Below are 55,145 nucleotides of genomic sequence, written 5' to 3'. Positions count from 1 at the left end.
GGCTGGCGGCCCGGGAACTCGCCCACAACCTGTCCGACTCGGGCAGCACCGTCCTCGTCCACGCCCCCGAACAGGCCGACGCGGCCCGCACCGCGGCGGCGGAGGCGGGGGTACGCCACCGGATCGCACTCGCGGGCCCCGACGGCGGCGGGGCACTCGGCTACGAGCAACTCCTGGCCGGAGCCCGCACCGGCCACCTGGACGAGCCCGTGGCGCCGGAGGACCCCTGCATCATCATGTACACCTCCGGCACGACCGGCCGCCCCAAGGGGGCGGTCCTCTCCCACGGCAACATCACCTGGAACAGCGTCAACGTCCTCGTCGACACCGACCTGGCCGGCGACGAGGTGACGCTCGTCGCGGCACCCCTGTTCCACACCGCCGGTCTCAACATGACCTGTCTGCCCACCCTGCTCAAGGGCGGCCGGGTGGTGCTGCTCGGCGCCTTCGACCCGGAGCGCGTCCTCGAACTCGTCGAGAGCCTGCGGGTGACGTACCTGTTCGGCGTCCCCACGATGTACGACGCCATCGCCGCCCGGCCGCGCTGGGCGACCACGGACCTGTCCAGCCTGCGCACTCTCAACTGCGGCGGCGCCCCCGTCCCCGCACGCACCATCGCCACCTACCTCGCCCGCGGCCTGGCCTTCAGCCAGGGCTACGGCATGACCGAGGCATCCCCCGGAGTCCTCTACCTGGACAAGGAGCAGACCTCCGCCAAGGCGGGCTCCGCCGGCGTGCCGCACTTCTTCACCGACACCCGGGTGGTCCTGGCCGACGGCCGTGACGCCGGTCCGGGGGAGCGCGGCGAGATCCTCGTCCAGGGTCCCAACGTCATGACCGGCTACTGGGGCCGATCCGAGGACACCCAAGCCGCCTTCACCGACGGCGACTGGCTGCGCACCGGCGACATCGTCAGCACCGACGCGGACGGCTACGCCTACATCGTCGACCGGGTGAAGGACATGTTCGTCTCGGGCGGCGAGAACGTGTACCCGGCCGAGGTCGAGGACGTGATCCTCACCCACCCCGCCGTCGAGGAGTGCGCGGTCATCGGGGTGCCGGATCGGGTGTGGGGCGAGGTCGGTCGGGCGGTCGTCGTGCTCAGGCCGGGCTCCGGTGTCGACGAGCACGACATCCTCGGCCACCTGGCGGGCCGGCTCGCCAAGTACAAGGTCCCCAAGTCGGTGGTGATCACGGACACCCTGCCGCGCACGGCCTCCGGGAAGATCATCAAGCCTGCCGTCCGTGAACGCCATGGGCGGGAACCCGCGGACCCCTCCCCCTCGTAGCGGACTCCGCCGCACCTCGACGCACCCGGCGACACCCGTTGCGAACCGCACCCCGTGGCGGTCCGTACCCGCGTCACCGCGTCACCGCGTCACCGCGTCAACGTGTCCCCGAATCAACGTGTCACCACGTCACCACGTCACCAGGTCACTTGCGTCATCGAAGGGATTCACCATGTCCACCACCGCCATCGGCATCGACGGACTGAAGGCACTCAGCGGCTCCGATCTCGGCCGCACGGAGTGGCGCGAGATCACCCAGGAACGGGTGAACACCTTCGCCGACGCCACCGACGACCACCAGTGGATCCACACGGACCCCGAGAAGGCCAAGGACGGCCCGTTCGGCGGTCCGATCGCCCACGGCTACCTCACGCTCTCCCTCATCATCCCGCTCTTCGGGGAGCTGCTCGCCATCACCGGCATCTCCATGAGCGTCAACTACGGCCTGGACAAGGTGCGTTTCCCCGCTCCCGTGCCGGTCGGCGCGAGGATCCGACTGCACGGCGCCGTCGGCAGCGTGGAGGAGGTGAAGGGCAACGGCGTACAAATGCCGCTGACCTTCACCGTCGAGGTCGAGGGCAGCGACAAGCCGGCGTGCGTGGCCCGGGCCGTCTACCGCCACTACGCCTGACCTGGGACCGCCCGAGGCAGGGACCGCCCGCGGGGCGGGGGGCGACCCCCATCCCGCGGGCGGCTGCGGTCATGACGCGACACGACAGGAGGGCCCTGCGTCTCGGGTACGGATCGCAGCGTCCGTACCCGAGCCGGAGGGCCCTCGTTCGTGCTTCTTGTTCTTGCTGCTCCTCGTGCTCTTCGCGTCCGTGTGCCGGGTCAGAGCACCGGGATCAGCCGGGGAGTGCGGTCCTCGACGGCCTGGGCGGCGTCGAGGACCATCTCCTCCTCGAACCGTCCCCCGATCAGCTGCACGCTCATCGGCAGGCCGTCGACGAGGGCGCTGGGCACCGTGGCCGCCGGGAAGCCGAGGATCGGGACGGCCGCCATCGGCCACATCGCGGTGACGAGCTGCGCGGCCCGCTCGGGGCTTGCGATGTCGGCGTCCTGCTCGAACGGAGGCTCCGCGGACACCGGGGTGAGCAGCAGCCGGTCCCGGCCGAGCAGTTGCTGGAGCTCGGCGACCAGCGCCCCGCGCCGGGACCAGCCGTGGATGTACTCCGCCAGGGTGGGGGAGTCGCCCCACTGCCCGGCCGCCGCGGCGAAGGAGTACGTGAGTGAGGTACGGATGTCCGCGTCGCCGATCACCTCCACGGTCGGCATGGTGGACCGGAAGTCCTCGTAGATGAGCAGGGACCACAGCCGCGCGGCTTCGGCGAGCAGGGGGAGCCCGTCCAGTTCCTCGACCTGGTGGCCGGCGTCGGTCAGCTTCTCGACGGCCTCGTCGACGGCCTTCTCGACGGCTCGGTGGTTCGCGACCGTGCCGATGTTCCGTACGACGCTGACGCGGGGGAGGGCGTCCGGCGCGGGGCGGTCCGGGAGGGCGGGGACACCGACCGGATCCCGCAGGTCGGGGGTGGTCATCACACGCAGGGCCAGCCGGGCGTCGGCCACCGTGCGGGCGAGCGGACCCTCGACGGCGCAGTTCAGCACGGTCGGCGGCATGACGAGCTGCTGACGGCCGCCCGGGGTGTCGACGTACACCGGCTCCGCCCAGTTGGACACCCGGCCGACGGTCGGGCGGATGCCCACCACACCGCAGCAGGCGGCCGGGTACCGGATCGAACCGCCGATGTCGTTGCCCTGGGCTATCGGCGTCATACCGGCGGCCAGACTCGCGGACGCGCCGCCGCTGGAGCCACCGGGGGTGCGGTCGGCCGCCCAGGGGTTGAGCGTGCGGCCGTGCAGGTCGTTGGTGCTGAACCAACGGTAGGAGAAGGCCGGGGCGTTGCTGCGGCCGACCAGCACGGCGCCGGCGTCGCGCAGCGCCGTCACGCAGGCGGCGTCGTGCGCGGCGGGGGTTCCGGCGAGGGCGACGACGCCGTGGCTGGTGGCATACCCCCGCTGATCCGTGTTGATCTTCGTGGAGACGGGGATGCCGTGCAGCGGGCCGAGCTCGGCACCCGAGGCGGTGCGCCGGTCGGCGGCACGGGCCTGGTCGAGCGCATCCTCGGGGCGGAGGTCGGCGAGCGCGTTGACTCGGGGGTTGACGGCGTCGATGCGGTCCAGACAGGACTGCACGATGTCGGCCGAGGAGAGCGTGCGGTTGCGGATCGCGGCCGCGAGTTCGACGGCCGAGAGCTGCCACGGTTCGGTGGCGGGGGAGTCGTGTTCCATGATCGCCTCTACGACGGCGCGCCCGGGGCGGCGCGGATGTCCATCCTGTTATGTGACGTCGTTATAAGACGACGTTTGATTTAGCCATCGTGGTACCCGGTGCCGGAGGTGTCAAGGATCCGTCCTCCTCGGTGGCGGACGGGTCTGGGGGCGGGGGTCGGTGAGGGCGTGGGCCGTCGCGACCCGGTGCCGGAAACCGCGGTCCGTCGCAGGTAGGCTGCGCCGATGCGCACGGTCGAGGTCTTGTTGGACGAGGCGACGGACTTCGCGGTCCGGGAGGCCTGGCGACGGCTCGCGGATGCGGGGTTGCCCAGTCAGGCGCGCCTCCGCTCGCCGACCAACAGCCCGCACCTCACCCTGGCCGCCTGCCCCGAGCTGACTGCCCCGATCCGCTGGGAGCTCGCCGAGGTGGCCGCCGCTCTGCCGCTGCCGGTGCGGTTCACCGGCGTGATCCGCTTCGAGCGGCCGACCTCGGTGCTGGCCTGGGCCCTCCAACTCGACGCCGCCCTGGACGACTTGCACCGTCGGGCGTGGGACGCGGTGGCCTCGGACAGTCCGTCCGAGACCCTCAACCCCCTCCACGACCCCGAGCACTGGAGCCCGCACGTCACCCTCGGCCGTTCCCGACGGTCCGGCGCCTTCGCCGACCGACGCATCCCCGAACTGCTTCCGACGCCGCCGCTGTCGGTACGGCTCACCACCCTGCGCAGCTACGACACCGAGACCGGCACCCTGGAAGTCCTGAAGCCCCGCCCCTGACAGGCCCGCGCCCGACTGGCTGGCGCACTCCGATTTCACCGTGTGGAAGTTGTCTGGAACGTGACAAGGGCGGCGCGGTCAGGCGGAGCCCCTGCTCACGGCGCGCGACGGGGCGTCAGTCGGCGAGTGCGTAGATGCTGCTGCCGGTGAGCCAGAGTCCGGCCAGGATCGACAGGGTGATGATCAGCTGCTCCTGGTGTTGTTCCAGCCAGGTCCGCAGCGTGCGGAGTCGGGCTTGGGCTGCGTCGGGTGCCCAGACGGTGTAGAGCTCCATGACCAGGAGGCTGAGGGTGGCGAGGACGCAGTAGCCGGTGAGGGTGAGCCAGTCGGTGAGGGTGGACAGGTCGGCGTCGACGACGGTGGCGGCGCCGGCGGCGACCATGGCCCAGGACTGGAGGAGCCAGGCGAGTGCGGCTGCGGTGCCGAGGGAGGCGTTGTCGATGCGGGCCGTCCAGTGCGGCGGCCGGTAGGGGCGGGGGAGCTGCCGATATCGATGGCCGCCGAACAGGACCAGGCCGACGCCGATCGCGAGCTTGGCGGCGATCGCGGCGGTAGAGGGCGTGCTGTGGTGGACGAGCGGTTTCCCACCCGTCAGCAGCATCACGCAGGCGATCACGGCGACCAGGTCGGCCAGCCAGGACAGCAGGAAGACAAGGCCCTTGCGGACACCGCGGCGTGAGGCGAGGAGCAGGATGAAGGCGCTGTTGTGCAGGGGCCCGAGGGTGATGGCCGTTCCGATCACGACCAGGTCGACGGCCATCGGCACAGCTGCTCCCCAGGGTCAGGGCCACCCGGCGTCTCCCGGACGGGCGTCTTGCGCGGGCGTGCCAGGCGGGCCGGGGTGCCGGCGGTCGGGGCGCCGCACCCCGACTCTGCGGCCCCCGGCCCCACGGGTCAAGCAGGCCACGCCGACACCTCCGTACAGGTCAGGTGCCTGATCCGTGGGCCGGAAGGATGCCCGGACCCTCGAACCAGCCGTCCTCTCCCGATGTCCGGTGCCCGGCGCGCCGGACCCCAAGGAGCGCGATACGAACGCGGGCCGCTGTACGTGTGGTTGAGCCGATGCCCGTTCTCGTGGACCCTTGCGCCGTGGACGATGAAGGCGGATACACGCTCAGAGAACTTCAGGCGCTGGATCCCGCGGTGCGCGCGGACGTCGTCCGCGTGCTGGACTGCGTCGTACGGGACCTGCCCGCCCGCTGGCGGCGCCGCAAGGGGGTGCCCCGGCTCATGGTGTTCCTCGACGGCCCGGAGGACGTCCGGATGGAGGGGATCACCTTCCTGGAGTTGTCCGAGTACGGCTATCTCGATGAGTTCAGCCGCTGGTCCGGCCTCGTCCCGGTGGAGAAGGCCCGAGAACACGGCTGTGCGGCTCTGGTCCACGGCGACCGTATTCACGCGAGGATCAACCAGATCGGCCCCTTTGGATCGGGTTGGCACGTTCCCGACACCTCGGTCCATGTCCACATAGCGCACCGGGACCTGAAGCTGCTCCGGCATTTTTCGTTCAAGTTCGACGTCAAGGGTCGACTCTTCCCGCGGCTCGTGTTCCGTCAGCCGATCGCCGACACCCTCGCCCGCGCCCGGCGGAGCTGACCCCCGCACGGTTCACCGAAGGTCACGGACGTCGCGCCAGGAACACGAACTCCCTTCCCGGTCGGTCGGGCGCGTCGCGAATGCCCTCCACCACGTATCCGTGCGCGGTCAAGTCCTCCTCGACTTCGTCCCGCTCGCGAAAGCGCAGCGTCGAATCCGATGTCAGCACCTGTCCGTCCGCTGCGAACCGGTAGGTCCAGCGGAACGTCACCAAAGGCAGGCTCACCTCCAGCAGTCGAACCCAGCTCTCGACGGATCCGACGCCGGGAATCCTGGTCACGCGACGGGACTTCTCGCGGGTCCAGTCCTCCCAGGCGCGTCTGGCCGGATCACGCGTCTCGAAGATCAGACGCCCGCCGGGTCGCAGTGCTCGGTGTGCTCCTCGTAGGGTCATCCGCCACGTCTCAGGGTCGGCGATGCCCTGGGCGACGTTCGCTGTCATCGTCGCAAGGTCGACCCGCAGCGGTGGAAGGCCCGCCGCATCACCGCAGATCCAGCGCACTCGTCCACCTCTCGGTTTGTTCCGGGCGACGTCGATGGATGCCTGAGCGGGATCCACACCTACGACCTCGACGCCGCGGTCGGCCAGGAGGAGGGCGAACACTCCCGTGCCGCAACCGATGTCCAGTACCTGTCGCGCCTCGAAATCGTCTGCCATCCGCAGATACGCGTGGAGGTCGCTGCGGTCGGGGTCGAGCGGATCGTAGATCGCGGCCAGTCGTGGATGGGTGAAGCAGTCGTCAGCCATGCGTCCGAACGTATGCAGAGCTGAGCCGAACGGCTACCCGGCCGTCATCGGGGCCCCGGTCACGCAAACGCCGTGACCGGGGCCCCGGGATCAACTGCCCCGCACCCTGACGACCGTTGTTAGTTCCGGTAGCGGAACACGATCCGGCCGCGTGCCAGGTCGTACGGCGGGAGCTCCACCAGGACCCGGTCCTCCAGCATGATCTTGATGTAGTGCTTGCGGATCTTCCCGCTGATGTGCGCGAGCACCTGGTGGCCGTTGTCGAGCTCCACGGTGAACATGGCGCTGCGCAGGCATTCGACGACTCTGCCCTCGACCTCGATGACGTTCTTGTTCTTCGTCATCGCACCAGCTCCAGGTTGCTGCTGATCGGCTGGGCGCCGCTGTTCCCGAACAGTGCGGTGGCCGCTCGGTTGGACTCTTGGACCTCGGTCCAGGCCGCGGCGGCCCCGGAGCGGTGCAGCGATTCCAGCGCGTGGGCCAGCAGTGCCCGCGCGATGCCGCGGCGTTGGTCGCTCGCGCGGACCGCGAGCAGTCCGATGCGTGGCCGCTTCGCCGTCACCACCCGGATCAGCCCCAGGTAGCGGTCCGGCGCCGCGGCCACCGCGTACTTCGACGGGTCGACGATGGTGTCGCCTTCGGGAAAGGAGATCACCTCCGCGGGCATCGACTGCCAGCCGACGCTCGCCTCGACCTCGTCGCGGATCGCACGGTCCACCGCCCGGAGCAACGCCTCGTCCGCCTGACCGGCGGGCACGATCGTCACGTCCGCAGGCGGCCGGACTGCACCGAGCCCGGTGACCTGGGGGTCGGTCGGTACGGTGTACTCCCACTCGCGGCGGCGGACCGTGAATCCGGCTCGCCGCCAGCCGGACGTCAGCGCGGCGTCGGCTTCGTCGACCACCGTGTACAGCGGCGAAGGCAGTTGAGCCAGCATCGCCTCGGCGAGCCGGTCGAAGGTGGCGTCGTGCCAGGCGTCGATGCTGACGAACAGGCGTCCGTCAGGCCGGTGTTGCGCATGTGCGCGGCCGACGACCAGGTCGTCATCCAGTGCATGCCATTGCCGGTCCGCGACGCGCGTGATCATCACCGCGTTCTCGCCCGGACCGGATGTGAAGGGCTTTGTGTTCATCGGTGTCTCCTTCAGGAGTGCCTTGATCTCAGGCGCTCCTGGCGACACCGGACGTCAGCCGCCGGACCGTGACGGATCGAGGGAGCACCCACGGGTAACTGCGTTCACGGTGCTCACCTCCAAACGACGACTCAACGGCCCACCAAGAACCTAGCAGTGGGGCGCCGCCTGGCTCAAAACCTTTTTCCTGAGGAGCGGCCCGGGAGGGTCTCAGTCCGCGAAGCCGTCGCGCAGCAGGCAACGGGCCACCTCGGCGCGGGCCTTGGCGAGTTCCGCGGCGATCTGCTCGCTCCGGCGGGCCTGCGGCACCACCACGGCCGCCACCGTCTCCCCGCCGAGGAGGCCGGCCCGCCGCAGATGGGTCGGCGGGTGGGTGGTGTCGACCTGGTGCCCGCGCCGGGCTCCGGCGCGCCGCTGCCGTTCGTATTCGTGCTCCGGGATGGACGCCGCGAACGCGGTGAGCCGTCCCCACAGCTCGTCGGCCCGGGCCATGGCATCCCGGGTGGACCTCGGCCCGCCGAGGGCGGCACGGTTGGTCTCGCTGCGCAGCAGGACGCCGTACGACCCGGCGACGAGCAACCGGTCCATGAGACCCACCGCCGCCTGCGTGGACGCGGTACGGGCGGCCAGCCTGTCGGCGAGGTACTCGGCCCGGATCCCGGCCCGAGAGGTCAGCCGGACGTGCAGCACCAGCGTGCCCCAGACCAGCAGCCGTGGCACCACGTAGAGGACATTGACGGCCATCTCGATCGCTGTCGGGTGCTGATGGGGCCGCAGGGTGTTGTACCAAAGCGCCAGGCTGCGCGTCGCCGTACCCACCACCAGACCGTTGCGCGTGTCGCCGTTGGCGTAGTGGGCCAACTCGTGACCGAGCAGCGCGATCCGCTCCTCGGGCGTCAGGACCTCCCACAGCGGCATGCCCAGCACCAGCAGTCGCCGGCCGCGCACACCGTACGTCGTGACACTGGCGTTGATGCTTCCGTCCACGGCGATCGCGTGCACGCTGCGGGTGCCGACCGCCTGTGCCACCTCGTCCACCAGGGCGAAGAGTTCAGGTGCGTCGGTCCGGAACAGCACCGGCCAGTCGTCGGGCAGACGGCGAACCCTCGGGGCGAGCGCCCAGGCCATCAGCAACGGCACCGGCCCCGCCACCATGCCGATGCCACCCCAGCCCGCCACCACGCACCAGACACCGAGGACGGCGAGCGCGAGGGTGACACCGTGCACGATCAGGGCGAGCACGGTGGCCGACACCGCCGAGGCATCGCGCCGTGGGCGCGCTTCCTGCCCGCTCGACATCTCGGCGAGCAACTGCTCGCCGTGCCGTCGGGCCAGGACGCGCTCGGCTCGTTCCAGCCGTCCGGGATCCGGTCGAGGTCTTTCGGGGTCCACGTTCCAGTCGCAGGCGGCGCACCAGACGGTGAACCGGCTGTCGCCGCGGATCTCCGCGCCGCATTCCGGGCACGACTGTGTCGTCTCTGTGGCGATATCGGGCATCACGGTCTCCCTCCCCCGCGGCTCTCCCCAAGCCGCTGCTGATGCGTACGAGCCGATCTGATCACACGCCTGACCTGCGCTGAAAGCGCGATCGACTGCACGGGACGAACCGTGATCGCCTCGCAATCCGGGGTGCTGCCTCAGCCGACCAGAAGGGACAACACGTCGGCGAAGGACAGGGACGTGTCCGGGGCGAGGCGCATGGTCTCGCCGCGGAAGGACCGCACCTCCAGCCAGCTCTGCGATGACGCCTTCGGCAGCACGTCCATGAGCTTTTGGACGTCGGCCGCCCGGTGGACCTTGAACTTCGGCGATGGCCGGTAGTACGACGGCTGGACGTCGAAACGCATGTCGACGGCCGGATACGGCGAGCGCCCCCAGTCGCTGTAGGGCAGCGAGGCATGACCGTGGATGCGGGCGTCGACCAGCACCTCCGGGTCCTCGTCCCCGATCTCGCAGTCGAACACGGGGAAGGCCGTCGCCACCCGTGCCGCCGCTCCCGGGATTGCGGCGCAGGCCCGGCCCAGTGCCGGGGAGCAGAACAGCGCGTGATCGAAGGACCCCACCGGGCTCGGCAACGGCACCTTGTGATGGGACCGGCCGTCGAAAGCGAGGTCACGCCTGGAGCAGAGGAACTCCAGGAAACCTGCGACCGTCCCGTCCTGATGGCTGCCGGCTCGTACGGCGAAGCGGACCACGCTGCGTCCCTGCTCACGCAGTACGTAGTACTCGTAGAAGCCCATCGGGTGACCGGGCGAGTGCCCGCGGCGGTAGACCTCGTCGAAGCCGTCGACCGGCAGGTACGAGGCAGCCGGCGCGTAGGGGCCGACCGACCCGGCGATGACGTCCAGAACCGGTGTCCCGGCCTCGGCGTCCGCCGGATCGGAGGGCGGGTCCACCTCGGTGAAGCCCTTGCGGAGACGTTCGTTGATCTTGCGTGCCGCGTGGCCCCGCGCCCGTTCCTCGTCTTCGAGCGTCGTCGTGCTCGCCTTGCCCGGGGTGCGTCCGGAGCCCCACCTGAGGAAGCAGCGGATCCCTTCCTGGCGTATCTCCCAGTATTCGAACGTGGTCTCGTGCCGCTCGAACCGCCGCCAGCTGGTCATCCGGCCTCCCGTACCGCCTGCGGTGGGCCTGCGCCGGGACCGCACGCGGGTGACCCTATCGCTCGGCTGCGGGCCCGCCGTCATCGGTGGTCAGGACACCGGGAGGACAAGGCCGGGTGGTGCGCGACCTCGTTTGGTCCGCGGGGGAGTTGGCGGCATTCTGGCCGCATGGACACCGACGCAGTGACGCCCGTCCACCTCGACAAGGTGATGGCCGGCTTGGCGACGAATTCTGCCTTGCCTGCCCCCATGGTCCGGCGGATGTTCGGCTGGCGGCGGGGTTGGGGGCAGGTGGCCGGGCGTCCCGATCTCACCGAGGACATGGTCGCCGAAATCATCGCGATCGACGACCAGTGGCTGCTGCACAGCCTGGCGCTCAACGACCGACTGCCGGACCGCTTCCGTATCCACCTGGCCGCCCACCGGGACGAGGCGGTGCGGCGCGCGCTCGCCATGCGGGCGGGGACCGCCCCGAGGCAGATGGTGGAGCAGCTCATCGTCGATCCCGACCCAAAGGTCCGCGAGTACCTGGCCCAGGGTCGTCACACGCCGCCCGACCTGCGGGCACGTCTGGCCGCCGACTCCGACCCCGAGGTCCGCGCCGCCCTGGCGAGGCACTGGCCTCAAGCGCCGGAAGCGGTCCGCCGGATCCTGCTGACCGATCCCGAGGCCACGGTCCGAGCCGCGGCCTGTTCGACCTACTTCGCGCACAGCCCGCATCCCATACCGCCCCCGGACCTGCTGCCCGCGCTGCTGGCGGACCCGGTGACCCGGGCGGGCGCGGTGATCCACAGCGTTCTCGACGCGGACACCCTTCAGCAGTTCGCCGGCGATCCGGACAGCGAGGTGCGCGCCGAGCTCGCCCGGCACCCCGACCTGCCGCCTTCGGTCCGCGCGGTCCTTGCCGTCGATCCGGCCCTGAACGTCCAAGTGAAGGTCTTCGCCCGGCCGGACACGACGGAGCACGAGCGGGCGACGATCCACACCTCGGTCCACGAGCTGTCGCGTACGCTCCCCGACCCGAGTCCCGACGCCGACGACGAAACCATCATGCAATGGTGTCAGAACGTCGCCGCGCGCACGGAGCTGAGGATCCTGCGCCTGCCCTGGGTCACGGCCGATCCGCTGCCGCACATCGACTCGCCCTACGTCAGTTTCCGCGTCTCGGCGGCCGCCGCCGGGACCCTTCCCGCCGACGCGGTGGCCCGGCTGCTCGACGACGAGGAGGAGATGGTCCGCCTCACCATGGCCCACGCCGCCCCGCACCTGGTCGATCCCGCGACCGCCGAGAACATCGAACGCCGCTACCGCCGACGGAACAAGCACACGTTCTGGTGGGACAGGGCGGAGGTCCTGGCCTTCCCGCCGGAAATCCTGCGCCGCTTCGCCACGGACCCGGTGCCCCGGCTCCGCTCCTTCGCGCCCCGCGATCCGGATCTGCCGCCCACACTCGCCGAGAAGCTGGCCTCCGACCCCGAAGAGCGAGTCCGGCGCGCGATCGCGCCCCACCGCAATCTCCCGTTGGCCTCCCTGCTGCGGCTCCTCGCCGACCCTTCGGAGCACGTGGCGGAGGCCGCCGGTGCCTCGCCCTCTCTTCCCGTCGAGCGCATGGAGTGGCTGCTGACCCGGGCGGGCCTGTAGCCGTCGGGCACAACGACTCGTGCCGTGCGCCGGTCGGGGGCCTTCAGAACAGGCGATCGGCCGTGCCGAGGGCGATGAGTTCGGTGCCGTCCAGCACCTCCGCGAGCGCCTGCGGCGCGCCGCGCATGTGGAAGTAGTCCCACTGCGCGCGGCGGATCACCTGTTTCGGGTGGCCGAGCGCGCACAGCACATCCCAGTGCAGGGCCTGGGCCCAGACGTAGCCCGGGTCGCCGTCGACATCCTTGTCCTCCTCGTCGATCGGGGTGTCCGCGAGCGCGGAGGCCAAGCGGTGGCCGTCCACGGGCCCGGCGGCGAAGTCCAGGAACGCGGCCGGGTCGGCGCCCAGCGGTGCGTCGGGGGCGTCACGGTCGTCCCGTTTGGGCCAGGAATCGTAACGGTGGGCGCGCACCCCGTCCCGCCAGACCTCCAACTCCAGTCGGTCGCCGTCGTACTGGAAGGCGGCCAGCACCGGGACGCCCAATCCGGCGCTGATCGGCCCGGCGAGCGCGAAGACGTCGTTGTCGTCGACGGACCTGTCCGGATGGACGAGGGAGAATGTCGGCCCGGCGGGGAGCGCGTAGCCGACCGCGCAGACCTTGCGCAGGACCGGAGTTGCCTGTTGGAGCGGTACGGGAATCAAAATCGTGCCGTACGTGGTCACGGCCTCACCTCCTGGGACGGCGGCGACCCTACGAGACGGTGAGACCGCGCGGCAAAGGAAATACGCCTGCTGCGGACTCGTACCCATCCGGTGATCTCCTGCCCGGCCCCCACTGCGCGTCCTGGGCTGCGGGCCGCACCCTGCGGAGAACCGCCCGCAGCCAAAGTCCGTAAGCTTGGGCGATGCAGATTCCAAGCCCCTCCGAGATCCGCTCGCTGCACGAGAAGTACGCGCCCAGCACAGAGGCGTTCGAGCTGGTCTTCACGCACTGCGAGATCGTCTGGTCCGTCGCGGAGAAGCTGATCTCGACGGCGGGGCGCAGCCTCGACGCAGATCTTGTACGTGCCGGATGCCTGCTCCATGACATCGGCGTCTATCGACTCATCGACGAAACCGGAAGAATCGACAAACCCAACTATCTGCGTCACGGACTGCTCGGTCATGAAATCCTGGCCGGAGAAGGGTTCTCGGAGGAACTCTGCCGGTTCTGTTCCTGCCACACAGGAGTCGGACTGACGAAGCACGACGTGGAAAGCCAAGGTCTGCCCTTGCCGGTCGCCGACTACATCGCCGTGACCGGCGAGGAGCGACTGGTGATGTACGCCGACAAATTCCACAGCAAGTCCAACCCGCCGAAGTTCCTCTCCGCGGACTCGTACGCCCGGTACGTCGACCGCTTCGGCAGGGACAAGGTGTCCGCGTTCGCGGACCTGCGCGCGGAGTTCGGCGAACCGGACCTGACCGACCTGGTCGCGGTGCATCAGCACGCCCTTGTCTGAACGTTCCGATCTCGACCTGGTGCCGGTGGTACGGGATGGCCCAAGCTGGCCCGCATGGACTGGTTGCCACTGCTCTCCACCCTGGCCGGTGCCGCGATCGGCATCGGCGCCACCCTCATCGCCGATCGGAATCGGTGGAAGCACGAGGACGTCAAAGAAGCTCTGCGGCTGCGGCTCGACATCTACACGCAGTACACCACCACCGTGAAGGCACTCGGGGAGACCCTGCGGGCCTTGGCCGAGCGCGAGCACCCGTCCGACGGCGAGCGGGCACGGGCGCTGCGTGAAGCCTTCCGGGACTCAGGCATAGGGACCGCCTCGGAACGGATGTGGCTCATCGCGCCCGAACCCGTCGTCAAAGCCTCCAACAGCGTGTTCCACTGCCTGCGACGCATCTGCGACGGCTACGCCGACGGGAGTGCCGTCAGCAGTCCGGAGGACCGCGCCCGCTGGGAGGAGCGCGGCAAAGCAGCCGCCAGGATGCGCAAGCTCATGCGCGAAGATCTCGGCGTCGGCCCGCTCGCCGAACGCCACAGCCCCCTTCCCGACGACTACGACGACCCTGCCGCGCAATGATGGTGACGGCGTCGTGCGCGGCGAAGGGGTACCAGTCGATCCCCCGGTCACGCAGTCAAACCGACATCAGCCGGCCAGGGCGCGGACATCCGGCGACGTTCTCGAAGCAGAAGAGGGTCACCCAGTCGGAGGTGTGTCTGTCCATGGCCGCCATCATGCCGTGGCGAGAGCAACTGCCGCCTGTGCGAGGACCGGCACTCCGCCGGCCGGTGGGGTCAGGCGTAGGGATTGCAGACGAGATAGCCGTCGACGCGGCCGATCCAGTCCGAGGCGGGATCGGGTGGGAGCGGGTGGCCGAGGTTGTCGGCACGGACCTCGCTGATCCACTGGTCGTGCTGGTACTCGTGGTTGATGAGCGCGAGCAGCAGGTGGTCGGCGACGATGGTCAGCTGGGCGGGGGCGCCGACCTTGCCGGCCGCGATGTCGCCGATGCGGGCGTGGACGCGTTCGGCGACGGCGTCGCGGAAGGCGGTGAGCCGTTCGACGGTCGGCAGCGCGCCGCGGAACTTCTCCGGGTTCGCCGAGTCCATGACCGCGTCCAGCTCCGGGTCGGGGCTGGGTTCGGCGGCGGTGAGGTTACGGATCATGAAGTGGGCGACATGGGCCTGGTGGCCCAGGTGCCAGCCGATGGCGCTGGAGTTCTCGTGCGGGCGCCAGGTCACCTCGTCCGGAGTGAGGTCCTTCCACAGCTCGTCGGTGTAGGTGCGGGCGCGGTCGTACTCGCGCAGCAGTGCGGTGAGTTCGTGCATGATGCCTCGCTCTCAGACGTATCCGTCTGCGGCCGCGCCGCGGTTGGCCCGGGCCAACCGCGGCGTCATCTCAAGATGTGCATGGTTATGCCTCGCTGAGGCGCACAGGTCGTGCGGAGCGGAAGGTTCCGCGATGTGCCAGCCAAGTTAGGTGCCCGTGCGAGGATCCGGTAGAGGACCACGCTGAATCAGCCCATAAGGGGTGTGAATGGCTAGGGGCGGGCGGCGGCAAGACGGTCGGCCAGCCGGAGCAGGTCCGTGGCGAGCGGGGAGTCGGCGCTCCAGACGGCTTCGAATGAGATCTGCACCTCGCGGCCCGCGTCCAGCAGCGACCGGTGGGGTACGTCGGGCGAGGTGAGCTTGGAGCGAGGAACCATGGCCGAGCCCAGGCCCAGCCTCGTCCAATCCTCCAGGACCTGATAACTGGCTGCCTCGCCCGGATAGGTGTGCAAGGGCATCTCGTGCGCCTGGAAGAGCTGTGTGATGAAGGTGGTCAGGCCGCAGGTGTCCGGCACGAGGATGAAGCGTTCCTTGCCGGCTTCCTCGAGTTCGAGCGGCGCCGCGTCCTCGGCGGTGTCGGGGCTGACGACGACCATCGGCTCGACGTCGATGACCCGGTGCTCGAATCGCGGCATCGCGGCCACGGCGGGGATGAGGATGATGTCGAGCCGACCGGCCAGCAGACCTTCGCGCAGCTCCTGCATGTTCGCCTCCCGCAGCACGAGGTCGCGGGGCGCCGGGAGGTCCTGGACCATGCTGAAGGCCCGGGCGACCAGATGGGAGCCGATCAGCGGTGACAGGCCCATGCGGATCTTCTGCTCGCCGGGCTCGGTCAGCCGTCTGGCTTCGGCCGCGACGGCGTCGAGCGCGTCCAGGGCCCGTTCGATCAGCGGCAGGAGCCGGGCGCCGAATGCGGTCTGGGTCACACCGCGCGGGGAGCGGTCGAAGAGCCTGTCACCGAGGCGCTCCTCCAGTTTGGCGATGCCGTTGGACAGGGCGGGCTGGGTGACGCCGTAGGCGCGTGCGGCGGCGCTGAACGACTTGGTCTCGGCGACCGCCTGCGCGTACCGGAGTCCTTCGAGGTTCAGGCGATCGACCATAGCCATCGTTTATCGCTCCATTCACCAGCGTCCCCTACCGGGCTGTTGGAGGCGTGTCTATGGTGGGGCTCTGCCGATTCAGCATAACCAGCAGCTATGAGCCGCGTGATGTGCTCGAAGGAAGGGCCGTATGCCGGGCACCTCTGTGACCATGGTCGTGACCAGGTCCAGGGGCCTGCTGCACCCGTCCTTCGCCCGGCAGGCACCGCCGACGGGTCGGCGGGTCCGCGTGGCGGTGGTGGCGAGCGGCGTCTGCCACGCCGACCTCGCCACGGCCACGGCCACCGCCACGGCGACCTCCTTCCCGGTCACTCCGGGGCACGAGGTCGCGGGCGTCATCGCCGAGCTGGGCGACCAGGTCGAGGGCTGGACGGTCGGAGAGCGGGTGGCCGTCGGCTGGTTCGGCGGCAGTTGCGGGCACTGCGCGTACTGCCGGGTGGACGACGTCGTCCATTGCGCCGAACGCAAGATCCCCGGCCTGTCCCGGCGAACCCGCCGCGCTCTTCGGCTTCGCGCACGCCCGCACCGTACGGCCCGGATTCGAACAGGCTGTCGTCGCCCAGCTCGGTCGGCTCTTCGGTCCGGCCGCGGCCACCCCCGACACGCTCCACGTACAGAACTGGAGCACCGAGCGATGGACGTCCCCGTCCACCGTGCAGCGCCTCACCGACCACTCCCTCTCCGGCCACCCGCTCCACCGGCGGCCGACCCTGGACGGCCGACTGCACTGGGCGTCGACCGAGACGGCGACCGAGTACGCCGGACACGTCGAAGGCGCCCATGCCGCCGGGGAGAGAGCGGCACGATCCGTCCTGACGGCACTCGCGAGCGCCGACAGCCCGCGCGCCGACCTCACCCACGTCCCCGACGCGGACTGACGCCCCACCACCGCGTGCACCGTCCCGCCCAGGTCGCTGCCCCACTCCCGCCGGCCCTCCTCTGGAAGAGACGCATGACCGATACCGCACCCGCCGACACGACGACCCGCATACCCGATGCCGCCCTCGCCCAGCGCCGCATCCTGCGGGTCCTGGTCGCCTCCCAGGTCCTCAGCGGCGCCGGGCTCGCCGCCGGTGTGACCGTCGGCGCCCTCCTGGCCCAGGACATGCTGGGCTCCACCAACCTCGCCGGGCTGCCCAGCGCCCTGATCACCGCCGGTTCCGCCCTCACCGCGGTCACCGTCGGCCGCGTCTCCCAGGCCCGCGGCCGCCGCCCCGGACTCGCGGCCGGCTATCTCACCGGGGCGATCGGCTCGGCCGGCGTCCTCGTCGCCGCCGTCCTGGACAATCCGGTGCTGCTGTTCCTCTCCCTGTTCGTCTACGGCGCGGGCACCGCCACCAACCTCCAGGCCCGCTACGCCGGGGCCGACCTCGCCGCCCCCGGACACCGCGCCCGCGCGGTGTCCACCGTGCTGGTCGCCACCACCCTCGGCGGCGTCGCCGGCCCCAACCTCGCCGCCCCCACCGGCACCTTCGCCGAACGCCTCGGCATCCCCCACCTCGCCGGACCCTTCATCCTCTCCGGCGCCGCCTACGCCCTCGCCGCCGTCGTCCTCGCCGTATGGCTGCGACCCGACCCGCTGCTCATGGCCCGCCGCCTTGCCCAGGCCGAGGCGGCCGACGCCGGGGCCGCGCGGGCCGCCGACGCCGCCGGCCCGGACGAGGGCCGCGGAGGAGTCGTCCTCGGTGCGCTGGTGATGATCCTCACCCAGCTCGTCATGGTCGCCATCATGACGATGACGCCGGTCCACATGCACGACCACGGCCACGGAACCGCCGCCTCCGGCCTGGTCATCGCCATCCACATCGGCGCCATGTACCTGCCCTCCCCACTCACCGGCCGACTCGTCGACCGCTTCGGCCGCATGAAGACGGCCGCCGCCTCCGGCATCACCCTCCTTGCCGCCGGTGTCCTCGCCGCCGCGGCACCCGCCGACTCCGTCGTCCTGCTCGCCCTCGCACTCGCCCTGCTCGGCCTGGGCTGGAACTTCGGCCTCGTGTCCGGCACCGCGATCATCACCGACACCGTCCCGCTCGCGACCCGCGCCAGGACCCAGGGTCTGGTCGACGTCTCCATCGCCATCGCGGGCGCGACCGGAGGCATGGCCTCCGGGATCATGGTGGCCGCCACTGGCTATCCCGCCCTCGCCCTGACCGGCGGCGCCCTCTCCCTCGCTCTCCTGCCCGCGGTCGCAGTCACCGCGTACCGCAGATGAGCACCGGGAACGCGGATGGCCCGGCGGTGATGTCAGTGGGGCGGCATACGATCCGAGGATGCGAGCTTCAGGAACGTTCAAGGTTGCCGACTTCACCCCGGCTCCGGTACCGAGCCCCGCGATCGACACGGCGCTGCCCGTCGGTGTCGCCACGATGGACAAGCAGTACGAAGGCGAGGTCGCCGGACGATCCGCGACCCTGTTCACCGCCGCGTTCGACCAGGCCGGCGGGACGGGGACGTACGTCGCGATGGAGTCCTTCGAGGGGACGCTCCACGGGCGGGCCGGCGCGTTCAACTTCGCGCACTCCGCGACGACTCGGGGCGGAGGGAGGGAGAGCGAGTTCTTCATCGTCGTACCGGCCAGCGGAACGGGAGCGTTGACCGGGATCACCGGGACGGGCGGCATCGCGGTCGACGAGGACGGCACCCACCGCATCTGGTTCGACTACGAGCTCGGCCAGTAGCGGACTTCCGGTCCGTGAACGGTGACGGACGGGTTGTGCCTGGCGGGTTGTGCCCGGCGGGCTAACCTGCGCCCATGACGACGACACCGCGGCGCAAGCTTCCCCGGGGCATGAGCGCCCTGCCGGTCGACGAGGTGGAGTCGCTGCAACGAGAGCGCGTGTACGCGGCGTTGGCGCAGGTACTGGCCGAACGGGGGTACGCCGCCACCACGGTCGAGGACGTCATCAGGCGGGCGGGGGTCTCCCGGCAGACGTTCTACCGCTACTTCGACTCCAAGGCGGACTGTTTCGCCGCGGCCTACCAGGCGGCCGGGGAGAGCCTGTTGGGGCAGGTGCTCGAACGGCTCGCCGCTGCCGCGAGCGAGCCCTCCGCCGATGCCGACGACGGCCCGCCGCACCGGTTCGGGCGGCTGATCGACGCCTACCTCCGCACACTGGCCGCCGACTGGCCCACGGCCCGGCTCTGCCTGGTGGAGGCGTACGCGGCCGGGCCCGGTGTGCTTCCCGTGCGGGCGCCCTTGTACGACACCGTGGTGGACCTGGTCGCGCAGACCCTCGGGGTCGAGGACACGGAGGGCCGGCTGCTGTGCCGGATGATCCTCGCGGCCACCACCGCTCTGGCGACCTCGGCGGTGGCCGACGGTGACCAGAGCCAACTCGACGCTGCTGCGGTCGAGTTGAACCTCTACGTACACCGACTGTGGGACGCCGGTCTGCTCGGCCCGCGTACCTGACCGGTCGCGCCGCCCCGCCCTCACTCCTAACAGACATCCGTGTTCCTTTGCGTGGGCGGAACCGCTACGCTGCGGGAAGCACCGACGTCCGGATTCCCGAGCGCGGAGGCGACACATGCACAGCGCGACGGTCAGACCAGGTCTGTCACCGGTTCCTGCCGGACCCCGGCCTGGTGAACCACGGCGGGAAGAGCGGCAATCGGCGCAGGCGCACATGTGGACCGAGGGGCCGGGGGGCACCAGTGGGACATGAGACTGCCGACGCACCTCGCACGCTCGAACTGACGCTCTCCGATCCGGCACAGCTCTGGGGACTTCGGGACTGGCTGCGTGCGCAGGACGGGATCAGCGTGCGGGTCAGACCCGCGGCACCGGCCCCCGGCGAGCTCGGCACCGCCGACGTACTGGCGGTGCTGGCCGGCAGCAGCGTGCTGGCCGCAGCCGTGAAGACCCTGCCCGACTTCCTGCGCTCGCGCCGCTCGAACCTCAGGATGCAGATCACCGTCGAGGGCAAGCAGGTCGAGATCGAGTGGGAGAACGCGGACCGGGCACTGGAGATCGTCGAACGGCTGCTCCGTGACACGCCCTGAGCCGTTGTACGACTACGCACGCTCACGGGCGGTGCTCATCGGCGTGTGGGACTACGAGCATCTGCCTCCCGTGGCCTCGGCCACCAGGAACAGTCTCGACCGGATGACCGATCTGCTCCAGGGACCGCGCTGCGGCTGGCCGCGGTCCTCGGGCAGCCCGGCCGACCGGCTCCAGATCGTCCGCAACCCGCGGCGGCGCAACAACCTGCCCGACGACCTCATGCGATGGTTCGAGGACGCCACGGACCTGGCACTGATCTACTTCGTCGGCCACGGTCGGCTCTACGGGGACGAACTCTGCCTGGCGCTCGCCGAATCCCCGTTGAGCGGGTCCGCCCAGAAGACCACCGGGCTGCGGTTCTCCGACGTCCGGGAGGCCCTGGAGGAATCCCAGGCCGCCACCAAGGTGGTCATCCTGGACTGCTGCTTCTCGGGCCAGGCCACGCTGCCCAGGCACACGCTGTCCGCGCCCGCCATCACCGAGCTGACCCACTGCTCCGGGGCCATCACGCTGACCGCGACCGACGCCTACCGCACCGCGTGGTACGAACCTGACTCGACGAGCAGCCATCCGCAGACCCATTTCACCCGCTACCTGGTCGACGCGATCGAGACGGGCGCCGACGGCCACCCGCACGGGGTCTCCCTCGAAGCCGCCTTCGCGACCGCCTCGGCGGCCCTGGTCCGCGACGGCAAGCCCCGGCCCACCCAGTCCGTCCGCCACCATGCCGGGCGGTTCGTCATCGCCCGGGGCTCGGTTCGCCGGCCCCCTTCCGACCGGCAGGAGGACACTTCTGGCGAACAGGCCGTCGGGACCGGCCCGACCCATCAGGACGTGGAGGCGCTCTTCCAGGCCGCCCTCGCACTCGAACGGGACTGGGACATCGACGCGGCAGGCCTGCCGCGCATCGAGTCGATGTACCGGGATGCCGCCGAGGCCGGACATCCGGAGGCGATGACCCGTCTGGGCCTGATCCTCGAAGGACGGACCCAGGAGCGCCTCGGGGGCACGCTCCCCGGTGAGAGCACCGCCCCGGACATCGACGGCGCCATGCACTGGTACGCCCGGGCGGCCCGGCTCGGCAGCTCCCACGGCGCCTACTTCCTCGGGCTCGCCTACGAGGACCACCTGGGCAACTGGCCGGAGGCGCTGAACTGGTACCGACAGGCCGCGCGCGACGAACGGAACTGGGCGGCGCGCAAGGCCCTGACCGGACTCGAGGACCGCATGGCCCGCGGCCTCGGCCCGCTGACTCACGCCGGCAACTTAGGAGAACCCGGCAATTCCGCACACCACCAGGATCGAGAGAACGGGGAGTCAGTCGTGTTCAGCAATCGAGCGAACGAGCAGGGTGAACTGGTCGCCAGGATCCTCGCCGGTCAGGCCGGCCCCGATGTCGTGGCCGCAGTCCAGAACAACTTCCAGCAGTGGCTGCGCGGCCAGTGGGGCGGCGACCAGAGACTCGCTCTGGCCTTCTGCGTGAACGCGCTGGCCGAGGCCTGCGGCGGGGCACGCGGTGAATGGGGCACGCTGAGCGAGAAGGAACAGTCGGGACTGGTCTGGTTCTTCAGCCTGCTGTGCCTGCCGACCAGGGACAGCGTCGAGAGCGACGCGACCGCCTTCCGCAAACAGACCCGCGACGCGGGCCAGCGCCTGGCGAACATCGCCCACACCGCGAATCTGTTGCGCGGCCAGCCCTGAGCCTTGTCGGGCGGACCACGTCCGACAACGCCCTCTCGGGCGACTGGACTGCGGGCCGGACACTGCTACGCCGGTCGCATGAGGTGGAGGTGCGGACCCCATGCGTCCAGGACCGCGCCGTGTCCGGCCTGTCGCGTCACCGCCTCGACCCGGGCAAAGAGGCGGCGCTGCGCGGACACGTCGCCTGTGGCCGAGATGAGGCTCACGGTGTCGAGCAGCTGTCCGGTGTCCCAGCCGGGGAGCGGGAATCGAGCGAGCTCCCACTCCAGGTACTTGTTGTAAGGGCGGGGGCGGCGGTCCAGAGCAAAGAGCAACTCCAGCAGGAACCGGACACTGTCGGCAGCGTCGAGACGGGCAGCGAGGGCATGTCCGTCGCGAGTGTTCTTGACCGACCGGTAGAGGGAGTTGGCGTAGGCGTCGAGCCGATCGTCCGCGGTCCGGAAGGCTTCACCCACGTCCAGCCGCGCCTTGTCGGCCAGGATCTGGGCGATGCCTCCGTCAAGCCGGTCGAGCACGATTCGCGCGCGGGCGAGGGCGTACCGCTCGAAGCCGGGCATGCCGACGGCGCGGAATTCGTCCAGGGAGAGGATGACGAGGTCGAGCTCCGGGGTGCGGTGTCCCGCGAACCGAGTGAGGTCCGTTGCCGCGCTGCCGGCCAGGACGACATACAGATCGTGGTCGGAGTGCTCGGTGGTCATGCCTTCATGAGCCCGGGAGCCCTTGAGGACCAGACCGACGACAGCCGAGTCGGCCGCGGCAAGCTCGACGAACGCCTCGAAGGTCATGGGTTTTTGAACGGTCATCGCGCTGTCTCCTGCGTGGGGTGACGGGCATACCAGCCGGGCGCCCCCTGGCCATCAGGGTCGCCCGCATCGCCTGCGGTGGCGCTCGGCCGCCGCCCGGAAGATCAACGCACGTGCGGACCCTATCGGTCGGCGCTCCCGGCGGTCTCGCTTTCGACCGTCTCCACGAGCGAGGCGTCGGGAGCCAGGCGGATGCCCGGTATGGGGGAGGGGAGTGGCCAGAGCAGCGACGGGGCTTTTCCGGCGGCGGCAGTGATCAGGGTTGCCCTGAGTCCCATGAGGGTGGCCATCGGCGCCTCCGGCGACGGCGTCGATGGGGCGGATGCCGTGGTTGACCGTGCCGCAGGCGCTCGCCACGCGACTGTGCATGCCGTACGGACGCCACGAGCACCGCTCGGTCGTTGTTCCGGATCGCGCGTCACGTAGGGGGCGAGGACACCTTCGATCGCGCCTTCGATCGCCGCGAGTTCCTCGGCGGACACCACGACGCGGGTGTCGGCCACACCCGCCGACCTGCGCCGCACCGGATCGAGTCCCGGTTCGGTCATCCCCGGGTCGGCAGGTCGGCGGAGCGCACGAACATCTCCTGGGACAGTACCCGTGCGGCGGACTGGCCCTCCTCGTCATCCGGCATCTCGCCCCGGAACCCCCGTGCCGCGGCCTGCCACCTGCGTTCCCGGCGATCGGTTCCAGGCTCGGCGTCGTGGACCAGCCCGAAGCTTGCCACTGGCGTAGATGCCGGCCGGTCACGGACGCAGTGGCTCCCGCATCCGGTGACAGTCGCGTCGCTGTCGCAGGTCCGTGCCTTTGCGGGTGTTCGAGGAGCGCACGCCGGACGGGATGCGCGAACGCTCGCCTGGCTCTCGGACGGGGACCGTCGCGATGTCAGTGCTGTCAGAAATGGTCTGGGCACTCCCCGGCGAATCCCTGTGAGACGGGCTGCCATACGCCCTGGTCCTCACGCATGCTCAGTCGATCCGCTTCCTGTGCGGTCTCGATCAGCTGAGCGGTGGTCAAGGGGACGGCCGCCGTGAGCACCCGCCCCAGGTGGTGACAGTGCAGGATCGGACGGAGCGCCTCCGAGTACGGCTCATCGGCGACCGCGAAGAGATCGGGCAGGGTCCAGCCCAGCGGACCCGCTGAGGCACACAACTGCTGCCGACGGTGCGGACTCGGGTCCCAGCGCCGCACCATCCCGTACAGCGTGCTGAGGGACAGCCCCATGAACGGCAGCTCACGGATTCCGAAGCCGCGGTTGCGGATCAGCTCGCCGAGCACGGCGGCGAACCTCGTCTCGGCGGGATGGCCGCCCGGCCACGCCGACTGCACGAGGGGTTGTGCAGCGGCGGCGCGGGGCAGCGAGCGGACGAAAGCCTCCAGCGCGGCGAGCTGCGAGTGGTCGCAGAAACTGATGCGGTAGGCGAACTGCCTCAGGACCCTGGCGTCGCGCTCGGGGGGAAGTAGCTCCGTCGGCACCGGGTGGCCTGCGACAACGAAGAGGTCGGCGGCCGGTATGCCGAGTTCGGCGGCAAGTTCGGTGATTCGCTGCGGGGCGGTGTCCCGTCCGCTCGCGGCGAGGTTGCTCAGAATGATCGACCGTTCCATGGCGAGAAGGTAGCGGGTGGGCTGCCGGCGCAGCCGGGGTCGACTGACGAGCGTCGGGCCTTCGAGAAGCCGGAACTCCTCGAAGACGGTCAGGGCTGGATCGTGCCGGTGGTCTCACCGCCGAGGCGGCTGAGCGCCTGCATGGCCTCGCGTTCCATGCGTGCGAGATCGCCGAGGACCGAGCCGGCCTGGACGAGGTACCGCGCATCGCCCGATTCACCAGCCGTCGTGATCAGTGCTGCCACTTCCGTCCACAGTGCGGCTGCCTCGGCGTACAGAGCGTGGCCGGTGCGCAGGTGGCCGCTGTCGAGCAGGCCGGTGCATTCGGCTAGGAAGTCGCGGTAGAGGTTGCGGAACAGGGCGCCACCGGTGCCGGCCTTCTCCATCAACAGGGCGGCCTGCGGCAGGTCTCGCCGGGGGTCCTCGGCGCGCTGGAGCCAGGTGCGCACCAGCTTGCCGGCTTTGTCGATGCCGCGGTGGCCGAGGTTGGCGATGGGCGGGTTGAGGAAGGCGTTGGCGCAGGCAGTGATGGCGGGGACGATCTGTCCGTATGGGGCGGGCAGGTCTGTCGGCGCGGTGAGCGCGAAGGAGCGGTGCTTGGCGGTCATCGGGCCGCGGGCGGCCCTGGCCCGGGCGAGGGTGGTCAGGCTGGTGGAGACCGCTCCGCCCTGCTGTTCGGTGTCCACCAGGTAGGCGCTGTGGTCGTCGTAGCCGTACATGGCGACGACGTGCCCGCCGAAGTGGACCTTCGAGCCGAAGTAGTCCAGGTGGTAGCTGTCGAGCTGGAGTCCGACGGGTCGGCCGGCGCCGATGAGGGCCGCGACGTCATCCCATGCCTTGCGCGGGGAGGTGGTCTCCTGGACCAGAAGCTCCAGCCCGAGCCTGCCGGCCAGGTTCCTGGTCAGGTCGAAAGGCCTGACCCGTCCCCCGAGGAAGGGGAAACCCATGTTCTTGGCGTCCCAGTAGACGAAGGACAGACCGGAGCCGAGGCCGAACAGCATGGGCTCGGACAGATCGAGTCCTTCATGCCGCAGCAGCACCCCCAGTGCTGTCGTCTCGCAGTGCTCCATACCGCGAGGATCGATGGCTACCACCGTGGTCATGCGGTGCTCCTGGTCGGAAGTGATCGGTCGGGGACGATCGGTCGGGTCGTCGGTTCTTCCTGTCGTGCTCGGGCACCGATCAAACCCCATGGCGATCAGCCACTGCGAGGACCGGGGTAAAAACCTTGACCTGTGGCTCACTGGGCACCGCAATATTCCACTAATTTCACCAATAAAGTGTGGAGTTATCGTGGTGTCTGCGGGGCCCCTCCGCACGCACGATCGTGCTCGGCCCATGCCCGAGCTGGGGGGAAGCCCGTTGTGGCGTTCCGACCGGAGCCTTCCCATGTCCACCAAACGCACAGTGCACCGTCATGCTCGTTCCACACCATCGGCACCCCAGCCCACCGCCGCCTTCGTGGTGACCGCCGCCGACTGCGGTCTGCTGCTCATCCGGCTGACCTTCGGCCTCTTGATGGCCGGTCATGGGGCTCAGAAGGTCTTCGGGCTCTTCGGGGGCCAGGGACTGACCGAGACCGGCAAGGCATTCGCTGCCCTGGGCTACCAACCCGGCAAACTCTTCGCCGCGATCGGCGGTCTGTCCGAACTCCTGGGAGGCCTGGGACTGGCCCTCGGCCTGCTGACGCCGCTGGCGGCGGCCGCCCTGATCGGCGTCATGATCAATGCGATGGCCACGGTCACCGGCGCCCACGGCCTGTGGGAGACGGACGGCGGTGTGGAATACAGCGTCTGCATCGCCGTCGTAGCCCTCGCGATCGCCGCCATCGGCCCCGGCCGACTGGCCGCCGACCGCTTCCTGCCGTGGGGCGTGGGCGGCTGGAAAGAGGCAGCGTTCGCCCTCGGCCTCGGCGGCTTGGCCGCCGCGATCACACTGAGTCTGTGAGCGGCCACCTGAAGGTGATCGTTTCGTGGCGGCCGTGGCGTACCCGCCCGCTACACGGTCGGCAGGGTAGAACCCAGAGTGTGAACAACCGGCCGCAATAGCAGGAAACCGGAGGCATTCGATGACCGAGGCGAGCGACGCGGCCCAGGCCGACCACGCGCTGAAGGCGAAGCACCGCGCGATGTGGGCGCTGGGCGACTATGCCTCCGTGGCGTCGCACGTCATCCATGATCTGGGTGGTGAGCTGGTGCGGGAGTGCGGCATCCGGCAGGGCGACAGCGTCCTGGACGTCGCGGCCGGCTCTGGGAACGCGGCCATTCCCGCCGCCCTCCTCGGCGCCGACGTCGTCGCCTGCGACCTCACGCCCGAGCTCCTGGAGGTCGGCCGCCACCTCGCCTCGGTGCGCGGCGCCCGGGTGGACTGGCGGGAGGCGGACGCGGAGCACCTGCCGTTCGCGGACGGAGAATTCGACACGGTGATGTCCTGTGTCGGCGTGATGTTCGCTCCGCACCACCAGCAGGCGGCCGACGAACTGGTCCGGGTCTGCCGCCCGGGCGGCACCGTCGGCCTGATCAACTGGACCCCGGAAGGGTTCATCGGGCAGATGTTCACCGCGATGCGTCCCTACGTTCCCCCGCCGCCGCCCGGCGCACAGCCGGCACCCCTGTGGGGCGACCCGGAGCATGTGCACACGCTGTTCGGGGACCGCGTCACCGACGTCGACGCCCGTCGGCAGCGGTTGCGTGTGGACCGGTTCGTGCGACCGCAGGACTTCCGGGAGTTCTTCAAGGCCTGCTACGGGCCGACCATCGCCGCCTACCGCTTCGTCTCCGGGGACCCCGAGCGGGTGGCAGCCCTCGACGCCGCCCTCGACGACCTGGCCGCGCGGCACCTCACCGACGGCGCCATGGACTGGGAGTACCTGATGGTCACCGCCCACCGGACCGCTGCGTAGACGCGTGGCCGCGTAGACGCGTAGACGCGTGCAAGGTGATACGGCGACCGGGAGATCGCCGGGAGCCTCGCTGCGTCCGCGATCACTTCTCGATCTGGAGCACGGCCATCATCCCCGCGTCCTCGTGGTTGAGGATGTGGCAGTGCAGGACCGTCTTGCCCGGATAGTCGAGGAACCGGATCCGCACCACCATGTTCCCGCGCGGCGGTACGTCGACGGTGTCCTGAAAGCCGTAGTTGGTCTGCGGCTTGCCGTTGATGCTCATCACCTGGAAGTCGTTGGTGTGGACGTGGAACGAGTGGACCTCGTCGCTGTCGTTCTTGATCGTCCACTCTTCGACGGTGTTGAGCTTGGCCCGGAAGTCGACGCGGTGATGGTCGAACAGCTTGTGGTTGATGTAGAAGACCGTGCCGGCCTTGTTCTCCGTGAAGGTGACCGTCTTGCGTCCCGCGACGGGCTCCTTCCCGAGATCGTCCACCGGGGCGAAGGTGGTGGGCAGGGTCGCGGGCCGCATGGGTTCGCCTTCGGAGCGGACCGTGGCCAGGGTCGCCAGGGGGAACTGGTTGCCGGCCTTGCCGGTGTTGTACGGCAGGGTCCGCAGCTCCGACACTCCGGCCTTCGGGCCCTGGACGAGCACGTCGTAGCGGGCGCCGGCGGGGATGACCAGGGAGTCGACGGAGTAGACGCGGTTCACCGGGTAGCCGTCCTGGGCGACGACATGGAACCGGGTGCCCGGCAGCTGCACCTTGTAGAAGATGTTGGCCCCGATGTTCGCGAGGCGCCACAACTGGGTCTCGCCGGGCCTGATCCGGATCCGCGGGTCGAGCTGCCCGTTGACGGTACGGGTCGTGGGGGCGCCGATCTTCAGGTTCGCGGTCTTGACCTCGTCTCCCACGAGCTGGAAGTCCTTGAGCGCGACGACGCGTTCCGTGATCCCGCGCAGCGCCGCGGGCAGATAGTCGTCGAGACCGTCGACCACGATCAGACCGGCCATGCCCCCCGCGGTCTGGCCGGCGGAGAGCGTGTGCGGGTGCGGGTGGTACCAGTACGTGCCCGGTTCCAGGCTCTTAGGGAAGGCGTACCTGTAGGTGGACGACTTGCCCGGCTCGACCGTCAGAAAGATGTTGTCCGAATCGCCGACGGGGGAGACGTGCATGCCGTGCACGTGCAGGTTCGTCTGCTCGTCGAGCCTGTTCTCGAAGGAGACCTCCATCCGGTCCCCGGGCCGCAGGCGCAGCGTGGGCGGCATGTACATCCCGTTGTACGTCAGGGCCCACAGCTCGCGCCCCGCCAGGCGCACCTTCCTGCGCTCGACGACGATCCGGGTCTTGAGCAGTCCGTCGTGGCTCACGACCTGCGGGGGGTTGCGCAGGTCCTCCGTCGCCCGCGCGGTGAGGGCCGGCGACGGGGAGACGCTCGGCACGGGGACGGAGGCCGGCTGCGAACGGGCGAGCGCGGTCGCCTCGGTACGCGGCGCGCCGCACCCTGCCGCCAGGGCGAGCGCGGCAAGTGCGGCGAGCGCGGATCCGGTGGCGGTCCGGGTACGCGGGGCGGGTACGGACAAGGTGAACCCCCATGCCCCGCGAAGGGGGAAGTCGGGCGGCCGTGGGCTGCCATCATGCATCCCGGAATCCGACGGGCTCGGTCACGACCCGAGGGTTCGGCGCGGGCGTCACCTTCTTGAACGAGCCTCCAGGACACGGACGGCAGGGCATCACCCTCGGTCGACGGCCACGCGCAGTCCGCGGATCACATAACCCCCTATCTCGTCCTGGAACGTGACGCGGGGCGGTGTGAGCATGCGGATGCCCTCCAGGGCGAAGAGGTGGCCGAGGAAGACGTTGGTCTCCATCATGGCGATGTCCGCACCGGGGCAGCGGTGCGGTCCGTCGCCGAAGGACAGGGCGGCCGCGTACCGCCCGGTCGTCGCCGGCCGACCGGGGCAGACCGCCGTGGGCGTGGCACCCACAGCCTCCGGGTCGGTGTTGGCGTCGTCCACGAGGATGTCGACGAGCGCGCCGGCGGGCACGGTGACCGGGCCGTCGGAGCCCGGCACCTCGACGGAGCCGGTGGTCCGCCGGCTCAGCCGGGCGACCACGGGTTCCAGGCGCAGGATCTCGTGGATCACCGCGAGGCGTTCGGTCTCGTTCCCGTTCGAGTAGCGCTCGCGCAGGGCGGCGTCGGTGAAGAGATGCCATGCGGCGACGGAGATGAACTCGCGGGTGGTGATCATTCCGGCAGCGGCGTAGGTGAGGCATTCGCCGAGGATCTCGGGGTTCGAGCAGCCTTCCGCGATCAGGTGGGAGATCAGGTTGTCGGCGGGGCGTTCACGGTGGGCGCGGACGGCCGGGCGGACGTCGGCGAAGTAGATCCGCAGCCAGTTGCTGTTCTGGCGGAACAACCAGTAGATCCCGTGCGGACTGGTGAACCCGGGCTTGCCGAACTTCTCGGGGAAGAAGCGCTCCAGGCGGCCCTGAATGCCCGGTCTGCTGTGGGTCAGGCCGATCACCCCGCACGCCACGTCGATCGAGACGCCGAAGGTGAGGTCCTCCAGCCAGGCCTCGCCCTCGGTGCGCAGGGCGTCGAGGTGCTTCTGCGTGACGCGTTCGGTGAGTTCCCGGTAGTGCTCGTCCACGCGGCGGGGTGTGAAGTAGCGGGCGGTCTGACGACGGTGTTCCCGGTGTTCGGGCCCGTCGCGGTACAGCACCGGCCGCCGGATCCGGGCGGGCAGCTTCTCGACGGTCTCGATGCCCAGGCCTGCCTGCACGGTGCCGGTGCTGCGCAGAACGGCGCGCGCCGCCGAGTAGCCGCGCACCTGCCACGTACCGTCGTCCCCATGGCTGACCGGGCAGCCGGGTCCGGTGGGATCCCTGCGGATCTTCCGTGCGTCGTCGTCCGCTCGGTCCATCGAATGCAGCCTCCGTCGTCGTGTCGGTACCCCTCCCGGGAGGAGCCCGCTGTCAGGCATGTGCGGCCAGACTTCAGGATGGCGGCCCTCGCCGCCAGACCTTCGACCGACCGGGGCCGTAGCCTGTCCCTACCAGGACCGCCCAACGAGGTTGGGAACCAGGGGAGTTGAGGTTACTGGAGGCCCGCCGAGGGGCGGCCGTCGAAGGCGTCCGGCGCGGTCCTTCAACGCGCGGTCCGCAACCTCACTGCCGTCGGCTTCGCCGGTCGTGGTCGACACGGCTGAAGCTGCCTGAGACCGAGGACCGGCAGGACGATCCAGCCTTGGTGATCGATAGGATCGACAGACCGGAGGGGATGCGATGTTGCAGGTTCTGTACAGCGGGGCAACCAGAGAGCTCGAGCTCTCTGGGACGCGTCAAGGGCTCTTGACGCTCGGGCAGCTGCTGCGGGGGAAGGGCGGAAGCTGCGGTCTTTCGGAGAACCCGCGCCCCTTCCCCTACGAGAGGTCGCTGTCCAAGATCGCGTTCTGGGAGGACCCGGAGCGCGACACCGCTTCGATCGTCACGGAAGGCCAGGTCCTGCGAATCCGAGGAGGGCGGAAAGCTCTCGACCTCCTCGCCGACAACATCGAAGACTTCGCCTCCGAAGCAGATGCAAGCGATCATTGTCACGTCGAATCCCCGGCATGCGACTACATCGTGCCGGAATCGGACCCACTGGTGATCGCGTTCATGAGCTGAGCCTGCTGGGCAGGGGCTTTTCGGACGGCTTTCAGGCCACGGCCGAGGATCTGGGCGGTCCACTCGATCCGACGCCCGGCGAAGCCTTGGTCGGCCCAGACCTTCCGGACCGTGGGGTGGTCGAGCCTGGTCCACGGCAGCGGCCGCTTCCCGTCGTCGCGGTCCTGGATTCTCGCCGCAACGACGTGGACGGCCAGGAGCAGGCCGAGGATATCGGTGACGATGAACCTCTTGCGACCTTTCGCCTTCTTGCCCGTGTCGAAGCCCCTGGTGGCAGCAGGGACGGTATCGGCGGTGCGGACGGACTGCGAGTCGATCAGCCCGGTGCTCGGCTTCGCGTCACGACTGTCGGCTTCACGGAGCCTGCCACGCAGGGCGTCATGGATGCACTCAACGGCGCCGTTGTCGTGCCACAACGTGAAGTACCAGTACACCGTCGGTCACGGAGCGAAGTCCCTCGGTAGTTGCCGCCAGGAACACCCGGTCCGGACCACGTAAGAGATCGCATCCACGATCCGCCGCGGTGGATGCTTCTCCCGACGGCCACCTTTCGGCCCCACCCACGGCGGCGGCAGCAACGGCTCCACCAGCGCCCACTGCTCATCCGTCAGGTCCGACGGATGCCCACCCCAGGACTACTCGCCGTGAGCTGACCGAGCGCCTCAGCAAGGGGGTACGGCAGATCTCGAACGCGGTCTGAGCTCTTCCGCTGGACGACGGCTGCTACTTCGCCGGATTTCTGGATTTTCCGGGACTGCCTGCACGCACTGCATGCATTCATGGCCACTTGTCGTTCACTGAAAATTCTGGTGAGGGTTGTTTATTTCCCCTCTCGACGGATTGCGTATTTTCATTTGATCACGCTAACGCTAGCGTTCCCATGGTCATCTACCGGATGCGGGAAGGGAATTCGCATGTTGAAAATATCGAACCGCGCGCTGATCTCGGTATCGCTGGGCGCTCTGACTGCTATTACGCTGGGCACTGGATCGGCTTCCGCCTCGGCTCAGCTCTATGCACCCATAACCAACTACAAGAGCGGTACCTGCCTGTCTCTTGCGAATGGTGGGTCGACTGCCAACAACGTCTCTGCAATTCTGTACACCTGTAGTGGCGCGTCCGAGCAGTCCTGGGAGCCTTCGGGGAGCACGTACGTAAACTTCAAGAGCGGAAAATGTCTGTCGCTCGCAGACGGCGGGTCGACGGCTAATGGAACCAAGGCGATCCAGTACACGTGCAACGGGCAGCCCGAGCAGGACTGGTACCTGCGCGACGGTCAGCTGAAGAGCGGTAAGGACTTCAGCAAGTGCCTGTCGACGCAGAGTGGCGGAACGGCAAACAATACGAACGTCGTCATCTATGACTGCAATGGTGCTCCCGAGCAGCAGTGGTCGTGGCTCTTCTAGCCTCGATCTTCAGCGAGGGTTCGTCGGCGAGGCCGGCGGACCCTCGCGTTTCCGGCTCGTACGGTCAGCATCTGCGATGCCACCACGCCAACTCCGGGTCCGCCGTGGGCTCGTGGTGCGTTCGCCCGAGCAGTACCTCGTCCAGGCGTGCGACCTGTACCCGCAGTTCGGCGGCGGCTCTCGGCGGCAGCATGGACAAAGCCTCTTGCAGCTTGTCCCGGGCCCAGCCCTCGCCGCAGCACGGGCAGGTGAACTCGGCCTCCCACCGTCTCCACCGGCGTTCGGTGCCGTGGACTCGGACCGACCACACGCTCAGCGCGACGGAGACGATGCCCGGCGTGAGCCGGTCCCGTTCGAGCGCGCGGACGGCTGCATTCGCCGCTCCCGACAGGCCGGGAACATCGCGAAAGCGCACCCAGGAGTTCCACCTGCCGCGTTGCCGCGGCCGTAGTGAAGCCGGCGTTCTACGCGGCACGGCCCCTTCGAACATCGATCATGGACAGCATCGTCCCACGGCAGAGATCCGCCGGACAGTGCTCAGCCCGGATCGTTCGCCGAACTCCCGTGGCCTAGACGGCGAGCGCGGCGGGTTCTCCGAGCCGGGCGGCGGCCGTGCGCCAGGCGGCCGTCACCGCTGCGTGGGCGCGCTCGGTGCGAGCGGCACCGTCCGCCGTCAGGTCGAGGGGCTCGCCCACGTGCACGTGCAGTCGCGGGCGGCGAAGCGGTGCCGTGAACAAGCCTGCGAGCTGTTTGGACTTGCTTCCCGAGGTGACCCGACGGGCGCCGGCCTGGCCCACGGGCACCACGGGGGCCCCGGTGCGCTGCACGAGCCGGGACAAGCCGCTGCGGAAGGCGTGGGGGGCCGCCTCCGCGGCGTCGGTCCGGCGCGGGAGACCGCCCTCGGCGTAGATCAGAACCAGCTGTCCGCGCTCCAGAGCCTCGACGGCCCCGTTCAAGGCGTCCGCTGCGCGTCGGTCGCCGCGCCAGACGGGGATGTGCCCTTCGCGGGCGAGTGCGCGTCCCAGGACCGGAACACGCCACAGTCCGGCAGCCGCCATGACAACCGGACGAGCCCCGAGGCGGTGCAGTGCGGCGAGTACGACGGCGGGGTCGGCGAGCGAGGTGTGGTTCGCGGCGATGATGCTGCCGGGGACGAGTTCGGCGCCCGCGTCGGCAGTGATCGTGAGGCGGCCGACGGCGGGCACCAGGACGTCGGCGAGGCGGCTGAGCATGGGTCGTTCTCCTGATCTCGACAGGGTTGACCTCCATCGTCGGCCCTGAGATCCCCGGGGGCCTGAGTAGGAGCACTCATCTTTCGAGGCCAGGCACGCCAGGGCGGCGTGCCTCCGTGGACCCGGGCGGCCCCCTCGTCGCGCTGTCAGCGCAGGCCGCTGTAGGCGGCCGTCACGATCTCCATGCCGCGGTTGTCCTCCTGCCGACCCCGGTCGATCATCCGGTTCATGACGTAGGCCACCGTCAAGCGTGAGCCAGGATCGTTCACCACCAGCGAGCCGCCCCAGCCGCCCCAGCCGAAGGTGTTGCCGAACCTGCCGAAGCCCACCGTCCAGGCCATCGGCGTCCGCAGCACGCGGTCGTCGCCGCGGAACACCTCCTGCCACGCCGGCTCGCACCCCTGGGGCGACAGCAGCCGTACGCCGCCGGCCGAACCCCGGTTCGCCAGTACCGACTGGACCAGGGCGACGGAGCGAGCGTTGCCGTAACCGTTCACCGCGGGGATCCGCGCACGGCGCCACGCCACGGAGTTGACGTCCTTGACCCGGATCGCGACACCGGTGGTCTCCCGGCGGGTGCCGTCCGGACCCGGCGGTGCGTCGGCCACGTACTCGTCGGTCAGCGATGGTGGCGGGATGAGCGGTGCCACGCGGTGGTCGTGACCGGCGGAGATCCCGATGTGGAAGTCCGCGCCCAGTGGTTTCGCCACCTCTTCGGCGAAGAACTCGCCGATGCCGCGGCCGGTGATGCGGCGGACGATCTCACCCACGAGGAAGCCGAAGGTGAGCGCGTGATAGCCGGCGGCCGTTCCCGGTTCCCATTCGGGCGCCTGGGCGGCCAGCCCCGCCGTCACGCCGTCCCAGTCGTAGAGCTCCTCGACCGCCGTCGGCCCGGACAGGTCCGGAAGCCCCGCGGTGTGCGACAGCACGTGCCGTACCAGCACGTTCTCCTTGCCGGCCGCGGCGAACTCGGGCCAGTAGGCGGCGACCGGCGCGGACAGATCGAGCTCGCCCCGGTCGGCCAGAATCAGCGCGCACAGGGCGACCATGTTCTTGGTCGTCGAGTTCACGCCGACGAGGGTGTCGCGTTCCCAGCCGACGGAGCGTTCCGCGTCGGCGTACCCGCCCCAGAGGTCGGCCACCGGCTCGCCGTCGAGGTGGACGGCCGCCGAAGCGCCCACGTCGTCCTTGCCGAGCAGAGCCGCAAGTGCCTCACGGACTGCGGTGAACCGGGGATCGCAAAACCCCATAATGTCAGTCATGGGCACAAGTCTCGGACGGTGCCAAGCCTTCCTGCCCGACAATTCCCGCGCGCGTTCTGTCAGGCGGGTCGCGAACAAATCTTGCAACTCCGGTGTGGCGCCCTGACGGCCGCGCACTGGTCGAGGGGACGGACACGCGTGTTGGAGCGGCTGAATCAGGCGCTGGACCACCTGGAGGCCCGCCTCGACGGGGAGGTCGACATGGCCGAGGTGGCCCGGATCGCCGCGGTGTCGGAGTACCACTTCCGGCGGCTGTTCTCCGCGCTCGCCGGAATGCCGCTCCCGGTCTACGTACGGCGCCGACGCATGACCCTCGCCGGGGCCGAGGTACTGGCCGGGGAGCCGACGCTGCTCGACATCGCGGTGCGGTACGGGTACGGCTCGGGCGAGGCGTTCGCCCGGGCCTTCCGGTCGGTGCACGGCGTGGGTCCGGGCGAGGCCCGGCGCACGGGTGCGGTGCTCACGGCGCAGCCGCGCATGTCCTTCCGCGTCGTCGTCGAAGGCAGTACGGCCATGCGGTACCGCATCGTGGAGAAGGAGGCGTTCCGGGTCGTCGGCAGCAAGGCCCGGGTTCCGCTCGTGCACGAGGGCGTCAACGCGGCAGCCATGGCGCACTTGAAGAGCCTGGACGAGCGGGCGATCGTACGGATGAAGGAGCTGGACCACCAGGAGCCGACGGGGATCCTGTCGGCGGCCGTGTACCTGACCGACAGCCGGGACGAGGGTGCCGAGGCGGACTACTGGATCGGCGTGGCGACCGGTCCGGATACGGCCGCCGAGGGGCTGGACGCCCTCGATGTGCCGGCCGGGACGTGGGCGGTCTTCGACAACCACGGGCCCTACCCGAGCGCCCTCCAGGAACTCTGGCGAGACGTGTTCACGCAGTGGTTCCCTTCCAACCGGTACGTGAGCCGGCCAGGTCCGGAACTCCTGCGGACGCAACCGGTGGAGATCGGCGCGGAGACCGGCTCCCAGCTGTGGATCCCGGTCGAGCGGGACACCGGGAGCGCCGGGACGTGAACGTCGGTACCTGATCTCGGGGTCATGGCTCAGCGTGCCGGGGCTCGGGGATCAGACTGTCAGCCTGCGCCGGACGGTGTGGACGTGAGCGGGGCCGGGGGTGATGCGGGTGAAGTACTCGGTGGCCAGGATCCGGTGGCGCGTCGCCTCGTCGAGGCGGGAGAGCAGCGCGGGCAGGGGCCGCTCGCCCCGGAGCTGGCTGGTGTGCGCGCAGATCGCGTCCCATTTCTGCGCCAGCCATGGCGTCACGTCCACGACCGCGGCCACGTCCTCGTCCGGCACGCTGTGCAGTCCCTTCCCGACACCGCTCAGCAGTGGCCCGAGGTCGCCGGTCCCGGAGTGCGGGTGCGTGGCCGCGTAGAGCGCGCTGGTCCGCCAGGGCTCGCCCGCCTCGGGGTGCAGCCTGCCGATGCCGGCAGCCTCCACGGCGAGCAGAGCCACTCGGTGGGTACGACGGTGATCCGGGTGGCCGGTGAGCTGGCCGAGCGCGTCATGGGTGACGACGACTTCGGGACGGAACCGCCTGATGTGCGCGACGACCCCGGCGACGGCCTCAGCCAGGTCCACGTCGCACCAGCGGGACCGGCCGGGCGCCGAGGACTCGTTGCGGGCGTCGCCGTATCCGAGCATGCGGGGCTCGCCCGCGCCCAGAACCGTCAGGGCCGCGTCGAGCTCGGCGGCCCGCGCGGTGTCTCCGGCCCAGGTCGCGGTGACGACGGCCGTGCGGGCGCCGGAGGCGGCATGCTGGGCGAGCACACCGCCCGCGAGCAGACTCTCGTCGTCGGGATGGGCGAAGACTCCGAGCAGCGAAGGACAGCCGGACCCGGACCCGGACCCGGACCCGGTCGCGGAAGCGGAGCTTGTCATGAGCGGGAACCTCATATCTCACCGTGGGCGGAGCTCGGGAAGGCGGGCGAACGCCCGGCCGATCATGTTCGAGGTGGGGTCCGGTCAGAGCGTCGGCTTGCGTTGGAGTGCGCTTCAGGTCGTAGCGTCGCAATGACCGCGGCGCACGAAGCCTGTGGACCACGGGTCCCGGCCGGGAGGCCCGGTTGTGGCAGCGGTGGGCTTCGTGCGGTCCGGTGAACGATGAACGTAGTGTGCGGAATAGAGCTGGGAGTCGGCATGCAGAAGCGCAGTCTGCGGGACCTTGAGGTATCGGCCATCGGCTTGGGGTGCATGGGCATGTCCGCCTTCTACGGGTCCGCGGACCAGGAGGAGGGGATCGCGACCATCCGGCGTGCCCTCGACGTCGGGGTGAACTTCCTCGACACCGCTCAGATGTACGGGCCGCTGACGAACGAGTCGCTCGTCGGCGAGGCGATCCGGGGGCACCGCGACGCGTATGTGATCGCGACGAAGTTCAACTACCGGATGGACGACGCCGTACCCGGCGACATCAGCACGGTCGGCCCGCAGGACGGCTCGGCCGAGCATGCGCGGAGCTCGGTCGAAGGCTCCCTCCAGCGTCTGGGGACCGACCACATCGACCTGTACTACCAGCACCGGGTCGACCCGAACGTACCCATCGAGGAGACCGTCGGCGCGCTGGGCGAGCTGGTCGCCGAGGGCAAGGTGCGGTACATCGGCCTGAGCGAGGCGAGCGCGGAGACCATCCGGCGCGCGCACGCCGTGCACCCGGTCACCGCGGTGCAGAGCGAGTACTCGCTGTGGTCACGGGACGTCGAGGCCGAGGTACTGCCCGTCTGCCGTGAGCTGGGCATCGGCTTCGTGCCGTACTCGCCGCTCGGCCGCGGCTTCCTCGCCGGCCGGTTCAGCTCGCCGGACGAGCTGGACGCGAACGACTGGCGCCGCACGAACCCGCGCTTCCAGGACGCCAACCTGGAGGCGAACATGCGGCTGGCGGCCAAGGTGAAGGAGATCGCCGCCGAGAAGGAGGTGTCCCCGGCCCAGCTGGCCATCGCCTGGGTGCTGGCCCAGGGCGAGCACCTGGTGCCGATCCCGGGCACCAAGCGCCGCACCTACCTGGAGCAGAACGCCGCCGCGGTCGACATCGAACTGACCAAGGAGGACTTGGCCCGCATCGACGCGGAACTGCCCGAGGTGTCGGGTGAGCGCTACGACGAGGCAGGCATGCGATCCGTCAACCGGTAGACAGTGTCGGGCCGATCAGGTGACCGTCGCTTGATCCACTGATCAACTCGGCTTTCCCGTACGGGACATGGAGAGTGCGGACCAGGCCTGGACGGGAGGCCGGGTGGCCGGAAAACGCGGGCGCGGTGGGCTGCCCTGTCATGTGATGATCAAGCTGATGCGCCGGAGACGTCGGCGCATCAGTCACGTCACCACACCCTTGGGGGTAGCAATGAGCTTGTTCTCTGGTGGACGCCCGTTACGCCGCAGATCCGCCGCCGCCCTGGCGGTGGCGGCCGGTCTGCTGACGGCCGGCCTCGCCGCGCCCGCCTTCGCCGACGACGACCCGCCGCAGAGCGACCAGTTGTGGATCCACGAGCCGTACGAGCAGACGCTGCCGATCGGCACCGACGGCGGTCAGCCGCAGTCCCGCACGCTCGGTGTCGGCCTCTACCACGACAACCAGAACTTCACGGTGACCGACGGCAGGCTCACCGTCGACATCTCCGGCCTCACCGGGGTCGCCGAGGTGACCTGGCCCGACAACTGCACGCCGAACGGCACGACCGCGGTGTGCGACGTTCCCGTGGTGCCCGGACTGGGGGCCGACTACGAGGACCAGGTGATGCTGAAGGTGCGCGCGGCCGACGGCGCGGCGGTCGGCGCACACGGCACGATCGCCTACGAGGCGACGGCCACCGGCGGCCCCGACGGCACGCTCACCGCGCCGCACGCCAGCTTCGACACCACGCTCACCGTCGGATCCGGGCCCGACCTCGCCATCGCACCCGTCGCCGACATCAAGGACGGGCAGCCCGGCGACCTGCGGACGATCCCGTTGAAGATCACGAACAACGGGAACGAGAGCGCGAACGGGTTCACCGTCCAGCTGTACGCCTCGTACGGCCTGACGGACCTGACCCGGTACGACGCCTGCACCTACACCACGACGGACGGCACCGACTACGCACCCATGGCCAAGGTGGTCTGCACGTTCGACCAGGTGCTCGCGCCGGGCGACTCCTTCGAGCTGCCCGAACCACTGACGGTGCGACTCACCCCGCACGCGCTGAACGAGCGGCTCGACATCGATGTCGAGCCGGGCGGCGGCGCCCAGGACATCGACTCCCAAAACGACTACACGATCGTTCAGATCGCCGCGGCGAACACCGCGGACTTCTCCGTGACCGGTGACGCCATCACCGGTGCGGCGGGCGCGACGGCCACGGCCAAGCTGACCTTCAAGAACAACGGCCCGGCCTGGTTCGGCAACCTCGGCTCCGGCGACCCGGTCGCCAGGGTCCGGCTGATCGTGCCCCAGGGCACCACGGTCACCGGCGTGCCGTCCGACTGCATCCCGCGCACCCTCGACGGCGCCTCCTACCCGACTCGGACGGGCGCGCCGCGCTACGACTGCAAGCTGCCCTACTGGGTGCTGGAGAACGCCCAGAGCACGGTCGCGTTCTCGGTGCGCATCGACACGGTGGTGCCCGGCGCGACCGGTGCCGTGAGCATCCACCCCGCGTACGGCGAGTTCGGCCAGTGGCCCTTCGACTTCGACCCGAACCTCACGAACAACACGGCGCTCCTGACCGTCAACTGACGGACCGGGGGAGTTCGGAGCAGCTGTCCGATCGGCTGCTCCGAACGCACGCTCCAGAGCCGGGCCGACGGTGGCCGTCGTCGCGGCTGCGGTGTCAGTGCGCTGAAGTACGCTGCCAGCCACCGCACACCGATTCGAAGGATCAAGAGAATTGACCGGCCTGTCCGCTTTCCCGCTGCCCTTTCAAGCTTCCCGTTCCATATCGTTCGCTACGCCCAGAACGCTGCGGGAACTTCGGATGATGCAGTGCAGCGCCCATGTCCGGGCGAAGCCGGGGTGGTTCGACAAGATGAACGACGCCGACATCGTCGCCAGGTGGACGCAGGAAGCGGTCGCTCAGGGCCTCACCGAAGCGCAGGTCCGTTACGTGCTTGCCGAACTCGCGCATTACGCCGAGCTGCGGGACGGACGGACCGGCGTCGAGGTGTCCGCCGTCGACGGGGTGTGGCAGTCGGACACTCTGGTCGACGACGAGCTCCGATCCCGGCTCCGTGAGGCCGCGCGGGTGCTGGAACAGGTCCCCGAGGCGGAACAGGACTGGCATCCCGGATCCGACGGCCAGGTACTGGATCTGGTTCATCCCTCACTGTTCTGCCTGGTGAGAGAGGCGAGCGGCGCGCCGGAGCGGGCTTGGCGGAATCCGGCGGAGCGCTATTCGAGGTACGAGTTCTCGGAGAAGTTCCAGTGGCTGCCCACGGACGTCGACGTGAGTGACGACGGCGATGTCGTCTTCCGCTCGTACGTCAACAACGTCCACTCCGAGAGGCATCGGGAACTGGCCTCCGTCCTGCCGGACTTGTTCGCTCGTATGCGCCCGCTGTGGGAGAACGTGCTCACCGATCTGCGCCATCCGCGGCCGCTGCGGATCGAGGTCGACCCCTACGGGTGGTACGACTCGCAGCTGCCGGAGTATCCGGACAAGTCCTCCTACGGTGACAAGGAGGCCTACGCGGAAGCCGTCCGCGTGTGGGAGAAGGCTCAGGACGACTGGTGGGAAAACCGCCGCCCGACCATCCCGGACGCCCCGGAGTTCACCCCGCCCGCGTTGCCTGATGAATCCGCCCGGGTCGACCTGCGCGGTCGCGGTCTCCAGGTCATCGTCAAGCTCGCCACCATTCATCTCACCCCGGACAAGCCCGAGTACGCCGGCGGTTCCTGGCATGTCGAGGGGATGTTGAACGAGCGGATCGTCTCGACCGGCATCTACTACTGGGACAGCGAGAACATCACCGAGAGCCGGCTGAGTTTCAGGACGGCACTCGACGACCCGGAGTACGAACAGAGTGACGACGACGGCATGCGTGAGGTCTACGGCCTGGAGGACGCGGACGCGCTGAACCAGGTGCTGGGATCGGCGTCGACCCCGGCGGGCCGCTGCCTGGCGTTCCCGAACATCCTGCAACACCGCGTCGGTTCGTTCCGCCTCACGGATCCCGCCCGCCCGGGACACCGCAAGATTCTCGCGTTCTTCCTGGTCGACCCCTCGGAAAAGATCGTTTCGACCTCCGACGTGCCGCCGCAACAACCATGGTCCGACACCTCGACCATGACGCTCGAACAGGCGCAGAACTACCGCGAACAACTCATGCAGGAACGCAAGTTCTTCGTCGACGAACACAACGAGCAGCTCTACGAGCGGGAATTCTCCCTCTGCGAGCACTGAATGTCTCCTCTGTCCTGCACACGGTCCGGTCGCGACGGGTGTGGACGGTCCGGACGATGATGTCGACGCGGGGCGTGGAGCATCCGCCCCGCCGCAGCAGTCGCCAGGGCCGCGAGGACCGGTTGTCACAGGCGGGTCCCAGGGCCGGCACGGCGCTGACCGTCGAAGTCGGCGTTGCCGCGGAGCCGCCCCGTCCGCACACCGTCGAGAAGGACTGCCTTCCCCGTCCGTGCACGGTGTCCCCCACACCGGCCGTGGAATACCCGAACTGGGACCTGCCCCGGTACTCCCCATGTCCACCGTTACGACTGCTGAGCCGAACCCGGTTGGCGAGCCGTCGCCTTCCTGCGTGGACCGGGTGCGGAGTTCGCCGGACCACGCGCGGGTTCCGGACACATCAACAACCCTATGAATAGCGGTCCGTTCGCCAGCCATACTTGGTCCATGGGGACTGTGGCGGCGCTCTACCGCTATCCGGTGAAGTCGATGCTGGGCGAAGCCGTGAGCGACGTGGCGGTCACGGAAGCCGGGCTCTCGGGAGACCGGATCCACGCCGTGCTCGACGAGTCCGGCGCGGTGGGCAGCGCCAAGCACCCGCGCAAGTGGGGCGAGTTGCTGCGCTGTCGCAGCCGACTGGACGACTCCGGCACGGTCCGGGTCGTACTCCCGGACGGTACCGAACTGCCGGTGGAGGACCGTGAACTGGACCTGCGGTTGTCCAAGTTGCTCGGTCGGCAGGTGTCCTGCTCGGCCGTCGTACCGGAGCACGGCAGGCTGGAGCGCGCGGTGCCCGCGTACGAAGGCGGGGTGCCCGACACCATGCGCGCGTCGGCCTTCGTCGATGAAACAGGGGAGAGCATCACGACGGGCGGCGTCGCCCAGGGCACGTTCTTCGACTTCGGGCGGGTCCATCTCGTCACCACCGCGGCCCTGGCGCGGATGCGAGAGGTGTACCCGGGCGGAGACTTCGACCCTCGCCGCTTCCGGCCGAATCTGGTCGTGGACCCCGGTACGGGGCCGGGCTTCCCCGAGGACACCTGGGTGGGGTCACGGCTGCGCGTGGGGGAGGCGTTGTTCCGGGTCGTGGTGCCCACACCTCGCTGCGTGCTGCCCACGCTGGGCCACGACGAACTTCCCGCGGATCCCGCCATCATGCGCGCGGTCGCCCGCGAACACCGGGTACCGGTGTTCGGCCTGGGCCGGCTCTCCTGCCTGGGCGTCTACCTGGAAGTGCTGGAGGCGGGAACCGTCGAGCTGGGCGACACGATCACAGTGCAGGACGCCGCCTGATCGCCGTACCGACGCTCTACGGCTCTACGGCTCTGCCCCGACGGCCCGTTCGCCACCCGCAGGGCGGCGAACGGGCCGTGCCGGTCGACCGTCCCGGTGTCGTGGTGCAGGGGACGCGGAGGTCGGGGACGGTCGGGGTTGCTCAGGGTCGGGCGGCCTCGGCGACCGGTTCGGACTTCCCGTCCTGGCCGGGCGCGTCGGCCTCGTGCCCCGCTGTTCCGCGGGCGTGGCTGCCGATCATGCCGAAGGCGGTGAGTGCGGCGGCGACGGCGGCCGCGATGCCGCACACCCAGTACGCGGTGGAGAAGCCGCTGCCGAGGGCGTCGAGGGCCAGGCTGTGGGCGGCTGAACCCGGAACGGTGGGCGGCAGGCCATTGACGGCGAGGGGGCCGTCGGCCGCGGCGATCGCCTGTGCTGCCGCCGACTGAGCGGCCGGCAGGCCGGCGCCGGGCAGGTTCGCCGCGAACGTCGACCCCGCATGACTGAGGGCCACGGCGCCGACGACGACCGGGCCGAGGGCGAAGCCGAGGTCGCGCAGCATGTTGGTGGTGGCGCTGGCCATGCCCGCCAGGTTCGGGGGCACGCTGTTCAGCGCCACGGTCGTCACGGAGCTGACGGTCAGGGCGAAGCCGATGCCGATCAGCAGGGCGGGCGCCACGAACGCGCCGAGTCCCCGGTCGGTGACGTCGAGTCGGGTGAACAGCAGGCAGCCGGCCGCGAGCAGGACGAAGCCCGAGGTCAGCAGCCAGGACGCGGCGACCCGGTGCAGGAGTCGCGAGACGACCGGGATGAGGACGAACGCGGGTCCCTGGAGCAGGAGGAAGAGGATGCCGACCCGCATCGGGTCCTGATGCTGCACGGGACCCATCCACATGCTCGTCGTGAAGCAGGCGCCGAGGAAGGCGAGCATCCCGATGACCGCGACGACGGACGACACGGCGAACGGCCGGTTGAGGAACAGCCTCAGGTCGAAGATCGGGGACTCGGCCCCCAGCTCCACCACGACGAAGGCGGCGAGGAAGACCGCACCGAGGGCGAGGGAGAGCAGCACGGGCAGGGTGCTCCAGCCCGACTCCGGCCCCTCGACGGCGCCGTACAGCACCAGGATGAGGCCGATGGCGAAGGTGATCTGGCCGGGTACGTCGAATTTACGGCCCTCGGGCGCCGTCGACTCGGTGGCCAGCAGCAGGGTGAGCACCATGCTGACCAGGGCCAGTCCGACGAGCACCCAGAAGGAGCCGCGCCACGAGCCGACCTTGGCGAACATGCCGCCGACCAGGGGCGAGACGGCGGCGCCCGCGGACAGGAAGCCGCTCCAGACGGCCACCGCGTGCGCCCGCTGCCGCATGCCGCGGGTCAGGGCGGTGATCGCGGTGAGCGAGCCGGGGAACATGGCTCCGGCGCCCAGTCCGTTCAGCGCGGCGCCGATCCACAGCACCTGGACGGTCGGCGCGAGCGCGGCCACGGTGCTGCCCACGGCGACCAGGGCCGTGCCGCCCACGACGAGCCTTCGCCGTCCGAACAGGTCGCCGAGGACACCGAAGGTGAACTCGAAGCAGACCACGGCGATCATGAACGCCGCGGTGATCCAGGTCAGCTGGGATCCGTGGGTGCTCAGGTCCTCCTGGAAGAGTCCGAGCAGCGAGGCGGGCAGCGCGTTCGCGACCTGGGCCACGAAGACCGCCCCGCAGGCGGCAGCCAGTGTTCCCGCGTAGCCCGGCGTCCGGGCGGCCCCCGCGGTTGGGCCATGGGAGACAGGTGTCCCGTTGTTGAGCGTCATGTCTGGTCTCTCTGGCTGGGAAAAGAGGGGCGTCCCGTGACACGGGGAGCCCGAAGAGCATGAGGCGCTCGGCTCTGCGGCGCGGTGGGGGAGAGGCGCGACGTGAGTCGGGCGTGATGTCGTGGAGAATGACATTCGCTTTACGTCGCGTCAATGATGTGTGCGAGAGAGAAAGAAAATAGATCTGATGGAAGCGTGACGGCTCGGGTGTTCAGCTCTGATGGAGAAAGTCCCGCTCCAGCGCGTGCGCCGCGCCTTCCAGGGACTTGACCAGCGGCTGGAGCTGATGCGGGTCGTAGCGCACGCTGGGCATCGAGACGGAGAGTCCGGCCAGTGCGGTGCCGTCCTCGTCGCGTACGGGGACACCGACGGCGACGAGTCCGCGCTCGGACCGCTCCCTGTTGACGGCGAAGCCGTTGCGGCGCAGGCGCCTCAGCTCCGCCCGCAGCCGCGCGAGGTCGGGGCGGTCGGACGGGCGATCCCGGTAGCGCTCGGGGGCGTAGGCCTTCTCCAGCTCCTCCTCGTCCAGCTCGGCGAGCAGGAGCAGACCCGCCGTGGTGCGGTGTGCCGGGAACACCATGCCCTCCCGCGAACCGACCCGAAGGGCCTGCCGGCACTCGACGCTGGCGATGAACCGGACGGTGTCCCCGGTGCGCACGATCAGGTTCGTGGTCTCGCCGACGAGATCGACGACCCGGTGCAGATGGGGCAGAGCCGTCGCCCGCAGCCGGGACACGAGAGACTGGGAGTGCGCGGCCAGCTCCAGTACCGGGCCCGCGCGATAGACGCGGTCCTCGCCGCGCACGGCGAAGTCCCGGTAGACGAGCATCGCCAGAATCCGGTGAGCCGTCGACCTCGCGACCCCCAGACGCTCGGCGAGCTGCGCCACCGTCGCGTCGCCCTCCATCTGCAGGATGGTCGCCGCCCGCAGCGCATGGTCCACGCTGGCGATGGGATAGGGCGGCGGCGTCTTGAGCTCCTTGTCCACGGTGATCCTCCATGCTCCACTGTTCTGCTCTCCAGAATCCATATGCTCCTACAGCAGACACCCGGCACGCTGAAACAGTGACCGAGTCCTCCACCACCCAAGACCACGCTCCGGGTTCCCCGGTCCGGCTGCACGCCGTCGCCGCCCACGGACAGCCCGACGTCACCCCGGCGCTCGAAGAGCTCTACCGGGGCTTCGAGCAGGAACTCCTCGTCCCGCTGTGGACCGAGATCGGCGACCTGATGCCCGCCCACCCGCGCTCGCGCGCCGTGCCGCACGTATGGCGCTGGGAGCGGCTGCGGGAGCTCGCCGCGCAGGCGGGCGACCTGGTTCCGGTCGGCCGCGGCGGCGAGCGCCGGGCCATCGCGCTGGCCAACCCCTCCCTCGGCGGCAGGCCCTTCGCCACGCCGACGCTGTGGGCGGCCATCCAGTACCTCATGCCCGGCGAGGACGCGCCCGAGCACCGGCACACCCAGCACGCCTTCCGCTTCGTCGTCGAGGGCTCCGGCGTGTGGACCGTCGTCGGCGGCGACCCCGTGCCCATGAACCGCGGCGACTTCCTGCCGCAGGCCGGCTGGAACTGGCACGCCCACCACAACGCCACCGACGAGCCCATGGCGTGGATCGACGGCCTGGACATCCCGTTCCAGTACGCCACCGAGGCGCAGTTCTTCGAGTTCGGCCGCGACGAGATCACCGAGGCCGAACGGACCACACCGAGCCGATCCCGCTCCGAGCGGCTGTGGGGCCACCCGGGCCTGCGCCCCCTCGCGGCCGCCCCCGCCACCCCGGGCAGCCCGCTGCTGTCCTACAAATGGGAGCACACCGACGCGGCGCTGCGCGACCAACTCCTGCTGGAGAAGGAGGGCTTCGGCGGCACGGTCGAGCCCGGCCACGCCGCTGTGCGCTACACCAACCCGCACGACGGCAGTGACGTCCTGCCGACCATCCGCGCCGAGTTCCACCGCGTGGCCCGGGGCGCCGAGACCGCGCCGGTGCGCGAGACCGGCTCCTCCGTCTACCAGGTCTTCGACGGCTCCGGCACCGTCGCCGTCGGCGAGAGGTCCTGGTCGGTGACGCGGGGCGACCTGTTCGTCGTCCCGTCCTGGGAGCCGTTCTCCGCCCGGTCCGAAGCCGGCCGCACCGACTCCGACTCCGCGGGCCTCGACCTGTTCCGCTTCTCCGACGCGCCCGTCTTCGAGGCGCTCAAGCTCGACCGCACCCAGAAGGACGCCTGACCCTTGGCTTCCGCCCGCTCCTGAAGGAGGGGATTCCTACGGCTCGTGCCGCAGGGGTTTCTGCTTCATCGCCGACTGCCCGCCCGGAGTACCCCGTTGAGGACTTACACCAGCTCCACAGACAGATGCCGTCAGCCCGACGGCCAGAAGGTTCTTCGCCGCGTTCACGTCCCGGTCATGGGTCACCCCGCAGCCACATGTCCAGGTACGGACATGCAGCGGCATCCTGTTCTGCAGGCTGCCGCAGGTGGAGCAGAGTTTGGAGGAGGGGAACCAGCGGTCGACCACGATCACTTCGCGGCCGTACCAGCGAGCCTTGTACTCCAGCATGCTTCGCAACTCGCTCCACGCCACGTCACTAATGGCCCGGGCGAGGTTGTGGTTCTTCAGCAGGTTGCGGACGGTGAGGTCCTCGATCACGATCGTTTGATTTTCACGAACGAGCCGAGTGGTGAGCTTGTGCAGGTGATCGCGCCTGCGGTCGGCGATGCGTGCATGAACTTTGGCGACCTTCCGGCGAGCCTTAGCCCGGTTCGCGCCGTCACCTGTGACCTTGCGGGCGAGGTTGCGCTGGGCCTTCGCGAGCCGGGCCCGGTCACGCCGTTCGTGTTGGGGGTTGGCGATCTTCTCCCCGGTCGAGAGGGTCAGCAGGTGGCCGAGTCCGACGTCCACACCTACTGTCCGCTCCGTGGCAGGCATCGACCCGACGGACGCGTCCTCGCACAGCAGGGACACGAACCACCGGCCTGCACAGTCCTGAGAGACGGTCACCGTGGACGGCGACGCACCCTCGGGCAGCGGCCGGGACCACGCGATGTCCAGCGGCTCCGCCATTTTCGCCAGGGTCAGCTGCTTGCCGCGGAACCGGAACGCGCTGGCGGTGTACTCCGCCGACTTCCGCGACTTCTTCCGCGACTTGAAGCGCGGATACCTGGCCCGCTTGGCGAAGAAGTGGGTGAACGCCACCTGGAGGTGACGCAGGGCCTGCTGAAGCGGTACCGAGGAGACGTCGTTGAGGTAGGCGAGTTCCCCGGTCTTCTTCCAGGCCGTCAGCATCGCCGACGTCTGGTTGTAGGTCACCCGCTCCTGCCGCGTCCATGCCTCGGTACGTGCCGTGAGAGCCAGGTTGTAGACCTTCCGCACACAGCCGAACGTGCGCAACAGCTCCGCTGCCTGCGCATCGGTCGGATAGAAGCGGTACTTGAATGCCCGCTTCACGGAGGGGTCCGTCACCGCTCACACATTACCGCCTCAATTCGTGCCCTGTTGACAGGAATTGGGGACTGGAACGGTTCACCTTGGAGGCGAACCGGTTTGCCTTGCCCTGCTCTGCAGGGGTTTCGCTTCTCCCCGCAAGCGGGAGGCACTCTCACCCTGTCCCACGGGACGGGGCATCCACGAAAAGGACTCTCATGAAGCTCGCCACCCTCCGCACCGCCGACGGTACCCGGGCGGTCCGCCTCGACGGCGACGTCCTCGTCGACCTCGGCCACTCCGATCTCGGCGAGCTGTTCGCCCAGCCGGACTGGAAGGCGAAGGCGCAGGCCAAGTCGGCCGTTTCCGGGGTCACTTACCCGGTCGACGGCGCGGACTTCGCGCCGGTCGTCCCCAACCCCTCCAAGGTCGTCTGCGTCGGCCACAACTACACCAACCACATCAAGGAGATGGGCCGGGACCTGCCCGCCCATCCCACGCTCTTCCCGAAGTTCGCCGACACCCTGCTGGGCGCGAACGACGACCTCGTCAAGCCCGCCGAGACCGACGCGCTCGACTGGGAGGTCGAACTCGCCGTCGTCATCGGCAAGCAGGTGCGCCGCGCCGACGAGCAGCAGGCGGCCGACGCCATCGCGGGCTTCACCGTCATGAACGACATCTCGGTGCGCGACTGGCAGTTCCGCACCATCGAATGGACCCAGGGCAAGATCTGGGAGGCCACCACCCCGGTCGGCCCCTACGTCGTCACCCCCGACGAGGTCGGCGGAACCCGCCCCGCCCTCCAGGTGACGACGACCGTCGACGGCCGGGTCATGCAGCAGGACGACACCGGCACGCTGCTGTTCGACCCGGTCTTCCTGGTGCAGTACATCTCCACCGTCATCACCCTGCGCCCCGGAGACATCATCGCCACCGGCACCCCGGCCGGCGTCGGCAACGCCCGCGACCCCAAGGTCTTCCTGCTGCCCGGCCAGACCGTGGTCACCGAGATCACCGGCCTGGGCGCCTGCACCAACAAGGTGATCGAGGCATGACGACCCCCACGCGGACCACCGGTACGCGGACCACTCCCACGCGGTCCCTCGCCGACGCGCGCGCCTGGGCCCGCACCGGCACCGAGCTGATGCTCGATGCGGTCGCGGGCCTCGACGAGGACGGCTTCGCGGCTGCCAGCGCGCTGCCCGGCTGGACACGGAAGCACCTCGCCGCACACGTCGCGGCCAACGCCGACGCCCTGGGCAACCTCGTGCACTGGGCGGCCACCGGCGAGAAGACGCCGATGTACGCCTCCGCCGAGGAGCGCGCCGCGGGCATCGCCCGCGGGCCCGCCCTGTCGGCCGACGAGCTGCGTTCCTGGCTGACCGAGTCCGAGCAGCGCCTGGCCGAGGGACTGCACCGGCTCACCGACGAGCAGTGGCGGCATGAGGTCGTCACCGCCCAGGGCCGTACCGTTCCCGCCACCGAGCTGCCGTGGATGCGCGCCCGCGAGGCGTGCGTCCACGCCGTCGACCTTCGCACCGGCGTCGTCACCTTCGCCGACCTGCCGAAGGGCTTCCTGGCCGCTCTGGTCGAAGAGATCCGTGCCAAGCGGCAGCTGACCGCGCTGCCCGACGGCCCGCTGCCCGAGGTCGCCGCCTGGCTGGCCGGCCGCCCCCACACGCTTGCCGACGCCCCCGAGCTCGGCCCGTGGCTCTGAGGAGTGAACCCCCCATGTCCCATCCTGATGTGATCGTCGTCGGCGGCGGCATCGGCGGCCTCGGCGCGGCGTTCTCGCTGACCCGCCAGGGCCTCGCCGTCCGCCTGCTGGAGAGCGCCCCCGCCTTCGGCGAGGTCGGCGCCGGCATCCAGCTCGCCCCCAACTGCACCCGCATCCTCGACGACTACGGCCTCCTCCAGGAGGCCAAGAGCCTCGGCGTCGTCCCGGACGCGATGATCATGCGCGACGCCGTCGACGGCGACGAACTGACCCGGCTCGACCTGCGGGACCTGGAGCGGCGCTACGGCTTCCCGTACCTGGTCATCCACCGCAGCGACCTGCACGGCCTGCTGCTGCGCGCCTGCGGGCGAGCCGGAGTCGAGCTGATCAACGACGCGCAGGTGACCTCGTACGAGAACACCGCCGTCGGCGCCCGGGTGACCCTGGCCTCCGGCCGGACGCACGAGGCCGGTGTGGTGATCGCGGCCGACGGCCTGCACTCCGTCGCCCGCAGGCTGCTCGTCGACGACCGGCCCGTCTCCTCCGCCTACGTCGCCTACCGGGGCACGGTCCCCGCCGACCGTGAGCGGGTGAAGTCCGTGGACCTCGGCGAGGTCGTGGTGTACATCGGCCCCGGCTGCCACTTCGTCCACTACGGCCTGCGCGGCGGCGAGATGCTCAACCAGGTCGCGGTCTTCGAGTCGCCCAAGGCGCTGGCCGGCCGGGAGGACTGGGGCACCCCGGACGAGCTCGACGCCGCCTTCGCCGACACCTGCGACTTCGTACGCGACGGTCTGCCGTTCATGTGGCGGGACAAGTGGTGGCGGATGTTCGACCGCGACCCGATCATGAACTGGGTGCACGGCCGGATCGCCCTGCTCGGCGACTCCGCGCACCCGCCGCTCCAGTACATCGCGCAGGGCGCGATCATGGCGATCGAGGACGGGTGGGTCCTCGGTGAGCACGTCGCCCGCCATCGCGCCGCCGACGGCACCCCGGACTGGGACGCCGCGCTCGCCGCGTACGAGTCCGTGCGTCCCGAGCACTGCCGCCGGGTGGTGACCACCTCCCGCGCGTGGGGCGAGCTGTGGCACCTCGACGGCGTCCCCCGCGAGCAGCGCAACGCCCTGCTGCGTGCCCGTGCCACCGCCGACTACTCCTTCGTGGACTGGCTGTACGGCCCGACCGCGCTGACCCCGGACCAGGAACCGCCGATGTTCGAGCCGATCCCGCTGTCCTCCGCGATCCCGCGGACGGCCGCCCAGGGCACGGCGGCGTGAGCGACGCCTGCCGGTGATCCGGCGCGGCCGGCCGCACCGCCGCCCGCGCTTTACAGCCCGACAGCGATCCATGCGGCACGTCCGTCCGAGGGTCGCTGTGTACGGACGGTGTGCGCCGACGCGCTAGGATCCCGGCATGGCGAACCTTCGACAGGCGCAGAAGCAGATGACGCGCCGCCTGCTGCTGGAGTCCGGGCTCGAACTGTTCACCACGAAGGGGTACGCCGCCACCAAGGTCGACGACATCGCGACCGCCGCGGGCACCACCCGGGTGACCTTCTACGCGTACTTCCCCTCCCGCAGCGATCTGATGAAGGCGCTCATCGACGAGCGGCTCAACGAGGCGCTCCAGCGCGTGCGTTCGCCCGAGCACGGTTCCACGGCGCAGGACCTGGTCGCGACCGTGGCCGCGGGCACGCCGGAGGCGATCGGCGGCTGGCTGCGGCGTACCGCCGACAGCTGGCCGGAGATCCGGCCGATCATCCGGGTGGGCCGGGACGCCGCGGCGGTCGATCCGGAGCTGCGCGACCTGGTGGAGCGGTGGCTGGAGGAGGCCATCAGCGACATCGAGGACGGGCTGACGGCGGCCGGGCGCCTCGCGCCCCACCAGCGCCGTTTCCGGGGGGTGTTGGCGATGGCCGAGCTGGACTACGTCGCCCAGCACTGGGGCGACGCCGACTGGAAGGTCACCCGCGAGCAGATGCTCGAAGAGCTGAGCGCCAGCTGGGTGCGGCTGCTGACCTGACCGCCACGGGCGGGCACCCCTCCGCTCACCGCTCGACGGCGGCGTCGTACAGCAGAGTGCGCAGCCAGGCGACGAAGTGGCGGTCGTTCAGGCGCGGGTTCCACACCATGTCGATGCCGAGGCCGGGCAGCGGGAACGGGAACTCCTCGATCCGCAGGTCGGCGAGGGTGCGCATGGTGGCGGCGACCCGGTACCGCAGCAGGGCGACACCTCCGGCGCGGGCCACGTGGAAGGGCACCAGCAGGAAGTCGGAGATCCACAGCCCGACGCGGTAGGGGATGCCCTCGTCCTCCAGCACCGAGTACGGGAAGACCCGCCGGTCGGTGTCGACGACGACGTGCGGTTCGGTGGTGAGCAGGTCGAGCGCGCCGGCCTGAGGCGGGGTGTCCGGCGCGGCCACCACCACGCACCGGTCGTCGTAGAGCCTTTCGCGCGGATATGGCGAGGAGTGTCCCTCGGAGATCAGGACGACGTCGACGCCCCCTTCGGTGAAGGTGGCCTCGGTCGGCACGGTGATGGTGCGCACCCGCAGGGTGGCGTGCGGCGCGCGCTCGGCGACGAGCCGGGTCAGCCGGGGGCCGACGACGAACGCCGTGCTGTTCGTCATGGCGACGGTGATGACCCGCTGGTCCGTCGCGGGGTCGAAGGAGGGGAAGTCGACGATCTGCGCCGCCTGTTGCAGCGTTCCGCGCAGTGGCGCGATCAGCTCCAGGGCCCGCGGGGTGAGCGTGACGCCGCTGCCCTGCCGCACGACGAGGTCGTCACCCAGCAGGCGCCGCATTCGGGTCAGGGCGTGGCTCATGGCGGGCTGCGACAGCCCGACCCGCTCCGCCGCCTTCGTCACCGACCGTTCCTCCAGCAGCGCGAGAAGAGGCACCAGCAGGTTGAGATTGACCGACGCCAGCCGGTCCAGTCCCGACGCCGTGGTGCCTTCCTCGCTGCTCATGGCGCTCACCCTATGCGGGTGCCCGGGTCAGGCGGCGCAGCCGGGGGACGGGGATGCGGTGGTCGAGCGCGACGGCGGTGGTGCTGCCGTCCTCCTGCCGCCAGGTCATCAGGGCCGGGCCGCCGCCGGGTTCCCCGTCCGCGTACACCGGCTCCCCGGCCGCCGGCAGCTGTCCGACCGCTTTGAGGGTCCGCCCGAACTGCTCGGTCCAGAAGTACGGCTGGAACGCGAGCGGCGGGGCGTCGTCGCCGTGGACGAGCGCCCGCGCGGCGGCCTTCGCCTGGTCGATGGCGCTGCTCCACAGCGGGATCCGGCGCGGCCCCTGTGGGGTGGGGAAGGCGGCGAGGTCCCCGACCGCCGCGACGCCCGGCCGGGCCAGGCCCCGCGCGTCGACCGGGACGGCGCCGTTCACGACGAGCCCGGTGCCGGTGAGCCACTCGGTGTTCGGGAGGTCACCGACCGCGGTGAGCAGGACCTCCGCGCGCAGCACCGTGCCGTCGTCGAGCGTAACGCGGGCGTCGCCGGGTCGCCCCTCGATCCGGGCCGGACCGCCTTGGACCACGGTGAGCCCGTGCTCGCGGGCGGCGGCGGTGAAGATCTGGGCGAGGTGGAGACCGAGCTGGACGGCCAGCGGCGGCCCCTGCGAGACGAGGGTGACCGGGCAGCCGGCGGCCAGGCACCCCGAGGCGATCTCCATGCCGAGCGGGCCGCCGCCGACGACGAGGACGGAGGGTCGCTTCGCCAGGCGGCGGCGCAGCGCCAGCGCGTCGTCGAGCCCGCGCAGGGTGACCTCGTCGGGCAGCTCGGACAGGCGTCGCGCCCGGGAGCCGGTGGCGAGGACGACGCCGTCGTACGGCAGGGCGGTGCCGTCGTCGAGCGTGACGCGCCGTCGGTCGGGGTCGAGCCCGGTCGCGCGCACGCCGAGGAGTTCGCTCGCCCCGTGCGAGGCCGGGGGCAGCGTGTGCGAGGTGAGGTCGTCGCCGTCGAGGAGCAGCGCCTTCGACAGGGCGGGCCGGCTGTAGGCGGGGTGGGGCTCGTCGCCGACGACGGTCAGCTCGCCGTCGAATCCGGCCTCGCGCAGCGTGTGGGCGGCGGTGAGTCCGGCGATGCCGTTGCCCACGACGACGACACGTTTCAGGGCGGGCGTGCTCATTCGACCCTCAGTGCGGCGACCGGGCAAACCCGCGCGGCGGCCTGGGCGAGCGCGGCGTCGCCCCCGTCGACCTGCTCGCGGTCGAGCACCAGCTCGCCCTCGTCGTCGAGGTGCATGAGCTGCGGAGCGGCCTCCTCGCACAGGCCGTGCCCCTCGCAGCGGGGGCGGTCGAGAACGATCCTCATGCGGGGACGACCTCCAGGACGGGGAGCTCTTCGATGCTCCGGGTGATGTTGCTCGGGACGCGGACCTCGGGTCCGACGACGAGGCGCCTGACGCGCCGGGCCAGCGCCTCGATCACGGCGTGGGCCTCCAGACGGGCGAGCCCTTGGCCCGCGCAGCCGTGCGGGCCGTAGCCGAAGGACAGGTGGTCGACGGGGTTGCGTCCGACCAGGAAGGCGTCGGGGTTGTCGTAGTGCCGGGGGTCGCGGTTGCCCGCGCCGAGCAGCACCGCGATCTGGGCGCCCTGCGGGACGACGGCGCCCTCGATCTCGACGTCACGGGTGGTGATGCGGCCCCAGACGTTGACGGGGGGCCAGTACCGCAGTGATTCGTTGAACGCCGCCGGTATCAGGGCGGATTCGGCGCGGACCTGGTCGAGCTGGTCGGGGTGTGCGGCGAAGAGGGCGACGAGGTTGCCGATGGCGGCGACGGTCGTGTCGACGCCGGCGCCGAGGTACTGGTGGATGATGTGGCCGGCGGTGCCCGCGGGGATGGCGCCGCGAGCCTCGGCGTCGAAGATCGCGCGGCCGACGGAGCCCTCGGCCAGGTCGTCGGCGCCGACCTCGGAGCACCAGGCGTACAGCTCGCCGGCGATGGGGAAGTTCTCGGCCGTGCGCTGGTTCATCGGGCCGATGACCTGCATGGCGGCCTGGCCCCAGCGCAGCATGTTCTCGCGCACGCGGCCGGTGAAACCGATGAGGTCGGCGACGACCTCCAGCGGGAAGGCGCGGGCGAGGGCGTCGACGGCTTCGAATGAGCCCTGCTCGACGAGCTCGGCGACCAGGGAGTCGGCCTTCGCCTCGATCCGGCCCTTCAGTCCGCGCAGCGCGCGGGGCGAGAGGTTCTCGGTGAGGGTGGCGCGCAGCTGGGTGTGCACCGGTGGGTCGGAGGCCAGCGAGGTGCCGGTCAGGGCCTGGTTGGCGGCCGGGTTGAACGCGATCGAGGTCGAGGAGAACGACTCCCAGTCGCCGAGGGCCGCGCGGATGGCGTCGTACCGCGTCAGCGCGTAGACGTCGTTCTTCGGCAGGTGGACCACGGGGCCGAGTTCCCGCAGCTCCGCGTGGACGGGGTGGGGGTCGAGGAGGACGTCGTCGGCGAAGAGGTCGACGTCGGAGGTGGGCGGTGTGCTCATGCCCTCAGTCAAAGTGGCCCGCGTCGCATTCATCAAATGAATGATTGACATGGTCTCACATGAATCTCATGCATGTGGATCCCCGGTCCGGGTCCTTCCGTGCTCCGATCTCCCGCCTTCACGCAACTACACGAGCAAAATATATTCGTGATGTTCGTTTCGTTGACGTCATGTAAAGCGAATGGTTAGCGTGACGACAGCCACAGGGTGCACCGCCGCACCCGCACCGCAGACGTGAGGCAGTCATGAGCCTGAACAGCAACACCGTCAACACCGTCCTGGGCCCGGTGCCGGCCGGGGAGTTGGGCGTCGTCTCGGTCCACGAAGCGCTGCTGTCGGTGCTGCCGGGCGCGGAACACGCCTTCGACATCACCCTCGACCGCGCCGAGATCTTCGAGACGCTCGCCGGCAAGCTGCGGGACTTCCGTGCCCACGGCGGCGGCACGATCGTCGACAGCACCGGCATGTTCCACGGCCGCGACGTCCGGCTGTACGAGGCGCTGTCCCGTACGACCGGTGTGCACATCGTCGCCTCGACCGGCCAGGGACCCGAGGAACTGCTGGGCGGCTACTTCCTCACCCCGCAGACCGACC

56 protein-coding genes and 2 pseudogenes (1 of these 58 running past the window's edge) are annotated in these 55,145 nt (G+C 70.1%); 29 read left to right on the top strand and 29 right to left on the bottom strand.

Annotated elements, in window-relative coordinates; translation table 11 throughout:
- Both FNH09_RS06390 and FNH09_RS06385 read left to right on the top strand, forming a co-directional pair.
- Window positions 1-1,289, top strand: partial view of a long-chain-fatty-acid--CoA ligase gene (locus tag FNH09_RS06390; RefSeq protein WP_162468187.1) — the 3' portion only. It extends 259 nt beyond the left edge of the window; 1,289 of the gene's 1,548 nt are visible here — the last part of the coding sequence; the start codon falls outside the window, past its left edge; it ends in the stop codon at window positions 1,287-1,289.
- A 172-nt stretch (window positions 1,290-1,461) separates the two neighbouring features.
- Window positions 1,462-1,920, top strand: coding sequence for a MaoC family dehydratase (locus FNH09_RS06385; protein WP_152885761.1), 459 nt, complete (start codon window positions 1,462-1,464; stop codon window positions 1,918-1,920).
- A gap of 200 nt (window positions 1,921-2,120) precedes the next feature.
- On the opposite strand, the gene FNH09_RS06380 is transcribed toward FNH09_RS06385, so the two are convergent.
- On the bottom strand, window positions 2,121-3,578 hold the full coding sequence (locus FNH09_RS06380; protein WP_152885760.1) for an amidase: 1,458 nt from the start codon (window positions 3,576-3,578) through the stop codon (window positions 2,121-2,123).
- Between the two features lie 225 nt (window positions 3,579-3,803).
- Between FNH09_RS06380 and FNH09_RS06375 the strand changes: the two genes are divergently transcribed.
- Complete coding sequence (locus FNH09_RS06375; protein ID WP_152885759.1) at window positions 3,804-4,337, top strand: 2'-5' RNA ligase family protein; 534 nt, start codon at window positions 3,804-3,806, stop codon at window positions 4,335-4,337.
- 115 nt (window positions 4,338-4,452) lie between these two features.
- Here the strand turns inward: FNH09_RS06375 and FNH09_RS06370 are convergent, their stop codons facing one another.
- The gene (locus FNH09_RS06370; protein WP_152885758.1) at window positions 4,453-5,097 is read right to left on the bottom strand and encodes a GAP family protein; all 645 of its coding nucleotides are present in this window, start codon (window positions 5,095-5,097) and stop codon (window positions 4,453-4,455) included.
- 329 nt (window positions 5,098-5,426) lie between these two features.
- On the opposite strand from FNH09_RS06370, the gene FNH09_RS06365 reads away from it, so the two are divergent.
- Window positions 5,427-5,933, top strand: coding sequence for a hypothetical protein (locus tag FNH09_RS06365; protein WP_152885757.1), 507 nt, complete (start codon window positions 5,427-5,429; stop codon window positions 5,931-5,933).
- 22 nt (window positions 5,934-5,955) lie between these two features.
- Here the strand turns inward: FNH09_RS06365 and FNH09_RS06360 are convergent, their stop codons facing one another.
- The 5 genes from FNH09_RS06360 to FNH09_RS06340 form a co-directional block, all read right to left on the bottom strand.
- Window positions 5,956-6,681, bottom strand: a complete 726-nt coding sequence (locus FNH09_RS06360; RefSeq protein ID WP_152885756.1) for a class I SAM-dependent methyltransferase — start codon at window positions 6,679-6,681, stop codon at window positions 5,956-5,958.
- A gap of 119 nt (window positions 6,682-6,800) precedes the next feature.
- Window positions 6,801-7,025, bottom strand: a complete 225-nt coding sequence (infA, locus tag FNH09_RS06355; protein WP_152885755.1) for a translation initiation factor IF-1 — start codon at window positions 7,023-7,025, stop codon at window positions 6,801-6,803.
- Window positions 7,022-7,813: a GNAT family N-acetyltransferase gene (locus FNH09_RS06350; protein ID WP_152885754.1), complete on the bottom strand. Its 792-nt coding sequence runs from the start codon at window positions 7,811-7,813 to the stop codon at window positions 7,022-7,024. Before FNH09_RS06350 ends, infA begins: the two co-directional genes overlap by 4 nt.
- Window positions 7,814-8,023: 210 nt before the next feature.
- Window positions 8,024-9,310, bottom strand: coding sequence for a M48 family metallopeptidase (locus tag FNH09_RS06345; RefSeq protein WP_152885753.1), 1,287 nt, complete (start codon window positions 9,308-9,310; stop codon window positions 8,024-8,026).
- Window positions 9,311-9,450: 140 nt separating this feature from the next.
- Complete coding sequence (locus tag FNH09_RS06340) at window positions 9,451-10,413, bottom strand: WGR domain-containing protein (protein ID WP_152885752.1); 963 nt, start codon at window positions 10,411-10,413, stop codon at window positions 9,451-9,453.
- A gap of 168 nt (window positions 10,414-10,581) precedes the next feature.
- Between FNH09_RS06340 and FNH09_RS06335 the strand changes: the two genes are divergently transcribed.
- A complete protein-coding gene (locus tag FNH09_RS06335) occupies window positions 10,582-12,054 on the top strand; it encodes a hypothetical protein (protein ID WP_152885751.1) in 1,473 nt (490 codons plus the stop codon).
- Window positions 12,055-12,097: 43 nt separating this feature from the next.
- Here the strand turns inward: FNH09_RS06335 and FNH09_RS06330 are convergent, their stop codons facing one another.
- The gene (locus FNH09_RS06330) at window positions 12,098-12,715 is read right to left on the bottom strand and encodes a hypothetical protein (protein WP_152885750.1); all 618 of its coding nucleotides are present in this window, start codon (window positions 12,713-12,715) and stop codon (window positions 12,098-12,100) included.
- Between the two features lie 182 nt (window positions 12,716-12,897).
- Here FNH09_RS06330 and FNH09_RS06325 point away from each other — a divergent pair, with 182 nt between their 5' ends.
- Together FNH09_RS06325 and FNH09_RS06320 are read left to right on the top strand one after the other, a co-directional pair.
- Window positions 12,898-13,494: an HDIG domain-containing metalloprotein gene (locus tag FNH09_RS06325; protein WP_152885749.1), complete on the top strand. Its 597-nt coding sequence runs from the start codon at window positions 12,898-12,900 to the stop codon at window positions 13,492-13,494.
- A 54-nt stretch (window positions 13,495-13,548) separates the two neighbouring features.
- Entirely contained in the window at window positions 13,549-14,070 is a 522-nt protein-coding gene (locus FNH09_RS06320; protein ID WP_238426487.1) for a hypothetical protein, read from the top strand.
- 215 nt (window positions 14,071-14,285) lie between these two features.
- Here the strand turns inward: FNH09_RS06320 and FNH09_RS06315 are convergent, their stop codons facing one another.
- Both FNH09_RS06315 and FNH09_RS06310 read right to left on the bottom strand, forming a co-directional pair.
- Window positions 14,286-14,819: a DinB family protein gene (locus tag FNH09_RS06315; RefSeq protein WP_152885748.1), complete on the bottom strand. Its 534-nt coding sequence runs from the start codon at window positions 14,817-14,819 to the stop codon at window positions 14,286-14,288.
- 212 nt (window positions 14,820-15,031) lie between these two features.
- The gene (locus FNH09_RS06310) at window positions 15,032-15,925 is read right to left on the bottom strand and encodes a LysR family transcriptional regulator (RefSeq protein ID WP_238426486.1); all 894 of its coding nucleotides are present in this window, start codon (window positions 15,923-15,925) and stop codon (window positions 15,032-15,034) included.
- A 124-nt stretch (window positions 15,926-16,049) separates the two neighbouring features.
- Here FNH09_RS06310 and FNH09_RS50050 point away from each other — a divergent pair.
- The 7 genes and pseudogenes from FNH09_RS50050 to FNH09_RS06275 all read left to right on the top strand — a co-directional run.
- Window positions 16,050-16,385, top strand: a pseudogene (locus tag FNH09_RS50050) (alcohol dehydrogenase catalytic domain-containing protein); the annotation flags it as partial.
- Window positions 16,366-16,797 (top strand): annotated as a pseudogene (locus tag FNH09_RS06300) (FAD-dependent oxidoreductase); the annotation flags it as partial. The pseudogenes FNH09_RS50050 and FNH09_RS06300, both read left to right, overlap by 20 nt.
- Window positions 16,798-16,871: 74 nt before the next feature.
- Window positions 16,872-18,134, top strand: a complete 1,263-nt coding sequence (locus FNH09_RS06295) for an MFS transporter (protein ID WP_152885782.1) — start codon at window positions 16,872-16,874, stop codon at window positions 18,132-18,134.
- A gap of 58 nt (window positions 18,135-18,192) precedes the next feature.
- Window positions 18,193-18,600, top strand: a complete 408-nt coding sequence (locus FNH09_RS06290) for a DUF3224 domain-containing protein (protein WP_152885747.1) — start codon at window positions 18,193-18,195, stop codon at window positions 18,598-18,600.
- A gap of 74 nt (window positions 18,601-18,674) precedes the next feature.
- Window positions 18,675-19,334, top strand: coding sequence for a TetR/AcrR family transcriptional regulator (locus FNH09_RS06285; protein ID WP_202919604.1), 660 nt, complete (start codon window positions 18,675-18,677; stop codon window positions 19,332-19,334).
- Window positions 19,335-19,576: 242 nt separating this feature from the next.
- Window positions 19,577-19,924, top strand: a complete 348-nt coding sequence (locus FNH09_RS49735) for an effector-associated constant component EACC1 (RefSeq protein WP_152885746.1) — start codon at window positions 19,577-19,579, stop codon at window positions 19,922-19,924.
- The gene (locus FNH09_RS06275) at window positions 19,911-21,626 is read left to right on the top strand and encodes a caspase, EACC1-associated type (protein WP_152885745.1); all 1,716 of its coding nucleotides are present in this window, start codon (window positions 19,911-19,913) and stop codon (window positions 21,624-21,626) included. Before FNH09_RS49735 ends, FNH09_RS06275 begins: the two co-directional genes overlap by 14 nt.
- 65 nt (window positions 21,627-21,691) lie before the next feature.
- Here the strand turns inward: FNH09_RS06275 and FNH09_RS06270 are convergent, their stop codons facing one another.
- The 4 genes from FNH09_RS06270 to FNH09_RS06255 form a co-directional block, all read right to left on the bottom strand.
- Window positions 21,692-22,429: a hypothetical protein gene (locus FNH09_RS06270; protein ID WP_152885744.1), complete on the bottom strand. Its 738-nt coding sequence runs from the start codon at window positions 22,427-22,429 to the stop codon at window positions 21,692-21,694.
- Window positions 22,430-22,551: 122 nt separating this feature from the next.
- A complete protein-coding gene (locus FNH09_RS48210) occupies window positions 22,552-22,977 on the bottom strand; it encodes a hypothetical protein (protein WP_238426484.1) in 426 nt (141 codons plus the stop codon).
- A gap of 346 nt (window positions 22,978-23,323) precedes the next feature.
- Entirely contained in the window at window positions 23,324-24,034 is a 711-nt protein-coding gene (locus tag FNH09_RS06260) for a hypothetical protein (protein ID WP_152885743.1), read from the bottom strand.
- An 89-nt stretch (window positions 24,035-24,123) separates the two neighbouring features.
- On the bottom strand, window positions 24,124-25,137 hold the full coding sequence (locus tag FNH09_RS06255) for a BtrH N-terminal domain-containing protein (protein WP_152885742.1): 1,014 nt from the start codon (window positions 25,135-25,137) through the stop codon (window positions 24,124-24,126).
- A gap of 286 nt (window positions 25,138-25,423) precedes the next feature.
- Between FNH09_RS06255 and FNH09_RS06250 the strand changes: the two genes are divergently transcribed.
- Both FNH09_RS06250 and FNH09_RS06245 read left to right on the top strand, forming a co-directional pair.
- Window positions 25,424-25,981, top strand: a complete 558-nt coding sequence (locus FNH09_RS06250; RefSeq protein WP_152885741.1) for a DoxX family membrane protein — start codon at window positions 25,424-25,426, stop codon at window positions 25,979-25,981.
- A gap of 121 nt (window positions 25,982-26,102) precedes the next feature.
- Window positions 26,103-26,936 (top strand): class I SAM-dependent methyltransferase, encoded by an 834-nt coding sequence (locus FNH09_RS06245; RefSeq protein ID WP_152885740.1) that lies wholly within the window; start codon window positions 26,103-26,105, stop codon window positions 26,934-26,936.
- Between the two features lie 82 nt (window positions 26,937-27,018).
- On the opposite strand, the gene FNH09_RS06240 is transcribed toward FNH09_RS06245, so the two are convergent.
- Both FNH09_RS06240 and FNH09_RS06235 read right to left on the bottom strand, forming a co-directional pair.
- Window positions 27,019-28,500, bottom strand: a complete 1,482-nt coding sequence (locus tag FNH09_RS06240) for a multicopper oxidase family protein (RefSeq protein ID WP_238426483.1) — start codon at window positions 28,498-28,500, stop codon at window positions 27,019-27,021.
- A gap of 150 nt (window positions 28,501-28,650) precedes the next feature.
- Window positions 28,651-29,844, bottom strand: a complete 1,194-nt coding sequence (locus FNH09_RS06235) for a cytochrome P450 (RefSeq protein WP_152885738.1) — start codon at window positions 29,842-29,844, stop codon at window positions 28,651-28,653.
- 361 nt (window positions 29,845-30,205) lie between these two features.
- Between FNH09_RS06235 and FNH09_RS06230 the strand changes: the two genes are divergently transcribed.
- Window positions 30,206-30,586, top strand: coding sequence for an Imm32 family immunity protein (locus tag FNH09_RS06230; protein WP_152885737.1), 381 nt, complete (start codon window positions 30,206-30,208; stop codon window positions 30,584-30,586).
- Here the strand turns inward: FNH09_RS06230 and FNH09_RS06225 are convergent.
- Window positions 30,538-31,020 carry a transposase gene (locus FNH09_RS06225; protein WP_152885736.1) on the bottom strand — a complete coding sequence of 161 codons (483 nt, stop codon included), beginning with the start codon at window positions 31,018-31,020 and terminating at the stop codon, window positions 30,538-30,540. The two genes, FNH09_RS06230 and FNH09_RS06225, sit on opposite strands and share 49 nt — an antisense overlap.
- Window positions 31,021-31,026: 6 nt before the next feature.
- Entirely contained in the window at window positions 31,027-31,197 is a 171-nt protein-coding gene (locus FNH09_RS50045; RefSeq protein ID WP_152885780.1) for a transposase, read from the bottom strand.
- A 303-nt stretch (window positions 31,198-31,500) separates the two neighbouring features.
- Between FNH09_RS50045 and FNH09_RS06215 the strand changes: the two genes are divergently transcribed.
- Window positions 31,501-31,992: an RICIN domain-containing protein gene (locus tag FNH09_RS06215; protein WP_162468184.1), complete on the top strand. Its 492-nt coding sequence runs from the start codon at window positions 31,501-31,503 to the stop codon at window positions 31,990-31,992.
- Window positions 31,993-32,056: 64 nt separating this feature from the next.
- Here FNH09_RS06215 and FNH09_RS06210 read toward each other — a convergent pair whose 3' ends face one another.
- From FNH09_RS06210 to FNH09_RS06200, 3 genes are all read right to left on the bottom strand, one after another.
- A complete protein-coding gene (locus FNH09_RS06210; protein ID WP_152885734.1) occupies window positions 32,057-32,407 on the bottom strand; it encodes a hypothetical protein in 351 nt (116 codons plus the stop codon).
- A gap of 154 nt (window positions 32,408-32,561) precedes the next feature.
- Window positions 32,562-33,224, bottom strand: coding sequence for a lysophospholipid acyltransferase family protein (locus FNH09_RS06205; RefSeq protein WP_152885733.1), 663 nt, complete (start codon window positions 33,222-33,224; stop codon window positions 32,562-32,564).
- Between the two features lie 146 nt (window positions 33,225-33,370).
- On the bottom strand, window positions 33,371-34,486 hold the full coding sequence (locus FNH09_RS06200) for a serine hydrolase domain-containing protein (protein ID WP_152885732.1): 1,116 nt from the start codon (window positions 34,484-34,486) through the stop codon (window positions 33,371-33,373).
- A gap of 138 nt (window positions 34,487-34,624) precedes the next feature.
- Here FNH09_RS06200 and FNH09_RS06195 point away from each other — a divergent pair, with 138 nt between their 5' ends.
- Window positions 34,625-35,506 carry a GyrI-like domain-containing protein gene (locus tag FNH09_RS06195; protein ID WP_162468183.1) on the top strand — a complete coding sequence of 294 codons (882 nt, stop codon included), beginning with the start codon at window positions 34,625-34,627 and terminating at the stop codon, window positions 35,504-35,506.
- Between the two features lie 51 nt (window positions 35,507-35,557).
- On the opposite strand, the gene FNH09_RS06190 is transcribed toward FNH09_RS06195, so the two are convergent.
- Window positions 35,558-36,373, bottom strand: a complete 816-nt coding sequence (locus tag FNH09_RS06190) for a PIG-L deacetylase family protein (protein WP_152885731.1) — start codon at window positions 36,371-36,373, stop codon at window positions 35,558-35,560.
- 258 nt (window positions 36,374-36,631) lie between these two features.
- Here FNH09_RS06190 and FNH09_RS06185 point away from each other — a divergent pair, with 258 nt between their 5' ends.
- From FNH09_RS06185 to FNH09_RS06165, 4 genes are all read left to right on the top strand, one after another.
- Window positions 36,632-37,621 (top strand): aldo/keto reductase, encoded by a 990-nt coding sequence (locus FNH09_RS06185; RefSeq protein ID WP_152885730.1) that lies wholly within the window; start codon window positions 36,632-36,634, stop codon window positions 37,619-37,621.
- 211 nt (window positions 37,622-37,832) lie between these two features.
- Window positions 37,833-39,203 (top strand): COG1361 family protein, encoded by a 1,371-nt coding sequence (locus tag FNH09_RS06180; RefSeq protein ID WP_152885729.1) that lies wholly within the window; start codon window positions 37,833-37,835, stop codon window positions 39,201-39,203.
- A gap of 151 nt (window positions 39,204-39,354) precedes the next feature.
- Entirely contained in the window at window positions 39,355-40,866 is a 1,512-nt protein-coding gene (locus FNH09_RS06175; protein ID WP_152885728.1) for a DUF4246 domain-containing protein, read from the top strand.
- Window positions 40,867-41,310: 444 nt separating this feature from the next.
- The gene (locus FNH09_RS06165; protein WP_152885726.1) at window positions 41,311-42,156 is read left to right on the top strand and encodes an MOSC domain-containing protein; all 846 of its coding nucleotides are present in this window, start codon (window positions 41,311-41,313) and stop codon (window positions 42,154-42,156) included.
- A gap of 142 nt (window positions 42,157-42,298) precedes the next feature.
- On the opposite strand, the gene FNH09_RS06160 is transcribed toward FNH09_RS06165, so the two are convergent.
- On the bottom strand, window positions 42,299-43,936 hold the full coding sequence (locus FNH09_RS06160; protein ID WP_152885725.1) for an MFS transporter: 1,638 nt from the start codon (window positions 43,934-43,936) through the stop codon (window positions 42,299-42,301).
- 211 nt (window positions 43,937-44,147) lie between these two features.
- Window positions 44,148-44,924: an IclR family transcriptional regulator domain-containing protein gene (locus tag FNH09_RS06155; RefSeq protein WP_162468182.1), complete on the bottom strand. Its 777-nt coding sequence runs from the start codon at window positions 44,922-44,924 to the stop codon at window positions 44,148-44,150.
- A gap of 77 nt (window positions 44,925-45,001) precedes the next feature.
- Between FNH09_RS06155 and FNH09_RS06150 the strand changes: the two genes are divergently transcribed.
- Window positions 45,002-46,162, top strand: coding sequence for a cupin domain-containing protein (locus FNH09_RS06150; RefSeq protein WP_162468181.1), 1,161 nt, complete (start codon window positions 45,002-45,004; stop codon window positions 46,160-46,162).
- Between the two features lie 36 nt (window positions 46,163-46,198).
- Here the strand turns inward: FNH09_RS06150 and FNH09_RS06145 are convergent, their stop codons facing one another.
- Complete coding sequence (locus FNH09_RS06145; protein ID WP_162468180.1) at window positions 46,199-47,395, bottom strand: RNA-guided endonuclease TnpB family protein; 1,197 nt, start codon at window positions 47,393-47,395, stop codon at window positions 46,199-46,201.
- A gap of 179 nt (window positions 47,396-47,574) precedes the next feature.
- On the opposite strand from FNH09_RS06145, the gene FNH09_RS06140 reads away from it, so the two are divergent.
- The 4 genes from FNH09_RS06140 to FNH09_RS06125 all read left to right on the top strand — a co-directional run bounded on the left by FNH09_RS06140 (window position 47,575) and on the right by FNH09_RS06125 (window position 51,098).
- On the top strand, window positions 47,575-48,411 hold the full coding sequence (locus FNH09_RS06140; RefSeq protein WP_152885723.1) for a fumarylacetoacetate hydrolase family protein: 837 nt from the start codon (window positions 47,575-47,577) through the stop codon (window positions 48,409-48,411).
- On the top strand, window positions 48,408-49,073 hold the full coding sequence (locus FNH09_RS06135; protein ID WP_152885722.1) for a maleylpyruvate isomerase N-terminal domain-containing protein: 666 nt from the start codon (window positions 48,408-48,410) through the stop codon (window positions 49,071-49,073). The genes FNH09_RS06140 and FNH09_RS06135 overlap by 4 nt, the downstream gene beginning before the upstream one ends.
- A 29-nt stretch (window positions 49,074-49,102) precedes the next feature.
- Window positions 49,103-50,353 (top strand): FAD-dependent monooxygenase, encoded by a 1,251-nt coding sequence (locus FNH09_RS06130; protein WP_162468188.1) that lies wholly within the window; start codon window positions 49,103-49,105, stop codon window positions 50,351-50,353.
- A 136-nt stretch (window positions 50,354-50,489) separates the two neighbouring features.
- A complete protein-coding gene (locus FNH09_RS06125; protein WP_152885720.1) occupies window positions 50,490-51,098 on the top strand; it encodes a TetR/AcrR family transcriptional regulator in 609 nt (202 codons plus the stop codon).
- A 25-nt stretch (window positions 51,099-51,123) separates the two neighbouring features.
- On the opposite strand, the gene FNH09_RS06120 is transcribed toward FNH09_RS06125, so the two are convergent.
- The 4 genes from FNH09_RS06120 to FNH09_RS06105 are packed head-to-tail and all read right to left on the bottom strand — an operon-like array spanning window position 51,124 to window position 54,551.
- Window positions 51,124-52,044, bottom strand: a complete 921-nt coding sequence (locus FNH09_RS06120) for a LysR family transcriptional regulator (protein WP_152885719.1) — start codon at window positions 52,042-52,044, stop codon at window positions 51,124-51,126.
- Window positions 52,045-52,054: 10 nt separating this feature from the next.
- On the bottom strand, window positions 52,055-53,197 hold the full coding sequence (locus FNH09_RS06115) for an NAD(P)/FAD-dependent oxidoreductase (protein WP_152885718.1): 1,143 nt from the start codon (window positions 53,195-53,197) through the stop codon (window positions 52,055-52,057).
- Window positions 53,194-53,382 (bottom strand): ferredoxin, encoded by a 189-nt coding sequence (locus FNH09_RS06110; RefSeq protein ID WP_152885717.1) that lies wholly within the window; start codon window positions 53,380-53,382, stop codon window positions 53,194-53,196. Before FNH09_RS06110 ends, FNH09_RS06115 begins: the two co-directional genes overlap by 4 nt.
- The gene (locus FNH09_RS06105) at window positions 53,379-54,551 is read right to left on the bottom strand and encodes a cytochrome P450 (protein ID WP_152885716.1); all 1,173 of its coding nucleotides are present in this window, start codon (window positions 54,549-54,551) and stop codon (window positions 53,379-53,381) included. Before FNH09_RS06105 ends, FNH09_RS06110 begins: the two co-directional genes overlap by 4 nt.
- Window positions 54,552-54,796: 245 nt before the next feature.
- Between FNH09_RS06105 and FNH09_RS06100 the strand changes: the two genes are divergently transcribed.
- On the top strand, window positions 54,797-55,145 hold a 349-nt coding region (locus tag FNH09_RS06100), incomplete at its 3' end, for a phosphotriesterase family protein (RefSeq protein WP_476691265.1).

This window comes from Streptomyces adustus (assembly GCF_009377175.1).
In the GTDB taxonomy this organism is placed as follows: Bacteria; Actinomycetota; Actinomycetes; order Streptomycetales; family Streptomycetaceae; genus Streptomyces; species Streptomyces adustus.
Note: the sequence above shows the minus strand (reverse complement) of the source record. Positions and strands in the feature narration are given on the sequence as shown.

Excerpts from the sequence above, each read along its gene's own strand:
- FNH09_RS06385 (WP_152885761.1), top strand. The coding sequence starts at position 1,462 with ATGTCCACCACCGCCATCGGCATCGACGGACTGAAGGCACTCAGCGGC.
- FNH09_RS06380 (WP_152885760.1), bottom strand. The coding sequence starts at position 3,578 with ATGGAACACGACTCCCCCGCCACCGAACCGTGGCAGCTCTCGGCCGTC.
- FNH09_RS06375 (WP_152885759.1), top strand. The coding sequence starts at position 3,804 with ATGCGCACGGTCGAGGTCTTGTTGGACGAGGCGACGGACTTCGCGGTC.
- FNH09_RS06370 (WP_152885758.1), bottom strand. The coding sequence starts at position 5,097 with ATGGCCGTCGACCTGGTCGTGATCGGAACGGCCATCACCCTCGGGCCC.
- FNH09_RS06360 (WP_152885756.1), bottom strand. The coding sequence starts at position 6,681 with ATGGCTGACGACTGCTTCACCCATCCACGACTGGCCGCGATCTACGAT.
- infA (WP_152885755.1), bottom strand. The coding sequence starts at position 7,025 with ATGACGAAGAACAAGAACGTCATCGAGGTCGAGGGCAGAGTCGTCGAA.
- FNH09_RS06350 (WP_152885754.1), bottom strand. The coding sequence starts at position 7,813 with ATGAACACAAAGCCCTTCACATCCGGTCCGGGCGAGAACGCGGTGATG.
- FNH09_RS06345 (WP_152885753.1), bottom strand. The coding sequence starts at position 9,310 with ATGCCCGATATCGCCACAGAGACGACACAGTCGTGCCCGGAATGCGGC.
- FNH09_RS06340 (WP_152885752.1), bottom strand. The coding sequence starts at position 10,413 with ATGACCAGCTGGCGGCGGTTCGAGCGGCACGAGACCACGTTCGAATAC.
- FNH09_RS06335 (WP_152885751.1), top strand. The coding sequence starts at position 10,582 with ATGGACACCGACGCAGTGACGCCCGTCCACCTCGACAAGGTGATGGCC.
- FNH09_RS06325 (WP_152885749.1), top strand. The coding sequence starts at position 12,898 with ATGCAGATTCCAAGCCCCTCCGAGATCCGCTCGCTGCACGAGAAGTAC.
- FNH09_RS06320 (WP_238426487.1), top strand. The coding sequence starts at position 13,549 with ATGGACTGGTTGCCACTGCTCTCCACCCTGGCCGGTGCCGCGATCGGC.
- FNH09_RS06315 (WP_152885748.1), bottom strand. The coding sequence starts at position 14,819 with ATGCACGAACTCACCGCACTGCTGCGCGAGTACGACCGCGCCCGCACC.
- FNH09_RS06310 (WP_238426486.1), bottom strand. The coding sequence starts at position 15,925 with ATGGCTATGGTCGATCGCCTGAACCTCGAAGGACTCCGGTACGCGCAG.
- FNH09_RS06295 (WP_152885782.1), top strand. The coding sequence starts at position 16,872 with ATGACCGATACCGCACCCGCCGACACGACGACCCGCATACCCGATGCC.
- FNH09_RS06290 (WP_152885747.1), top strand. The coding sequence starts at position 18,193 with ATGCGAGCTTCAGGAACGTTCAAGGTTGCCGACTTCACCCCGGCTCCG.
- FNH09_RS06285 (WP_202919604.1), top strand. The coding sequence starts at position 18,675 with ATGACGACGACACCGCGGCGCAAGCTTCCCCGGGGCATGAGCGCCCTG.
- FNH09_RS06270 (WP_152885744.1), bottom strand. The coding sequence starts at position 22,429 with ATGACCGTTCAAAAACCCATGACCTTCGAGGCGTTCGTCGAGCTTGCC.
- FNH09_RS48210 (WP_238426484.1), bottom strand. The coding sequence starts at position 22,977 with ATGACCGAACCGGGACTCGATCCGGTGCGGCGCAGGTCGGCGGGTGTG.
- FNH09_RS06260 (WP_152885743.1), bottom strand. The coding sequence starts at position 24,034 with ATGGAACGGTCGATCATTCTGAGCAACCTCGCCGCGAGCGGACGGGAC.
- FNH09_RS06255 (WP_152885742.1), bottom strand. The coding sequence starts at position 25,137 with ATGACCACGGTGGTAGCCATCGATCCTCGCGGTATGGAGCACTGCGAG.
- FNH09_RS06250 (WP_152885741.1), top strand. The coding sequence starts at position 25,424 with ATGTCCACCAAACGCACAGTGCACCGTCATGCTCGTTCCACACCATCG.
- FNH09_RS06245 (WP_152885740.1), top strand. The coding sequence starts at position 26,103 with ATGACCGAGGCGAGCGACGCGGCCCAGGCCGACCACGCGCTGAAGGCG.
- FNH09_RS06235 (WP_152885738.1), bottom strand. The coding sequence starts at position 29,844 with ATGGACCGAGCGGACGACGACGCACGGAAGATCCGCAGGGATCCCACC.
- FNH09_RS06230 (WP_152885737.1), top strand. The coding sequence starts at position 30,206 with ATGTTGCAGGTTCTGTACAGCGGGGCAACCAGAGAGCTCGAGCTCTCT.
- FNH09_RS06215 (WP_162468184.1), top strand. The coding sequence starts at position 31,501 with ATGTTGAAAATATCGAACCGCGCGCTGATCTCGGTATCGCTGGGCGCT.
- FNH09_RS06205 (WP_152885733.1), bottom strand. The coding sequence starts at position 33,224 with ATGCTCAGCCGCCTCGCCGACGTCCTGGTGCCCGCCGTCGGCCGCCTC.
- FNH09_RS06200 (WP_152885732.1), bottom strand. The coding sequence starts at position 34,486 with ATGACTGACATTATGGGGTTTTGCGATCCCCGGTTCACCGCAGTCCGT.
- FNH09_RS06190 (WP_152885731.1), bottom strand. The coding sequence starts at position 36,373 with ATGACAAGCTCCGCTTCCGCGACCGGGTCCGGGTCCGGGTCCGGGTCC.
- FNH09_RS06185 (WP_152885730.1), top strand. The coding sequence starts at position 36,632 with ATGCAGAAGCGCAGTCTGCGGGACCTTGAGGTATCGGCCATCGGCTTG.
- FNH09_RS06180 (WP_152885729.1), top strand. The coding sequence starts at position 37,833 with ATGAGCTTGTTCTCTGGTGGACGCCCGTTACGCCGCAGATCCGCCGCC.
- FNH09_RS06165 (WP_152885726.1), top strand. The coding sequence starts at position 41,311 with ATGGGGACTGTGGCGGCGCTCTACCGCTATCCGGTGAAGTCGATGCTG.
- FNH09_RS06160 (WP_152885725.1), bottom strand. The coding sequence starts at position 43,936 with ATGACGCTCAACAACGGGACACCTGTCTCCCATGGCCCAACCGCGGGG.
- FNH09_RS06140 (WP_152885723.1), top strand. The coding sequence starts at position 47,575 with ATGAAGCTCGCCACCCTCCGCACCGCCGACGGTACCCGGGCGGTCCGC.
- FNH09_RS06135 (WP_152885722.1), top strand. The coding sequence starts at position 48,408 with ATGACGACCCCCACGCGGACCACCGGTACGCGGACCACTCCCACGCGG.
- FNH09_RS06125 (WP_152885720.1), top strand. The coding sequence starts at position 50,490 with ATGGCGAACCTTCGACAGGCGCAGAAGCAGATGACGCGCCGCCTGCTG.
- FNH09_RS06120 (WP_152885719.1), bottom strand. The coding sequence starts at position 52,044 with ATGAGCAGCGAGGAAGGCACCACGGCGTCGGGACTGGACCGGCTGGCG.
- FNH09_RS06115 (WP_152885718.1), bottom strand. The coding sequence starts at position 53,197 with ATGAGCACGCCCGCCCTGAAACGTGTCGTCGTCGTGGGCAACGGCATC.
- FNH09_RS06110 (WP_152885717.1), bottom strand. The coding sequence starts at position 53,382 with ATGAGGATCGTTCTCGACCGCCCCCGCTGCGAGGGGCACGGCCTGTGC.
- FNH09_RS06105 (WP_152885716.1), bottom strand. The coding sequence starts at position 54,551 with ATGAGCACACCGCCCACCTCCGACGTCGACCTCTTCGCCGACGACGTC.